The sequence below is a fragment of the Methyloligella halotolerans genome (assembly GCF_001708935.1).
Taxonomy (GTDB): Bacteria; Pseudomonadota; Alphaproteobacteria; order Rhizobiales; family Methyloligellaceae; genus Methyloligella; species Methyloligella halotolerans.
Genome location: NZ_MASI01000009.1, coordinates 1 through 55,216, shown reverse-complemented (window position 1 = coordinate 55,216; position 55,216 = coordinate 1). Strand labels below are relative to the sequence as shown.

At 64.0% G+C, this 55,216-nt stretch carries 60 protein-coding genes and 1 pseudogene (1 of these 61 cut by a window edge); 36 read left to right on the top strand and 25 right to left on the bottom strand.

Annotated features, from left to right (window positions below):
• From A7A08_RS13705 to A7A08_RS13685, 5 genes are all read right to left on the bottom strand, one after another.
• Nucleotides 1–1,279, bottom strand: partial view of an autotransporter outer membrane beta-barrel domain-containing protein gene (locus A7A08_RS13705; protein WP_069096032.1) — the 5' portion only. Its footprint begins 1,529 nt before the window's first position; only the first 1,279 of its 2,808 coding nucleotides appear in the window; its start codon is at nt 1,277–1,279; its stop codon lies beyond the left edge, outside the window.
• A 343-nt stretch (nt 1,280–1,622) separates the two neighbouring features.
• The gene (ispG, locus tag A7A08_RS13700; protein ID WP_069096031.1) at nt 1,623–2,909 is read right to left on the bottom strand and encodes a flavodoxin-dependent (E)-4-hydroxy-3-methylbut-2-enyl-diphosphate synthase; all 1,287 of its coding nucleotides are present in this window, start codon (nt 2,907–2,909) and stop codon (nt 1,623–1,625) included.
• Nucleotides 2,910–3,025: 116 nt separating this feature from the next.
• Complete coding sequence (locus A7A08_RS13695; protein WP_069096030.1) at nt 3,026–3,916, bottom strand: metal ABC transporter permease; 891 nt, start codon at nt 3,914–3,916, stop codon at nt 3,026–3,028.
• Complete coding sequence (locus A7A08_RS13690) at nt 3,913–4,707, bottom strand: metal ABC transporter ATP-binding protein (protein ID WP_245290950.1); 795 nt, start codon at nt 4,705–4,707, stop codon at nt 3,913–3,915. Before A7A08_RS13690 ends, A7A08_RS13695 begins: the two co-directional genes overlap by 4 nt.
• 195 nt (nt 4,708–4,902) lie before the next feature.
• Nucleotides 4,903–5,319, bottom strand: a complete 417-nt coding sequence (locus A7A08_RS13685) for a Fur family transcriptional regulator (protein WP_069096029.1) — start codon at nt 5,317–5,319, stop codon at nt 4,903–4,905.
• A gap of 140 nt (nt 5,320–5,459) precedes the next feature.
• On the opposite strand from A7A08_RS13685, the gene A7A08_RS13680 reads away from it, so the two are divergent.
• Together A7A08_RS13680 and A7A08_RS13675 are read left to right on the top strand one after the other, a co-directional pair.
• Nucleotides 5,460–6,134 (top strand): DUF1007 family protein, encoded by a 675-nt coding sequence (locus A7A08_RS13680; RefSeq protein ID WP_083226796.1) that lies wholly within the window; start codon nt 5,460–5,462, stop codon nt 6,132–6,134.
• Nucleotides 6,122–7,225, top strand: a complete 1,104-nt coding sequence (locus tag A7A08_RS13675; protein WP_069096028.1) for a nickel/cobalt transporter — start codon at nt 6,122–6,124, stop codon at nt 7,223–7,225. Before A7A08_RS13680 ends, A7A08_RS13675 begins: the two co-directional genes overlap by 13 nt.
• On the opposite strand, the gene yecR is transcribed toward A7A08_RS13675, so the two are convergent.
• A complete protein-coding gene (gene yecR / locus A7A08_RS13670) occupies nt 7,226–7,555 on the bottom strand; it encodes a YecR family lipoprotein (RefSeq protein WP_083226795.1) in 330 nt (109 codons plus the stop codon).
• A 111-nt stretch (nt 7,556–7,666) separates the two neighbouring features.
• Between yecR and A7A08_RS13665 the strand changes: the two genes are divergently transcribed.
• The 5 genes from A7A08_RS13665 to cydB all read left to right on the top strand — a co-directional run bounded on the left by A7A08_RS13665 (nt 7,667) and on the right by cydB (nt 12,135).
• Complete coding sequence (locus tag A7A08_RS13665; RefSeq protein WP_141694006.1) at nt 7,667–8,179, top strand: O-acetyl-ADP-ribose deacetylase; 513 nt, start codon at nt 7,667–7,669, stop codon at nt 8,177–8,179.
• A gap of 11 nt (nt 8,180–8,190) precedes the next feature.
• The gene (locus A7A08_RS17460; protein ID WP_342586693.1) at nt 8,191–8,931 is read left to right on the top strand and encodes a deoxyribodipyrimidine photo-lyase; all 741 of its coding nucleotides are present in this window, start codon (nt 8,191–8,193) and stop codon (nt 8,929–8,931) included.
• Nucleotides 8,928–9,617 (top strand): cryptochrome/photolyase family protein, encoded by a 690-nt coding sequence (locus A7A08_RS17455; RefSeq protein WP_342586692.1) that lies wholly within the window; start codon nt 8,928–8,930, stop codon nt 9,615–9,617. Before A7A08_RS17460 ends, A7A08_RS17455 begins: the two co-directional genes overlap by 4 nt.
• Before the next feature lie 114 nt (nt 9,618–9,731).
• Nucleotides 9,732–11,114, top strand: a complete 1,383-nt coding sequence (locus tag A7A08_RS13655; RefSeq protein WP_069096026.1) for a cytochrome ubiquinol oxidase subunit I — start codon at nt 9,732–9,734, stop codon at nt 11,112–11,114.
• A gap of 10 nt (nt 11,115–11,124) precedes the next feature.
• A complete protein-coding gene (gene cydB / locus A7A08_RS13650; protein ID WP_069096025.1) occupies nt 11,125–12,135 on the top strand; it encodes a cytochrome d ubiquinol oxidase subunit II in 1,011 nt (336 codons plus the stop codon).
• Between the two features lie 16 nt (nt 12,136–12,151).
• Here the strand turns inward: cydB and A7A08_RS13645 are convergent, their stop codons facing one another.
• From A7A08_RS13645 to A7A08_RS13630, 5 genes are read right to left on the bottom strand one after another with little or no spacing between them, the layout of a single operon-like run.
• Entirely contained in the window at nt 12,152–12,838 is a 687-nt protein-coding gene (locus A7A08_RS13645; protein WP_069096024.1) for a lysophospholipid acyltransferase family protein, read from the bottom strand.
• A gap of 10 nt (nt 12,839–12,848) precedes the next feature.
• Nucleotides 12,849–13,049, bottom strand: coding sequence for a phosphatidate cytidylyltransferase (locus A7A08_RS17195; RefSeq protein WP_208430643.1), 201 nt, complete (start codon nt 13,047–13,049; stop codon nt 12,849–12,851).
• A complete protein-coding gene (locus A7A08_RS13640) occupies nt 13,025–13,795 on the bottom strand; it encodes a phosphatidate cytidylyltransferase (protein ID WP_208430642.1) in 771 nt (256 codons plus the stop codon). The genes A7A08_RS17195 and A7A08_RS13640 overlap by 25 nt, the downstream gene beginning before the upstream one ends.
• The gene (locus A7A08_RS13635) at nt 13,792–14,406 is read right to left on the bottom strand and encodes a CDP-alcohol phosphatidyltransferase family protein (protein WP_069096023.1); all 615 of its coding nucleotides are present in this window, start codon (nt 14,404–14,406) and stop codon (nt 13,792–13,794) included. The genes A7A08_RS13640 and A7A08_RS13635 overlap by 4 nt, the downstream gene beginning before the upstream one ends.
• Nucleotides 14,407–14,431: 25 nt before the next feature.
• Nucleotides 14,432–15,130 (bottom strand): arylesterase, encoded by a 699-nt coding sequence (locus A7A08_RS13630; protein WP_069096022.1) that lies wholly within the window; start codon nt 15,128–15,130, stop codon nt 14,432–14,434.
• 65 nt (nt 15,131–15,195) lie between these two features.
• On the opposite strand from A7A08_RS13630, the gene A7A08_RS13625 reads away from it, so the two are divergent.
• From A7A08_RS13625 to A7A08_RS13615, 3 genes are all read left to right on the top strand, one after another.
• Entirely contained in the window at nt 15,196–15,930 is a 735-nt protein-coding gene (locus A7A08_RS13625; RefSeq protein WP_069096021.1) for an ABC transporter ATP-binding protein, read from the top strand.
• The gene (locus A7A08_RS13620; protein ID WP_069096020.1) at nt 15,927–18,491 is read left to right on the top strand and encodes an ABC transporter permease; all 2,565 of its coding nucleotides are present in this window, start codon (nt 15,927–15,929) and stop codon (nt 18,489–18,491) included. Before A7A08_RS13625 ends, A7A08_RS13620 begins: the two co-directional genes overlap by 4 nt.
• A gap of 186 nt (nt 18,492–18,677) precedes the next feature.
• Complete coding sequence (locus A7A08_RS13615) at nt 18,678–19,433, top strand: Bax inhibitor-1/YccA family protein (protein WP_069096019.1); 756 nt, start codon at nt 18,678–18,680, stop codon at nt 19,431–19,433.
• Between the two features lie 187 nt (nt 19,434–19,620).
• On the opposite strand, the gene A7A08_RS13610 is transcribed toward A7A08_RS13615, so the two are convergent.
• From A7A08_RS13610 to acnA, 3 genes are all read right to left on the bottom strand, one after another.
• Nucleotides 19,621–19,977, bottom strand: a complete 357-nt coding sequence (locus A7A08_RS13610; RefSeq protein ID WP_425349035.1) for a DUF2794 domain-containing protein — start codon at nt 19,975–19,977, stop codon at nt 19,621–19,623.
• 626 nt (nt 19,978–20,603) lie between these two features.
• Complete coding sequence (locus tag A7A08_RS13605; RefSeq protein WP_083226794.1) at nt 20,604–21,356, bottom strand: DUF1223 domain-containing protein; 753 nt, start codon at nt 21,354–21,356, stop codon at nt 20,604–20,606.
• 318 nt (nt 21,357–21,674) lie between these two features.
• The gene (acnA, locus tag A7A08_RS13600; protein ID WP_069096017.1) at nt 21,675–24,371 is read right to left on the bottom strand and encodes an aconitate hydratase AcnA; all 2,697 of its coding nucleotides are present in this window, start codon (nt 24,369–24,371) and stop codon (nt 21,675–21,677) included.
• Between the two features lie 196 nt (nt 24,372–24,567).
• On the opposite strand from acnA, the gene ccmA reads away from it, so the two are divergent.
• From ccmA to A7A08_RS13575, 5 genes are all read left to right on the top strand, one after another.
• Nucleotides 24,568–25,200: a heme ABC exporter ATP-binding protein CcmA gene (ccmA, locus tag A7A08_RS13595; RefSeq protein WP_069096016.1), complete on the top strand. Its 633-nt coding sequence runs from the start codon at nt 24,568–24,570 to the stop codon at nt 25,198–25,200.
• Nucleotides 25,200–25,868 carry a heme exporter protein CcmB gene (gene ccmB, locus A7A08_RS13590; protein WP_083226807.1) on the top strand — a complete coding sequence of 223 codons (669 nt, stop codon included), beginning with the start codon at nt 25,200–25,202 and terminating at the stop codon, nt 25,866–25,868. Before ccmA ends, ccmB begins: the two co-directional genes overlap by 1 nt.
• A 111-nt stretch (nt 25,869–25,979) precedes the next feature.
• Nucleotides 25,980–26,738, top strand: a complete 759-nt coding sequence (locus A7A08_RS13585; RefSeq protein ID WP_069096014.1) for a heme ABC transporter permease — start codon at nt 25,980–25,982, stop codon at nt 26,736–26,738.
• A 16-nt stretch (nt 26,739–26,754) separates the two neighbouring features.
• On the top strand, nt 26,755–27,171 hold the full coding sequence (gene ccmD / locus A7A08_RS17450) for a heme exporter protein CcmD (protein WP_069096013.1): 417 nt from the start codon (nt 26,755–26,757) through the stop codon (nt 27,169–27,171).
• On the top strand, nt 27,168–27,788 hold the full coding sequence (locus A7A08_RS13575; protein ID WP_069096012.1) for a DsbE family thiol:disulfide interchange protein: 621 nt from the start codon (nt 27,168–27,170) through the stop codon (nt 27,786–27,788). Before ccmD ends, A7A08_RS13575 begins: the two co-directional genes overlap by 4 nt.
• On the opposite strand, the gene A7A08_RS13570 is transcribed toward A7A08_RS13575, so the two are convergent.
• From A7A08_RS13570 to dapF, 5 genes and pseudogenes are all read right to left on the bottom strand, one after another.
• Complete coding sequence (locus A7A08_RS13570; protein ID WP_069096011.1) at nt 27,785–28,228, bottom strand: MarR family winged helix-turn-helix transcriptional regulator; 444 nt, start codon at nt 28,226–28,228, stop codon at nt 27,785–27,787. The genes A7A08_RS13575 and A7A08_RS13570 overlap by 4 nt on opposite strands.
• Before the next feature lie 257 nt (nt 28,229–28,485).
• On the bottom strand, nt 28,486–29,115 hold the full coding sequence (locus A7A08_RS13565) for a septation protein A (protein WP_083226792.1): 630 nt from the start codon (nt 29,113–29,115) through the stop codon (nt 28,486–28,488).
• Nucleotides 29,099–30,328: a signal recognition particle-docking protein FtsY gene (gene ftsY / locus A7A08_RS13560; protein WP_208430641.1), complete on the bottom strand. Its 1,230-nt coding sequence runs from the start codon at nt 30,326–30,328 to the stop codon at nt 29,099–29,101. Before ftsY ends, A7A08_RS13565 begins: the two co-directional genes overlap by 17 nt.
• Nucleotides 30,329–30,973: 645 nt before the next feature.
• A complete protein-coding gene (gene mtaB / locus A7A08_RS13550; RefSeq protein ID WP_069096008.1) occupies nt 30,974–32,230 on the bottom strand; it encodes a tRNA (N(6)-L-threonylcarbamoyladenosine(37)-C(2))-methylthiotransferase MtaB in 1,257 nt (418 codons plus the stop codon).
• A 42-nt stretch (nt 32,231–32,272) separates the two neighbouring features.
• Nucleotides 32,273–33,141: pseudogene (dapF, locus tag A7A08_RS13545) on the bottom strand (diaminopimelate epimerase).
• 142 nt (nt 33,142–33,283) lie between these two features.
• Here dapF and A7A08_RS13540 point away from each other — a divergent pair.
• The 10 genes from A7A08_RS13540 to rplS all read left to right on the top strand — a co-directional run bounded on the left by A7A08_RS13540 (nt 33,284) and on the right by rplS (nt 40,848).
• Nucleotides 33,284–34,474, top strand: coding sequence for an amidase (locus tag A7A08_RS13540; RefSeq protein ID WP_069096007.1), 1,191 nt, complete (start codon nt 33,284–33,286; stop codon nt 34,472–34,474).
• Between the two features lie 97 nt (nt 34,475–34,571).
• Nucleotides 34,572–34,862, top strand: coding sequence for a hypothetical protein (locus tag A7A08_RS13535; RefSeq protein ID WP_208430640.1), 291 nt, complete (start codon nt 34,572–34,574; stop codon nt 34,860–34,862).
• Nucleotides 34,863–35,113: 251 nt separating this feature from the next.
• Nucleotides 35,114–35,548 (top strand): SH3 domain-containing protein, encoded by a 435-nt coding sequence (locus A7A08_RS13530; RefSeq protein WP_245290949.1) that lies wholly within the window; start codon nt 35,114–35,116, stop codon nt 35,546–35,548.
• Nucleotides 35,548–35,967 (top strand): hypothetical protein, encoded by a 420-nt coding sequence (locus A7A08_RS13525; RefSeq protein WP_083226790.1) that lies wholly within the window; start codon nt 35,548–35,550, stop codon nt 35,965–35,967. Before A7A08_RS13530 ends, A7A08_RS13525 begins: the two co-directional genes overlap by 1 nt.
• On the top strand, nt 35,968–37,479 hold the full coding sequence (gene ffh, locus A7A08_RS13520) for a signal recognition particle protein (protein ID WP_069096005.1): 1,512 nt from the start codon (nt 35,968–35,970) through the stop codon (nt 37,477–37,479). It abuts the gene before it with no gap.
• 59 nt (nt 37,480–37,538) lie between these two features.
• Nucleotides 37,539–38,069 carry a 30S ribosomal protein S16 gene (gene rpsP / locus A7A08_RS13515; protein ID WP_069096004.1) on the top strand — a complete coding sequence of 177 codons (531 nt, stop codon included), beginning with the start codon at nt 37,539–37,541 and terminating at the stop codon, nt 38,067–38,069.
• 6 nt (nt 38,070–38,075) lie between these two features.
• A complete protein-coding gene (rimM, locus tag A7A08_RS13510; RefSeq protein ID WP_069096003.1) occupies nt 38,076–38,690 on the top strand; it encodes a ribosome maturation factor RimM in 615 nt (204 codons plus the stop codon).
• Nucleotides 38,691–38,693: 3 nt separating this feature from the next.
• On the top strand, nt 38,694–39,398 hold the full coding sequence (gene trmD / locus A7A08_RS13505; protein ID WP_069096002.1) for a tRNA (guanosine(37)-N1)-methyltransferase TrmD: 705 nt from the start codon (nt 38,694–38,696) through the stop codon (nt 39,396–39,398).
• Nucleotides 39,399–39,513: 115 nt separating this feature from the next.
• The gene (locus A7A08_RS13500) at nt 39,514–39,780 is read left to right on the top strand and encodes a hypothetical protein (protein WP_069096001.1); all 267 of its coding nucleotides are present in this window, start codon (nt 39,514–39,516) and stop codon (nt 39,778–39,780) included.
• Between the two features lie 339 nt (nt 39,781–40,119).
• On the top strand, nt 40,120–40,848 hold the full coding sequence (gene rplS / locus A7A08_RS17660) for a 50S ribosomal protein L19 (RefSeq protein WP_083226789.1): 729 nt from the start codon (nt 40,120–40,122) through the stop codon (nt 40,846–40,848).
• A 75-nt stretch (nt 40,849–40,923) separates the two neighbouring features.
• Here rplS and A7A08_RS13490 read toward each other — a convergent pair whose 3' ends face one another.
• Nucleotides 40,924–41,310, bottom strand: a complete 387-nt coding sequence (locus A7A08_RS13490) for a hypothetical protein (protein WP_069096000.1) — start codon at nt 41,308–41,310, stop codon at nt 40,924–40,926.
• A gap of 96 nt (nt 41,311–41,406) precedes the next feature.
• Here A7A08_RS13490 and leuC point away from each other — a divergent pair, with 96 nt between their 5' ends.
• The 5 genes from leuC to leuD all read left to right on the top strand — a co-directional run bounded on the left by leuC (nt 41,407) and on the right by leuD (nt 45,504).
• A complete protein-coding gene (gene leuC, locus A7A08_RS13485) occupies nt 41,407–42,837 on the top strand; it encodes a 3-isopropylmalate dehydratase large subunit (protein WP_069095999.1) in 1,431 nt (476 codons plus the stop codon).
• A gap of 17 nt (nt 42,838–42,854) precedes the next feature.
• Nucleotides 42,855–43,622, top strand: a complete 768-nt coding sequence (locus tag A7A08_RS13480; protein WP_069095998.1) for a class I SAM-dependent methyltransferase — start codon at nt 42,855–42,857, stop codon at nt 43,620–43,622.
• 61 nt (nt 43,623–43,683) lie between these two features.
• Nucleotides 43,684–44,082: a metallopeptidase family protein gene (locus A7A08_RS13475; protein ID WP_069095997.1), complete on the top strand. Its 399-nt coding sequence runs from the start codon at nt 43,684–43,686 to the stop codon at nt 44,080–44,082.
• Between the two features lie 102 nt (nt 44,083–44,184).
• Nucleotides 44,185–44,766, top strand: coding sequence for a hypothetical protein (locus tag A7A08_RS13470; RefSeq protein ID WP_083226788.1), 582 nt, complete (start codon nt 44,185–44,187; stop codon nt 44,764–44,766).
• 132 nt (nt 44,767–44,898) lie between these two features.
• Nucleotides 44,899–45,504, top strand: a complete 606-nt coding sequence (gene leuD / locus A7A08_RS13465; RefSeq protein WP_069096070.1) for a 3-isopropylmalate dehydratase small subunit — start codon at nt 44,899–44,901, stop codon at nt 45,502–45,504.
• 906 nt (nt 45,505–46,410) lie between these two features.
• On the opposite strand, the gene A7A08_RS13455 is transcribed toward leuD, so the two are convergent.
• Nucleotides 46,411–46,830 carry a hypothetical protein gene (locus A7A08_RS13455; protein ID WP_069095995.1) on the bottom strand — a complete coding sequence of 140 codons (420 nt, stop codon included), beginning with the start codon at nt 46,828–46,830 and terminating at the stop codon, nt 46,411–46,413.
• Nucleotides 46,831–46,920: 90 nt separating this feature from the next.
• On the opposite strand from A7A08_RS13455, the gene leuB reads away from it, so the two are divergent.
• Nucleotides 46,921–48,021 (top strand): 3-isopropylmalate dehydrogenase, encoded by a 1,101-nt coding sequence (gene leuB / locus A7A08_RS13450; RefSeq protein WP_069095994.1) that lies wholly within the window; start codon nt 46,921–46,923, stop codon nt 48,019–48,021.
• Here the strand turns inward: leuB and A7A08_RS13445 are convergent.
• Nucleotides 48,018–48,788 carry a hypothetical protein gene (locus tag A7A08_RS13445; protein ID WP_141694004.1) on the bottom strand — a complete coding sequence of 257 codons (771 nt, stop codon included), beginning with the start codon at nt 48,786–48,788 and terminating at the stop codon, nt 48,018–48,020. The two genes, leuB and A7A08_RS13445, sit on opposite strands and share 4 nt — an antisense overlap.
• Before the next feature lie 189 nt (nt 48,789–48,977).
• Between A7A08_RS13445 and A7A08_RS13440 the strand changes: the two genes are divergently transcribed.
• On the top strand, nt 48,978–49,742 hold the full coding sequence (locus A7A08_RS13440) for a hypothetical protein (protein WP_069095992.1): 765 nt from the start codon (nt 48,978–48,980) through the stop codon (nt 49,740–49,742).
• 12 nt (nt 49,743–49,754) lie between these two features.
• On the opposite strand, the gene A7A08_RS13435 is transcribed toward A7A08_RS13440, so the two are convergent.
• Nucleotides 49,755–50,117: an Mpo1-like protein gene (locus A7A08_RS13435; protein WP_069095991.1), complete on the bottom strand. Its 363-nt coding sequence runs from the start codon at nt 50,115–50,117 to the stop codon at nt 49,755–49,757.
• Between the two features lie 204 nt (nt 50,118–50,321).
• Here A7A08_RS13435 and A7A08_RS13430 point away from each other — a divergent pair, with 204 nt between their 5' ends.
• Nucleotides 50,322–50,714: a DoxX family protein gene (locus A7A08_RS13430; protein ID WP_069095990.1), complete on the top strand. Its 393-nt coding sequence runs from the start codon at nt 50,322–50,324 to the stop codon at nt 50,712–50,714.
• Nucleotides 50,715–50,748: 34 nt separating this feature from the next.
• Here the strand turns inward: A7A08_RS13430 and A7A08_RS13425 are convergent, their stop codons facing one another.
• Nucleotides 50,749–52,113, bottom strand: a complete 1,365-nt coding sequence (locus A7A08_RS13425) for a PQQ-dependent sugar dehydrogenase (protein ID WP_069095989.1) — start codon at nt 52,111–52,113, stop codon at nt 50,749–50,751.
• 166 nt (nt 52,114–52,279) lie between these two features.
• Here A7A08_RS13425 and A7A08_RS13420 point away from each other — a divergent pair, with 166 nt between their 5' ends.
• From A7A08_RS13420 to A7A08_RS13410, 3 genes are all read left to right on the top strand, one after another.
• On the top strand, nt 52,280–53,305 hold the full coding sequence (locus tag A7A08_RS13420; RefSeq protein ID WP_069095988.1) for an aspartate-semialdehyde dehydrogenase: 1,026 nt from the start codon (nt 52,280–52,282) through the stop codon (nt 53,303–53,305).
• A gap of 79 nt (nt 53,306–53,384) precedes the next feature.
• A complete protein-coding gene (locus A7A08_RS13415; protein WP_169823014.1) occupies nt 53,385–54,269 on the top strand; it encodes a spermidine synthase in 885 nt (294 codons plus the stop codon).
• A 63-nt stretch (nt 54,270–54,332) separates the two neighbouring features.
• On the top strand, nt 54,333–54,938 hold the full coding sequence (locus A7A08_RS13410) for a fused MFS/spermidine synthase (RefSeq protein ID WP_245290948.1): 606 nt from the start codon (nt 54,333–54,335) through the stop codon (nt 54,936–54,938).
• An 18-nt stretch (nt 54,939–54,956) separates the two neighbouring features.
• On the opposite strand, the gene A7A08_RS13405 is transcribed toward A7A08_RS13410, so the two are convergent.
• Nucleotides 54,957–55,216, bottom strand: a 260-nt coding sequence (locus A7A08_RS13405) for a carbonic anhydrase (protein WP_280948833.1), incomplete at its 5' end; no start/stop codon positions are given.

The window sequence follows — 55,216 nt, the reverse complement described above, 5'->3', positions numbered from 1 at the left end:
CAACATTGCCGGTGATCACGCCGAAATTATAGACGATCTCCGCACCTGTCCCCTCGCCCTCGATGGCGTTCTCTCCAAGCGTCGTGATGGTGCCGAAATTGGCGACGTAGTTTAGCCGGCCGCCATCAAAATCAATACCGTCGCCGGAGCCCGCGCCGCCGGTGACCGTGCTGCCCGGGCCAACGATCACAAGGCTATCACCGACCCCGTAGCCGTGACCGACATCGATCGCGTCGGCCCCAGCACCGCTCACAGTGACATCGCCATTTACCAAGATCACGATGGATCCGTCCGTGTCGGCATGGATACCGTCGGCGAATTGGCCCCGCGTGGTGATATCGCCATTCTGCAGAATCGCGATCGGGCCGCCTTTGGCGAAGGCATAGATGCCGTAGGCCCCGTCGCCCCGGGTGGAGATATTGCCGTTCATCACGACGCCAACGCCGTAATAGCCACCGGCGACAATGCCGTAGGCGTACGCGCCCTTGGTGGTGATGTTCCCCGTGACCGCCACCGACGTGTAGCCGTAATAGCTATTGGCAATGACGCCCGTGGCCTCTTCGCCGCGCGTGGAGATGTTCCCGGTTTGACGCACCGAGACCGGCCTAAAATATGAATAGGCATAGATACCGTAGCTGGTGTCACCCCGGGTCGAGATATTGCCGTTGGATACGACGCTCGCCCCAGTGTGCCCCATCGCGGTGATGCCGTAGGCATCGTCGCCCGACGTGGCGATATCGCCCGTACTGCGGATCGACACCATGCTGTCGGGGCCCAGCGCCACGATCCCGTCCGATGAGTCGCCCAGCGTCGTGATCGCCCCCCGATGGGTGATCGAAGCCTGAGGCCCCGTCAGCGTATAGGCATAGAGGCCGAAGGAGCGGGTGCCGAAGGTGGTGACGTCACCGGTATGGGTGATGCTCGCGCTGCGTGAACCAGCAATCGCAGCAACGCCGAAGCTGTTGGCCCCCCGCGTGACGATGGCGACCGGCCCGCCCGGCCCATCGGTCGTATCGGCAACGATGGCGATGTCTCTCGCGAAATCGGCGAATTCGATACCGGAGGTTCCCGAGGCCGGCGCGATGTCCTGCGTCAGGCGGTTGACCCGTAGGGTAGTCGTTGGGGGCGTTGTGAAATCCCCGCCTGGGCCGTTGGTGATTCCGTCGGATTGGTTGCCGGTGCAGGTGGTCACCGACCCCGACGTGATGCAGGCATCGGGCGCCGCTTGGGCGGGACGTCCGTACCCGAACAGCAAAACGCCGGCCGCAACGGTACCCATCAACCTTGCACGCCGAGCCCTGCTGGCTGTCTTTGCGGTAGACGCCCGCTCTGCCGCCGTGCGGTCCAGCGGCTTCAGCCTGCCCGCTGCACGACCGGATGCATCAACGCACCAACCCATATGTCCCCCATCTGCCCGCGCCTTGTTTAGGAAGCAGAAGGACGACCCGTCCATTGAAAATCGAACCCGGAACCCGGGTTAAGGGGGCTTCGTGATAATTCGGATACAGGACGGTTGCAGGCTAAAATACCCACAATCTAAGATTTATGATGGCGCGACAATGGCTTGGCAGAAATGAGCGCTGGTCGGCGTAGACGGCCCGGCAATCCGCGGAGCGTGAACCCTATTCCGCCGCTGGACGGGATTTGGAACCCTGGCCGTAACGGCGCTCGATATAGTCGAGCACGAGAGTTTTGAAGTCTTCCGCCAGGGTCGGTCCGCGCAAGGTCGTCGCCTTGGCTCCGTCGATGAACACGGGCGCCGCCGGCATCTCGCCGGTACCGGGCAGGGAGATGCCGATATCGGCATGCTTGGATTCGCCGGGCCCGTTCACGATGCAGCCCATCACGGCGACCTTCAGATCCTCCACGCCCGGATAGCGCGTGCGCCACTCCGGCATCGATGTCTGGATGAACCCTTGGATATCCTGGGCAAGCTCCTGGAACCGCGTGGACGTCGTCCGCCCGCATCCGGGACACGCCGCCACCAGCGGCACGAAGGCGCGCAGCCCCATGCTCTGAAGCAGCTCCTGGGCGACCTTCACCTCCAGCGAACGGTCGCCGCCCGGCTCCGGCGTCAGGGAGATGCGGATCGTGTCGCCGATCCCTTCCTGCAGCAGCACGGCGAGCGCAGCCGACGACGCGACGATGCCCTTCGACCCCATGCCCGCTTCCGTCAGCCCGAGATGCAGCGCGTAGGGAGACCGCGCACCGAGCATGCGGTAGACCGCGATCAGATCCTGCACCGCGCTGACCTTGGCCGACAGCACGATCTTCTCCGGCCCCATGCCGAGCTCTTCCGCCCGCGCCGCGGACAAGAGCGCCGACTGCACCAGGGATTCGTGCATCACCGCCCGCGCATCCTTCGGCGTCTCCGAGCGCGCGTTGTCGTCCATCAGCCGGGTCAGCAGCTCCTGATCGAGGCTGCCCCAGTTGACGCCGATGCGCACCGGCTTGTCGTGGGTGTTCGCGATCTCGATGATCTGGGCGAAATGCTTGTCCTTCTTGTCCTTGAAGCCGACATTGCCCGGATTGATGCGGTACTTGGCAAGCGCCGCCGCGCAATCGGGATAGTCGGACAGAAGGATGTGGCCGTTGTAGTGGAAGTCGCCGACGAGGGGCACGTCCACGCCGAGTGCGAGGAGCTTCTCGCGGATCTTCGGCACGGCAGCGGCGGACTCCGCCCGATCCACCGTGATCCGCACCAGCTCCGACCCGGCTCGCGCCAAGGCCGCGACCTGCTCAACGGTGGCGTCGACATCCGCCGTATCCGTGTTGGTCATGGACTGCACGACCACCGGCGCATCCCCGCCCAGCATCACGCCACCGATATTCACGGGCGCGGAGAAGCGGCGCCCGTCACGGCTGGACGCCTCTCGCTCTTCGGTGCTTCTGGCGGTTTCTTGGGTCATCGCGGCAGATAAACCAGATTTGGGGTCGGCAGACCAGCCTGCAAGCGGGGAGCGCGAGACAACTTTTCCTGTCGCCCCAACAAGCCGAGATAAGCCTTGCGCCCAGTTGGCGGAGGTCAGGTCAGGCTTGCAGCCCGCCTGCGGCGTCCGGCCTGCAGCAGCACCCCGTCCCGGATGCCGAACAGGATCGAGAATCCGTAGAAGACGCCGGCCGTCAGGATAATGGCCGGACCCGCCTCAAGCTCACCGTAATGAGAAACCAGCAATCCGGCCACGCAGGACACGGCCGCGATTGCAACCGCCGCCCCGATCATGCCGGAGACGCTTGCCGCCCAGAACCGCGAGGTGATTGCCGGCAGCAGCATGATGCCGACCGCGAGCAGCGTGCCCAGCACCTGGAACGCGCCGACGAGATTGATCACCAGCAAACCGAGAAAGACGAAATGGGCCGGCGCCCCCCAGCCGCTCACTTGGCGGAGAAGGGCCCGGTCGAAGCATTCCACCACCAGCGGCCGGTAGACGATCGCCAGCACCAGCACCGATACCGTGGCGATCGCCGCCATGAGGAACAGGGCCGGAATATCGAGATCGAGCACCGAGCCGAACAGGAGGTGCAACAGCTCATCATCGGCTCCCTTGAGCGACACGATCAGGACGCCGAGCGCAAGGGAGAGCAGATAGAACGAGGCGAGGCTCGCGTCCTCCGTCAGCAGCTTCGCCCGCGCCAGGGCGCCGGACAGGAACGCCACGACAAGCCCGGTGATGAAGCCGCCGAGACTCATGGCGACGAATGAGCCGCCCGCGATCAGAAACCCGATGGCGACGCCTGGCAGGATGGCATGGGACAGCGCATCGCCGACCAGACTCATGCGCCGCAGCAGCAGAAACACCCCGATAGGCGGCGCGGAAACGGAGAGTGCCAGGCACGCGGCCAGGGCTCGCCGCATCGCCTCGTCCGTGATGAACGGTTCTGCCAACAGATAGGGATTGAGATCACCCAAGCTCATGCCGACATCCGCGCTCGCATCGCTTCGCCGGAAAGCCCGAGCTCGGAATCCTGCCACGCGGCCGTCACCTCGCCGGACTTCACGAGATTGGCCGACGTAAGGACCTTCGCGGTCGGTCCCCAGGCGATGGTCTCCCGCGCCAGGATAAGAGTCTGGGGGAACCGGTCCCGCACCAGCGCCGCATCGTGCAGGGCGGCGATCACCGTGCGTCCCTCGCCATGCCACTTGTCGATCAGGGAAATCAGCGTATCCGCCGTTTCCAGATCGACCGCCTGGAACGGTTCGTCGAGCAGGATCAGATCCGCATTCTGCAGCATGAGCTGAGCGAACATCGCCCTTTGGAACTGCCCACCCGACAGAACGCCGAGACGCCGCTCCGCCTGGCCTGCGATCCCGACCGTATCAAGGGCAGCCCAAATTTCGGCCTCCGCCGCGCGGCTCAGCCCCCGAAACGCACCGATCTCGCGCCACAGCCCCATGGCCACGGCGTCGAAGACGGAAATGGGGAAACTGGGATCGATATCGCTGCGCTGGGGCAGATAGGCGATCTTTCTCCGCGGTAGATCGTGTAGCCGAACCGTCCCCGAGAACGGCTTCACCTCGCCGGTGATGCATTTGAACAGCGTCGACTTGCCGGCGCCGTTCGCCCCCAGCACAGCCAGGAGATCGCCGCGCTTTATGGTGCCGCCGAGTCCGCGCAGCACCGGCGTCCCGTCATAGCCTGCACGAACGTCATCGAACGTGACCAGCGGCTCATCGGACTTGGGTTTCGAGGTCTTCGCGGCGCTCACGTGACCACCCACAACACGGCACCCCACACGACGATCAGCGCGGAGACGGCAATCGTAAGCCTCTGCAGCAGCGAGCTCCGCAGCATGGAAAACCCCGCGCCGGGACCGGCCGGGGCCGAACGCATTTGCGCAGCACCGCTTTCTCTCCTGGCCATGGGATCCTCGTTAGGCTGAAATCGCTATTGCCGCAGAAGTCTACGCGGCGGCCTGGCAGGCGCTGCAGAGACCGGCAAACTCCAGCGTCGTCTGCTCCAAATGAATATCCTTGGGCACGAGCTTCACGAGGTCGTCGTAATGCTCGTCATCCAGCGAAATCTCCTCGACACGCTGGCACTGGCGGCAGAACGCGAACGCGAAGCGCCCGCCGCAGCGGCCATGACCGCACGCCACGAAGGCGCTCAGGGATTTCAGCCTGTGCACCATGCCGAGTGACTCCAGACCCGCCAGCGCCCGATAGACCGTCGGCGGATGTGAGATGCCCGAGGGCCGGACCCTGTCGAGGATCGCGTAGGCGCTCATGGGCTCCTTGGAGTCGCGCAGCGCCTCCAGCACCCGCACCTCGTTGGCCGAGAGATCGTCTTCCGCATGATCGTGCTGATGTTTCGTCGCCATGGCGAGCCTCCTGAGAAATGATATAATGTATCAAATCGAGCCGCGTCAATCGATGGATGGAGCGATGCGGTGAAACGCAGTTTCTCCACAATCTTCGCGCAACTTGGCGGAACATCGACGGGGAAGAGACGGGACTGGGCATGACCTTCCGCATTGGATGCTGGCAATGGCGGCGCAAGCGCCTCTTGGGCGCGGCCGCGATGCTTTGCGCGCTTATGCTGCCCACGGCCGCGAGCGCCCACCCCCATGTCTGGGCGAGCGTCCAGTCGGAACTGGTCTTCGACAAGGACGGCAAGCTCGAAGCGATCCGCCACCGCTGGACCTTCGACCAGTTCTACAGCGCCATGGCGATCCAGGGGCTCGACACCGACGGCGACGGAAAATACAGCGCCGAAGAGCTGAAACCCCTCGCCGAAATCAATGTCCAATCGCTGAACGAGTACGACTACTTCACCTTCGTCTCGCTCAAGGGCGATGCCGTGCCCCTCAGCGATCCCATCGACTACTGGGTGGAAGAGAAAGACGGCATCGTGGTCCTGAACTTTACCCTGCCGCTGAAGGCAGCTCTTGCCGCTGGATCCGAGGAGGTGAAGGTGGAGGTCTACGATCCGACCTTCTTCGTCGCCTTCTCCTTCGCCGACGAAGATCCGCTCAAGATGGCCGGAGCGCCGACCGGCTGCGAAGCCAATCTCAAGACACCGCTGACCGATCCGGACTCCGAAGCCCTGACCGAAGCCTTCTTCAGCCAGCTCGGCCCGGACAGCAATGTCGGATCTCAGTTCGCACAGTCCGCCGTCCTTTCATGCAAAAGCTGATTGGGTGCCGCGCGGCCTGCCTGTGGGCGCTGCTGACTCTGCTTGCCTGCGGTCTCGGCCAGGCTATGGCCCAGCAGTCTCCGCCATCTGCCTTCGGCTCGCCCGCCGAGCGAAACGCCTCGCCGCCATCGGCCTTCGGCAATCGCGCCGCGACGCCTGACAAGGCGGTCCCGGAATATCAATCGCGCTTCGGCGGAGTGATCGGCTGGATCACGACCCAGCAGCAGAAGATCCAGCAAAGCCTCGCCACCTCCATTCGGGATCTTCGGGACGGCAATCCACTCTATGCCGCCTTCATGCTCGCTGCCCTGAGCTTCGGCTACGGCGTGCTCCATGCCGCCGGCCCCGGTCACGGCAAGACGATCATCACCTCCTACGTCGTCGCCAACGAAGAGACAGCCCGGCGGGGCATCCTGGTCTCGTTCCTGGCCGCCGCCGTCCAGGCGACCACCGCGGTCGTTCTCGTGCTTGTCCTGGCCGTGCTTCTGAAGGCCACCGGCTTCGAGATGAAGGCTTGGGCCGCGCGGCTCGAGACCGCGAGCTACGCCCTGATCGCGCTCGTCGGAATCTGGCTCCTCGTCCGGCAGCTTCGGGCGCTCTTCGCCAAGCCTGCCGGGACGCGCCAAGACGATACGGGAGAGCGTGTGCACGTTCATGACGAGGATCACGGTCATGAGCACCATCACCACGCCCATCACGACCACGAGCATTGCGATGCGTGTCATCACATGCCGGATCTGGAGAAGCTCGCTCAGCCCTTGAACCTAAAGCAGCTCGCCGCCGTGGTCTTTTCCGTCGGCATCCGCCCTTGCACCGGCGCCATCGTGGTGCTGGTGTTCGCGCTCGCCCAGGGCCTCTTCTGGGCCGGCATCGCCGCCACGTTCGCAATGGCCTTCGGCACGGCATTGACCGTGGCCGCGATCGCCATCGTCGCCTTGTTCTCCCGCGAGATGGCCCTCAAGCTCGGCGGCGAGGGCGGCCGCTGGGGCGAAGCCGTCTGGACCGTCTGCGGTCTCGGCGGCTCCGTGGTCATCATCCTGTTCGGCGCCATCCTGTTCATGGCGTCTCTCGGCCCGGCCCGCCCCTTCTAGTTAGAGTTTGCTTGCCCCAGTGCACTGGTATTTGACCGTCACAAAATACTTCATGCATCCATATTCATTGGCGTACTGACATTCTTCCTTACGGCCTCCGAATGCCTCAGCGCCAGAATACCCCCACGCCGCACATTTTTGCTGTGCAGTGATTAGCCCCTGAGCTTCGTTAACGACTGGCTTTTCGAGTGCGGCGTACTCGTAACTCAGATCGACTGTCCCATCCGCTCGACTACCACCTGTCGCCACCAGCTCTTTGTTCTTGGCGCAAGAAATGGCGCCTCCGGCCAGAATGACGATCAAAACACATGACGCAGTACGAAAACTCATCCCAGTACCCCCAGAAGTTCCCAATGCATGCGCACTAAAGCAGGTTGCGTGCTTTCGCGCCACAAGCACAACTCAAGGTCGAGGATGCATCGAAGAAGGCCTGATCGAAGCATGAAGATCGTCCAGGGCGACATCACCCGGCTCGATGTGGACGCCATCGTCAACGCGGCCAACGGCCAGCTTGCGCCGGGCGGCGGCGTCTGCGGCGCCATTCATCGAGCTGCGGGATCGGACCTGGCCGAGGCCTGCGCCAAGATCGGCGGCTGTCCGACCGGCGAGGCCCGCATCACTCCCGGCTTCGACCTGAAGGCACGCTACGTCATCCACGCCGTCGGTCCCGTCTGGCATGGCGGCGACAGCGGAGAGGATGAAGCCCTGGCCGCCTGCTACCGCAACGCTATCGCCCTTGCGAACGAGAACGGTCTCCGCTCCATCGCCTTCCCGGCCATTTCCACCGGCATTTACGGATTCCCCCCAGAGCGCGCGGCGACCCTCGCGGTGGAAGCCGCGGGTAAAGCGCTCGCGAAGCATCCAAAAGTCGAGAGGGTGATCTTCTGCTGTTTCGACGACGTATCCGCCAAGCGGCATAGGAACGCTCTGGCCGCCTACAGGAAGCAACCGTGAGGTAGCGCGTTATGGCGGATGAGAAGCGGCCGGTCGTCATGTGGTTCAGGCGCGATCTTCGCCTGTCCGACAACCCGGCGCTTTCCGCCGCCGCGAAGGCCGATGGGCCGCTGCTTCCCCTGTTCATCTTGGACGACGATGCACCAGGCCATTTCCGTCTCGGCGGCGCCTCCCGCTGGTGGCTGCATGGCAGCCTCGAATCCCTCGGCAAAAGTCTCGACGGCCATCTGATCCTCCGCCGCGGCAAGACCGCAGAGATCCTGGAAGAAGTGCTCGACGAAACCGAGGCCTCGGCCATCCACACGGCCGCAGCCTACGAGCCATACGAGCGCGATCTCGAAGACGCCGTCGAAAAGCTCTGCAGCGACAGGAGCGTCGGTTTCGAGCGTCACGAAGGCCGGCTGCTCAATGCACCCGATGCCGTGCGCACCAACGACGGTGATCCCTATCAGTCTTCACCCCCTACTGGAAAGCAGCCAAGCGAAAGCATTTCCGCGACGTCCTGCGCGCACCGAGCCTCAAGGATTTCGCCGAGGCGAAGTCGGACGATCTGGACGACTGGAAGCTCCGCCCGACCAAACCCGACTGGGCGGGAGGCCTGCGCGAGACTTGGACGCCCGGCGAGGATACCGCCAAGAAGACCCTCACCGATTTCATCGACCACGAGCTGCTCGATTACGAAGAGCTTCGCGGGCGTCTCGACTGCAACGCGAGCTCCCGTCTTTCACCCCATCTCCATTTCGGCGAGGTGAGCCCGCTCCAGGTCTACCGGGCCGTCCGCCATGCCGACGAGGGAGCCTCCGGCAAAGGCGCGGAGAACTTCCTGAGCGAGCTGGGCTGGCGTGAGTTCTGCGCCCAGCTCCTCTTCCACTTCCCCCACACGACGGCGAAGCCCCTGAAGGAACAGTTCGCGGATTTCCCGTGGCGTGAGTCCCAATCGGACCTCAAGGCCTGGCAGACGGGACAGACCGGCTATCCCATTGTGGATGCTGCCATGCGCCAGCTCTGGGAGACCGGCTGGATGCCCAACCGCGCCCGCATGGTCGTCGCATCGTTCCTGACCAAGCACCTGCTCATTCCATGGCCGGAGGGCGCCGACTGGTTCTGGGATACCCTGGTGGACGCGGACCTCGCCAACAATGCCTCCAACTGGCAGTGGGTGGCGGGCTCGGGTGCCGACGCCGCACCCTACTTCCGGATCTTCAATCCCATCCTGCAGTCTGAGAAATTCGATCCCGAAGGCGAATATATCCGCCGTTGGGTTCCCGAGCTGAAAGACTTGGAAAGCAAAGATCTCCACGCTCCATTCGAAGCCTCCGCCTCATCTTTGAGCGAGGCTGGCATCGATTTGGGCAAGACCTATCCGAAGCCGATGATCGAGCACAGCAAAGGCCGCCAGCGTGCTTTGGACGCATACGACAAAGTGAAGAACGGCTGACATGCGTCAGTCCTGCGCTTTTCGTGGGCATTCGATGCGCGTAGACTGCAACAATATTCTTGAGTCGCATGAGATGACGGCTCGGCTGGAAATTAGTGCAGGTGGGGCTACGGCATGTTTGATCTCGATCCAGTCATGTTGGCGCGGATCCAATTCGCCTTCACTGTCTCCTTTCACATCCTTTTTCCGGCTTTCACCATCGGCCTCTCCATGTGGCTGCTGGTTCTGGAAGCTCTCTGGCTGAGAACCGGCAAGCCGATCTATCTGGAGACCGCAAAGCACTGGTCGAAGATCTTCGCCGTATCTTTCGGCATGGGCGTCGTCTCGGGCATCGTCATGTCCTACGAGTTCGGCACCAATTGGAGCGTGCTGTCCCATGCGGGCGGCAACATCCTCGGCCCGCTCCTGTCATACGAAGTCCTCACCGCCTTCTTCCTCGAGGCGGGCTTCCTCGGCATCATGCTGTTCGGCTGGAACCACGTCCCGAAGGGCGTGCATCTTCTCGCGACGGGCGCCGTGGCCTTCGGCACCCTCATCTCGGCCTTCTGGATCCTCTCGGCCAATAGCTGGATGCAGACGCCTGCGGGTTACGAGGTCCGCGACGGCGTCCTCCACGCCAAGGATTGGGTGGAGCTGATCTTCAATCCGTCCTTCCCATACCGCTTCGCCCACATGGTGACGGCCGCCTACCTGACCACGGCGTTCTGCGTCGGTGGTATCGGCGCATGGTATCTGCTCCACAACCGCAATGTCGCCCACGGCAGGGTCATGCTCGGCATGGCGCTGAGCCTGTTCGTCTGGCTCGCCCCGGTCCAGCTCGTGATCGGCGACCTGCACGGCCTGAATACGCTGGAACACCAGCCCGCCAAGGTGGCAGCCCTGGAAGCCCACTGGGAGACCGGCAGCGGCATTCCGCTGATCCTGTTCGCCATCCCCGACAACGAGGCGGAAGAGAACCACTTCGAGGTCGCGATCCCTGGTCTCGGCAGCCTCATCCTGACCCATGAGTGGGACGGCGAGGTAAAGGGACTGAAATCCTGGGCGAAGGACGACCGGCCGAACCCGATCATCCCCTTCTTCGCCTTCCGCATCATGGTCGGCTGCGGCATGATCATGATCGCCATGGGCTTCATCGGCGCCTTCCTCTGGTTCCGCGGCACGCTCTTCACCACGCGGTGGTATCTGCGCGCCATGGTGCTGTGCTGGCCGATCGGCTTCCTGGCGGTGCTGGCCGGCTGGTTCGTCACCGAGACCGGCCGTCAGCCCTGGGTCGTCTACAACATCCTGCGCACCGCCGACGCCGTCTCGCCGGTGCCCGGCGGCAGCGTCCTCGCCACGCTCATTCTCTTCGTGGTGGTCTACGGCTTCATCTTCGGCGCCGGCCTCTACTACATGGCCAAGCTGGTGCGCCGCGGTCCCGACGCGACGCCGCCTTCCCCGGACGAGGATGAGGTCGATCTCTCCCGCCGGCCCCTTGCAGCCTCAGGAAACCCGTAAACGAGCCGATATGACCGAATATCTTCCCGTCATCCTGCCACTCGTCTGGGCCGCTATCCTCGCCGTCGGCGTCTTCATCTACGTGCTGCTCGATGGATTCGATCTGGGGCTGGGCGTGCTGTTTCCCTTCGCGCCGAACCATCGCTGCCGCGACGCCATGATGAACTCCGTCGCCCCCTACTGGGACGGCAACGAGACTTGGCTTGTGCTCGGCGGCGGCGGGCTGCTGGCCGCGTTCCCGCTGGCCTATTCGCTGCTTTTGCCGGCGCTCTATCTGCCGCTCATCCTGATGCTGGCCGGGCTCATCCTGCGCGGCGTCGCTTTCGAGTTCCGCTACAAGGCCGATACCTCCCGTTGGATGTGGGACTGGGCCTTCGCCGGCGGCTCCACCCTCGCCGCGCTGATGCAGGGCGGCGCGGTGGGCGCCTTCATCCAGGGCTTCGAGGTCAAGGACAACGCCTATGCGGGCGGCCCCTTCGACTGGCTGACCCCGTTCGTCCTCGTCACCGCCGTGGCTCTGGTCTCCGGCTACGTTCTGCTCGCCTGCGGGTGGATGATCATGAAGGGTGACGAAGAGCTTCGCGACTGGGCCTACAAGGTCGGCCGCTACGCGATCGTCGCCGTTGGAGCGTTCATCGTGATCTTCAGCCTCTGGACGCCCCTAATGCACGAGGACATCGCCGCCCGTTGGTTCACCCTCGGCAATATCGTCATGCTGAGCCCGGTACCGATCCTCACGGCCCTGTCCGTCGTCGGCGTCTGGTACGCTCTCGAGCAGCGCTGGAAGCACGTGCCCTTCCTGCTCTCTGTCGTGATCTTCCTGCTCTGCTACACGGGTCTCGCGGTCAGCCTGTTCCCGTTCATCATCCCGCCGGACGTCACGATCTGGGATGCCGCCGCGGCGCCCGAATCCCAGCTCTTCATGCTCTACGGCGCGATCCCCCTGGTGCCGATCATCCTCGGCTACACGGCCTACTCGTATTATTCGATGTGGCACGTGAAGGATCACGGCTACCACTAGGCGCCGACCGCAGGGTTCAGCTCCAGACGGGAAGCTTCTCGGCCGCGGCGAGGGATTTCATCTCCGCCTCGAGGGTGTCCACAAACTCCGCGTAGGAACCCTGCCCGTAAAGTGGTTCGCCGACGCTGACCGTACAATTGAACGGCACCAGCACCGCCGACCCCTTGGGCAAGGCCTTGCCCAGACCGTGCATGAAAACCGGAATGACGGGAGCCTCGGGAACCGCATTCGCAAGGTGGCCGATGCCCCGCTTGAAGCCGGTAAGCGCTTCGGGCTCGCCGCGCGATCCTTCCGGAAACAGGATCAGGATCTCGCCTCTCTCCAGGGCGCGTTCGCAAGGCGCCAGCGGATTCGCCCCGCCCTCCCGGCGGCGAGCGACCGGGATGATGCCGAGAATCTTCTGCGAGAACCAGGCGCGCTCGGGCGTCTTGCAGAAATAATCCGCAGCCGCCACGGGCCGCAACTTCGGCAGCATGGAGAGCGGAAACAGGGACATCAGCACCATGGTATCGAGATGGGAATTGTGGTTCGCTGCGATGATCGCGGGTCCTTGATCCGGGAGCCGCTGCCGGTGCCGCACGGTGACGCCCAGCGCCAGCAGCACCAAGGCCCGAACCACGATGCCGTAGAACAGCCATCGCAGAAGCCGGACGCCGAACGGGGCATCCACCAGGGTCTCGCTTTCGGAAGGCGGCTCGGCCATGGCGTGGCTCTCAGGCGAAGAAGAAATAGCGGAAGAAATGGAAGAAGGCGGGCGCGGCGATGGTCAGGCTGTCGACCCGGTCGAGGATCCCGCCATGGCCGGGTATCAGTCCGCCCGTGTCCTTCACACCCAGATCCCGCTTCATCGCCGAGATGGTGATATCGCCGAAGAAGCCGGCCACCCCGATCACCCCGCCGGCCGCGGCGACCACACCATGTCCATCGGCGTGAGATAGGGGCCGATCGCCCCGGCAAGCACGATGGTCGTGGCCACGCCGCCGATGAGACCTTCCCACGTCTTGTTCGGGCTCACCGTCGGCGTGACCTTGTGCCGGCCGAGCATACGGCCCCAGACATACTGGGCAACGTCGTTGAGCTGAGTGAGCACCACCAGGAAAAGCAGCAGACCAAGCCCGCCCGCCATGGGGTTCTCCGCGTCTCCCGCGACAAGCAGCATCGCCATGTGGCTGAGGGTGAAGACCGTCATCATCAGCCCCCAGCTCAGCGTTCCGACCGCCCGCAGGTAGCCTTCCGTCTCCCCACGCAACGCCATGACGATGGGGAAGAAGAGAAACATCCAGACCGGCACGAAGACGACGAACATTCCATACCAGTCGATGGCCGCCCAATAATATTGGATGGGGATCGCGAGATAGGCGTAGAGCAGCACCGAGCGGTCGATGCGCCTTGTCGGGATCAGCGAGAGATACTCTTTCAGGGCGAGATAGCTGATCAGACCTAAGAAGACGATCGCGACGGTCTGGTTCAGCACCACGCAGACCGTGAAGGCGCCGATCATCCACCACCAAGACTTGGTGCGGTCCACCAGCTCCTGATGCCGTCCGCTGCCGTCACGGCGGCGCATGACGGCGACGATGAGGCTTGCGGCCACGAGCAACGCGTAGATTCCGGCAAGCCCGTAGAGCACCGGGAGTGGGATATCCAGCGGGCCGGTCATGCCACCTCTCCACTTTCGGCGAGAATCGCCCGCATACGGTTCAGGATCGTTATCAGACCCAGCACCAGCATCACGCCAAGATAGGCTGTCGACCAAAGCCCCGCCGTCAGACCGATGGCGATCAGCACCGCCAGAAGCCCGAAGGCGAAGGCCCGGTCGCTCTTCCCGAGGGGCCCTTCGTAATGGCGCGCCGCACCGACCATCGGCCCGAGCGCGCCCGCCATCTCGCCGACGATCCCCGTCACGACGACCAAAACCGCCAAGGAGCCGTTCATGTCCGGGATCAGGGCAAACGGTAGATAGAGGGCCGCATCGGCCACGACATCCGAAAGTTCGTTCAGGAGTGCGCCGAGCCGGCTTTTCTGGCCATGCTCCCGCGCCATCATCCCGTCGATAGCGTTCAGGGCCATGCGCAGGAATAGGGTGACGGGCAGCAATGCCAAAGGCAGCACCCCACCGGGCTCCAGCGCCAACCAGGCGCCCTGGGCAAGGCTCAGCACGAGCGCCGCCAGCGTGACGCCGTTGGCCGTGACGCCCGCCGCAACAAGCCGGCCGCAGACCGGCCGGAGCAGGCCCTGAAATTTAGGTTTCAGATCGTAGATGCTGGCCACGTCGCCTCCCCCGAGCCCGGAAGCCTTACAGCTTCGGTGACGGCGAGGCCGGCGCGGACGCCTCGCGCTGCGCCCTCACCTCACCCAGCAGTTCCTCGACCTTCGGCATGATGCCGTCGACGATCTTCGCAACCCCGTCGCCATTCGGATGCATGCCGTCGGATAGGGTCAGCGTATCGTCCATGGCAACACCATCGAGAAAAAACGGGTAGAGGATCAGGTCGTACTGCTCCGCAAGCGCGGGATAAATCGCGTGGAATTCCTCCACGTAGTCCTTCCCCATATTGCGCGGCGCCTCCATGCCGGCAAGCAGAACGGGCAGGTCTCGCGCCTTCGCCTGCTCGATGATCTTCGCCAGCGAGGCCTTGGCCTCCGCCGGGCTCAAGCCGCGTAGCGCGTCGTTGGCGCCGAGCTCCAGAATGATGGCGTCGGCGTTCTCAGGCACCGCCCAGTCGAACCGGGACAGCCCGCCTGCAGCCGTATCGCCGGAGACGCCCGCATTCACCACCTCGACCTTCTGGCCACGCGCTTCCAGCGCCTCCTGAAGCTGTGCCGGAAAGGCCTCCGCCTGGGGCAGCTGATAGCCGGCCGTCAGGCTGTCGCCGAGAGCAACGATAACGGGCGGCGAGGGCTCGGCGAAGACAGGCCCGCTGGCGAAGACCAGCGTGACCGCCGCCAGTATCGATGCGGCAAATGGGATCAGACGACCTCGACGCGCTTTCATGTTTTCACCTCTTTGGGCTTCTCTATTGACGCCATCCGTGCGAATCCTCACCTCAAAGCCCGCCCATGGAAAATACCTACAAATCACCCGCACCCTCTATCGCTGAACAGCCTGCCATCGCCCTTGAGGACGTCCATGTGACGCTCCCGTCGCGCGCCGGCCCCGTCGATATCCTGCGCGGCATCGATTTCAGCGTCGCCGACGGCGAGACCGTCGCCATCGTCGGCCCGAGCGGCGCGGGCAAGTCCACTCTGCTCATGGTCATGGCCGGTCTGGAGCGCGTGACCAAGGGCAAGGTGAGCATCGCCGGCACAGATCTTTCGCCTCTGAACGAGGACGGCCTGGCGCGGCTTCGCGCCACCCATATCGGCATTGTGTTTCAGGCTTTCCACCTCGTGCCCACCATGACGGCGTTGGAGAATGTCGCTCTGCCGCTCGAATTCCTGGACCGCGACGATGCCTTTTCCGTGGCCAAGGAGGCCTTGAAGGAGGTCGGGCTCTCCCACCGCGAGAGCCACTTTCCGGCACAGCTATCCGGCGGCGAGAAGCAGCGCGTCGCTATCGCCCGCGCCCTGAGCCCGGGACCGTCCCTCATCCTGGCGGATGAGCCGACCGGCAATCTCGACCTCAAGACGGGCCAGCAGGTGATGGATCTCCTCTTCGCTTTGAAGGAGCGCACGGGCGCCACCCTCCTTCTCATCACCCATGACCGGTCCCTGGCGGAACGCTGCGAACGCATGGTGACGCTCGCCGACGGCCGGATCGCCAGCGAAGAAGAAGAGCGGGCCGCCGCCTCGTGAGTGAACCTGCCAAAGCCTCCGATCCGTCGTTCTGGCTGCCGCTGAAGATCGCCCTCCGGGAGCTCCGCTCCGGCGCGGGAGGCCTTTCCGTATTCGTCATCTGCATCGCACTGGGCGTGGCCTCCATCGCTGCTATCGGTTCCCTGGCGGCCGCCTTCGACGCGGCCCTCGTCAATAGCGGCCGGACGCTTGTCGGCGGCGACCTCTCCTTCGAGCTGGTCCATCGCCAGGCGACCGACGACGAGGCCAAGGCCCTCAACGAGCTGGGAGAGATAAGCGAGTCCGCCAGCCTTCGCGCCATGGCCCATGCGAAAAAGGACAAGAGCGCCCTGGTCGAGATCAAGGCCGTGGACGCCGCCTTCCCCCTGTTCGGCAATGTCGAGATCCTTGAGCCGAAGGATGCAGGTCCCCTGTGGCGCAAGCCCGGCAATGTCATCGTTGAGCAGAGCCTGCTCGACCGCCTGAACCTGAAGATCGGCGACAAGCTCACGATCGGCGAAGGGAATGTCACAATCGCGGGCATCTTGGGCGATCAGCCGGACCGCCTGGCCGACCGTCTCGCCTACGGCCCGCGCGTCTTGATGTCTCTCGACACCTTGGAGCAGACCGCGCTGATCCAACCGGGCAGCCTGATCCGTTGGACCTACCGCCTACGTCTTCCAGGCGAGCTCGGTACCGACCGCGACGTGCTCGCCGCAACCAAGGCCAAGGTGCAGGAGCGCTTTCCCGAGAGCGGCTTCGCCGTCAACGACTGGACCGATCCCGCCCCCAGGCTCCGCCGCAACGCGGACCGCTTCACCCAGTTCATCAGCCTGGTCGGACTCACCGCGCTGCTGCTCGGCGGCATCGGCGTGGGCAACGCCATCCACGCCTATATGAACCGCAAACGCGAGGTGATCGCGATCTTCAAAAGCCTGGGCGCCACCTCGAAGCTGGTGCTTCGCGTCTACCTGCTCCAGGCGCTCCTGCTCACCGCCATCGGAATCCTGATCGGCCTGATCGTCGGCGCGGCCACCCCGGCCATCATGTCCGCCCTCTATGCGGACCGCCTGCCCATCGCCCTGGTGACATCGGTCCATCCCGTCCCGCTGCTCATGGCGGCGGGCGCCGGCCTCCTGACCATGGCGCTGTTCGTTCTCTGGCCACTCGGACGGGCCAGCGCCGTGCCGCCCGCGGTGCTCATGCGGTCCCATCTCGCAGAAGAGGACCGCTTCACCACCGCCTGGCCGTTCGCGGTCGGCTCCGGTCTGTCGGGCTTCGCCCTCTTCGCCCTCGCTGTCGCCACCTCCAGCGAACCCCTGATCACCGGGCTGATCTGCCTGGGCATCGTCGTGGCCTTCGGCGTGCTCTACGTCATCGGCTGGGGTCTACAGGCGCTCGCGGCCCTGCTGCGCCCCCGCGTGCCGCCCACCCTCGCCCTCGCCTTCGCCAGCATCGGGGGGCCCGGCTCCCTGGCCCGCAACGTCGCCCTATCGTTGGGTCTCGGCCTCGGCCTTCTGGTCGCCGTCGCCCTGATCGACCGGGCCCTCGTCGCCGAGCTTCAGGGCGATCTCGCCGCGGATGCGCCGTCCTACTACTTCCTCGATATCGACGCCGGCGATATAGGCCGCTTCCGCGAGACCGCGAAATCGGTGCTGCCCGATGTCGAGCTCAATGACGCCCCCATGCTGCGGGGCCGCATCGTGCGGCTGAACGGCGTCTCGGTGGATGAGATCGAGGCCTCACCGGAATACCAGTGGGTCATCAACGGCGATCGCGGCCTCACCTACACAGCCGAAGTGCCCGATGGCTCCAAGGTCGTTGCCGGCGAATGGTGGCCGAAGGATTATGACGGCCCGCCCCTCGTCTCCTTCGACGACAAGGCGGCGGAAGGCCTGGGGCTCCATCTGGGCGACCTCGTCACCGTGAACATCCTGGGCCGCAACATCGAGGCATCCGTTTCCAATCTCCGCGAGATCGATTGGGAATCCCTCGCCATCAATTTCATCATGGTCTTCCCGCCCAGCACCCTCAAAGGCGTGCCCCACCGCGCTCTGGCCACTTTGGAGTTCCCCGAAGGCACCACTCCGGAACAGGAGGGCAAGCTGATCCAGACACTGGCCGAAGCCTTCCCTCTGGTCACCGCTATCAAGGTCGGCGACGTGGTGGATGCGGCCCAGAAGCTGATCGGCCAGGTGATGACGGCGATCCAGGTTACCGCGGGTATCACGCTCCTCATCGGCGCCGTCGTGCTGGCCGGCGCTATCGCGTCGGGTCAGCAGCGGCGGCAGTACCTCGCGGTGCTCTACAAGACCCTCGGCGCCACGCGCCGCCGCATCGTCACCGCGGAGCTGGTGGAGTTCGCATTTCTAGGTCTGAGCGTCGCCGTCGCCGCCGTAGCGATCGCGACCCTCACCGCCTTCGTGCTCTGCGTCTTCGTTTTCGACATCCCATTCCGCTTTTCCGCGCTGGCCGCAGGCGAGACAGTGCTGCTTGCGCTGGGCCTCGTTCTGGGCCTCGGACTTGTCGCCATCTGGCGGGTGCTTTCCGCCAAGGCGGCACCTTATCTCCGGGCCGAATAGCCCGCGCCGGAACCGCTTCAAGCGTGATTGCGCGGCCCGCGCCATGTTCTCGTTAAAGAGAGTGGATACCTTTGCGCCAAGAGCATCTTGCGCCCAAATCGGATCACGCCCATATTTGGCGCAACATAAGAATTTCTCACTGAACCGCCCGATCCCCGGGCACTCAGGCTGAAAGGAAAGTCATCGATGGCTGAATTCGAAGGACGCTACGCCCAGCCGCGCACCGCCGGCCGCGCCGAAACCGGTGCGATCGACCAGGGTCTGCGCAGCTACATGCTTAGCGTCTACAACTACATGGCCAGCGGCGTCGCCCTCACCGGCGTGGTCGCGTATGTCATTTACGCCATGTCCGTCGTCGAAACCGGTGCAGGTCTCCAGCTCACCGACTTCGGCAACATCATGTTCAACAGCGCCTTCAAGTGGGTGGTGATCTTCGCGCCGCTCGCCATGGTGTTCGTGCTCTCCATGGGCATCCAGAAAATGAGCCTCGGCGCCGCCCAGGCAGCGTTCTGGGGCTTTGCCGCGCTCATGGGCGCATCTTTGGCGTCGATCTTCCTGGTCTATGCGGGCGAAAGCATCGCGCGGGTCTTCTTCATTACCGCCGCGTCTTTCGGCGCTCTCAGCCTTTGGGGCTACACCACCAGCCGCGATCTTTCGGGCTGGGGCTCGTTCCTCTTCATGGGCCTGATCGGCATCATCCTCGCTTCGCTGGTGAACCTGTTCCTGGGCTCCACCGCCCTGCAGTTCGCGATCTCGGTGATCGGCGTGCTGATCTTCGCGGGCCTCACCGCCTACGATACCCAGCAGATCAAGGAGATGTACTACGAGGGCGACTCCACCGCCGTGGCCGGACGCAAGGCCATCATGGGCGCCCTGCGGCTTTATCTGGACTTCATCAACCTGTTCATGATGCTGCTGTCGCTCTTCGGCGACCGCCGCTAGTCCGGACGAAGCGTCTCAAAGACAAAGCCCCGGGGGTCTCCTCCGGGGCTTTTTTGTTGCCTAAACCCTCACCGCCGTCATTGCCCGGCTTGACCGGGCAGTCCAGCAACCACCGCCGTCGGTTCGTTCGCAAGACCAGGGGGTACTGGATCCCTGCTTTCGCAGGGATGACTATCGAGTAGAGGAGCTACCCCTCGACGAGCCGCAGGCCTTTGTCGAGCACGCGCAGGACACGCGACAGGTCGTGACCGCGCTTGAGGATCTGCCCGGTTGCCGCCACCACGCTATAGGCGCCCTGGCGGCGCGCCAGCTTCGGATCCTTCTCGATGCGATAGAGCGGCACCTCGCTGGTGCGCCGGAAGATCGAGAACACTGCTTTGTCCCGCGCGAAGTCGATGGCGTAGTCGCGCCACTCGCCGCTGGCCACCTTGCGGCCGTACACGTTCAGGATTTGAGTAAGCTCCGAGCGATTGAAGGCGACTTCGCTGGGTCTTGAGGCGACGCTCGAAACCGGTTTAGGGCCCCTTGCGCCACTCAGCGGCACGATGGTCGAAGTGGTATCGTTCAAACCGGCTCACCCTCTGCAACGGAACTGTCATGATGGCGCTCCAAGCGGGCGAACACAAGCCAATCGGGGCTGCAGAAATAAGTGTAACAATTTGTAATATAAATCACACTATTGCCCCAGTTCAGCCGTTGGCATGCCCCAAAAAACCGTAGGATGACTATTGTTGCCTCTCGGCCCGGTCCAAAGTGAGACTTCGGTATCTCAGCCCCCCAGCCCCCCCGGGGTCTTCAACTAGGACCGGGCCACTTCATTTCAAGTTCGCTCCTCCCAGCGAATGAGTACGGAAACGGGTCGGCTTTCACGCTGGCCCGTTTCTGATTCTGGAGCCCTGTTCCGGAAGTGATGCGAAGAGGCGACAAACCTCATGGTCTGAGACGCGCCGCTCAAGCGGCGCCCTCGCCATGAGGTGTTAGGGAAGCAGTATCTCTCAACGAGGAGCACCTGGCTCGCAGGTCCCGCCCATCCCCAGCGTCATCACCGGGCTTGGCCCGATGATCCATGAACACTGACGCTCGTTGAAAGAATCAAAGCGGGGGTTATGGATGCCCGCCACGAGAGCGGGCATGGCACCGAGATTTCTGATCGATTGGTGAGCGCGCCGTCTAGAGCTTCGAGAGCTCCGCAGCTCCGAGGATCGGGCCGCCCGCGCCGCGCTGGAGCAGCACGAAGACGCGGTCGCCGCCACCGCCCTTGAGCTTGGAGAGGGGAATGGTCACGCGCGTCGCTTCGCCCGACCAAGTCCCCACGGGCACAAGCTGCCGGACATTGTTGCGATAGGTCACCGTGCGTCCGCGGTTTTCGCCACGGGCGATCTTCACCGGCTGCGCGGTTTTCGCCATGCCGGCCCAAAGGGTCGCAGACCGTCCATCACCGCCCGACCCGATCGAGGCGACGAGAGCATCGCCGTCCCGCGACAGCATGATCGGCACCTTCCGATCGGCAAGCTCACTCTGCGCCGCCGCGATCGCCTCGGTCACCGCCTGAGGGTTGCTCCCCACCGCGTGGGCCACGCCGTCCACGACGATCTGAGGCGTATAGACCCGCCCATCGCCGCGCGCCTGGGCGTATCGCCGCTGACGTTCGCTGTTTGCCGGACTACCCAGCGTGTCCTTCCAGCCGAGGTAATCCCAATAATCGACGGAATAGGACAGGGCGATCACGTCGCTCCGCTTGTCCAGCTCGCCGAGCAGCTTGTCCGCCGGCGGGCAGGACGAGCAGCCCTGGCTGGTGAACAGCTCCAGCACGGCCGGCGTCTTCACCGGCGCGGCGGAGACCGATGCGATGTAGAGCCCCGAGAGCAGCATGGCGAGGCCAAGCAGGAAGGGCATGAGCAGTTTGGACAGGATCGCTTTCATGGGCGTAAGTCTGCCCCGAACCGTCGTTCACATGGGCTCACAAGCCATGCGCCGGAATTCACTTTTGGGTGAGCTGGTATTGCGGCTCTCACCGCCTGTCATTGCCCGGCCCAGCGGTTCACCCCACTCGGTCGTCATTGCCCGGCTTGACCGGGCAATCCAGTAACCACCGCGATCAGTCGTTGCGCAAGACAAGGGTTGCTGGCTCCTTGCTTTCGCGAGGGATGACAGCTGAATGCGCTGCGACGGCCTACGCCACGTCTCCTTCGGGGCGCGCAAGCGCGCACCTCAGGATGACGTGGACCGAAAATTCCGCGCCTAGGCCGCCTTGGCGAGCTGCCGAAGCACGAAGTGCAGGATGCCGCCGTTGCGGTAGTAGTCGAGCTCGTCCGCCGTATCGATGCGCACCAGAAGCGGGATCGTCCGCTCCTCGCCGCTCGGGTAGCTGATCTTCGCCTGGACGGTCTTTTTCGGGCTGAGATCGGCGAGCCCGTCGATGGAAACCATCTCCGCACCCGTCAGCCCCAGCGATTTCCAGTCCGTGCCGTGCTCGAACATCAGGGGCAGCACCCCCATGCCGATCAGGTTGGACCGGTGGATCCGCTCGAAGCTCTCGGTGACGACCGCGCGCACCCCGAGAAGCAGCGTGCCTTTTGCGGCCCAATCCCGCGACGAGCCGGTGCCGTATTCCTTGCCCGCGAACACCACCAGCGGCACGTTCTCCTCCGCATAGCGCATAGCGGCGTCGTAGATCGCCATCTGCTCGCCGGACGGCTGATGCACCGTCACGCCGCCTTCGACACCCGGCACCATCTGGTTCTTGATGCGGATATTGGCGAAGGTGCCGCGCATCATCACCTCGTGATTGCCGCGCCGCGAACCGTAGGAGTTGAAGTCGATCGGCTGCACGCCGTGCTCCTGCAGATACCGCCCGGCCGGGCTGTCCTGCTTGATCGCGCCCGCCGGCGAGATGTGGTCCGTGGTAATGGAATCGCCGAACAGGCCGAGGATACGCGCATTCTCGATATCCGTGACGGGCTTCGGCTCCGGATCCATGTCCACGAAATAAGGCGGGTTCTGCACGTAGGTGGACTTGCCGTCCCAGTCGTAGGTACGGCCGCCCGTGAAATCGATGTCCCGCCATTCCTTGTCGCCGCGGAACACGTCGGCGTAGCGCTCCTTGAACATCTCGCGCTTCACTGCCTTGCGCACGGTCTTGGCGATTTCCTTCGAGCTCGGCCAGATGTCCTTCAGATAGACGGGCTCGCCGTGCTTGTCGGTGCCCAGCGGATCGTTGAACAGGTCGACATTGATGCTGCCGGCCAGCGAATAGGCCACGACCAGCGGCGGCGAGGCGAGATAGTTCGCCCGCACATCCTGGTTCACCCGGCCTTCGAAGTTGCGATTGCCAGAAAGCACCGAGGCGACCGCCAACCCGTTCTCGTGGATCGTCTTGGAGATCTCCTCCGGCAGCGGCCCGGAATTGCCGATGCAAGTGGTGCAGCCATAACCCACGAGATTGAAGCCGAGCTTGTCCAGATCGTCCTGGAGATCGGCCTTGGCGAGATAATCGCTCACCACCTGAGAGCCCGGCGCAAGCGACGTCTTCACCCAGGGCTTGGTCTGCAGACCCTTCTTCACGGCGTTCCGCGCCAGCAGACCCGCCGCGATCATCACCGACGGGTTGGAGGTGTTGGTGCAGGAGGTGATCGCCCCGATCACCACATCGCCATGGCCCAGATCGAAATTCTTGCCGTCGACCGGCACGCGCTTATCGGCCTCGGCCGCTTTGCCGTATTCCTCGTCCAGCACTTGGGCGAAAGCCTCTGCCGCGCGTGTCAGGGGCACCCGGTCCTGGGGCCGCTTCGGTCCGGCGAGGGAAGGCTCCACATCCGCCAGGTCGAGCTCGAGCGTGTCGGTGAAGACGGGATCGGGCGTATCGCTCTCCCGGTAGAGCCCTTGAGTCTTCGCGTATTCCTCGACCAGCGCGATGCGGGAGCGCTTGCGGCCGGTGGCCTCCAGATACTCGATGGTCTCCGAATCGATCGGAAAGAAGCCGCAGGTCGCGCCGTATTCCGGCGCCATGTTGGCGATGGTCGCCCGGTCCTCGAGCGGCAGGTGGTCCAGCCCCTTGCCGTAGAACTCCACGAACTTGCCGACCACGCCCTTCTTGCGCAGCATCTCGGTGACGGTGAGCACGAGATCCGTGGCGGTCACGCCTTCGGGAAGCTTGCCCTTCAGCCGGAACCCGACGACCTCGGGGATCAGCATGGAGATCGGCTGACCCAGCATGGCCGCTTCCGCCTCGATGCCGCCGACGCCCCAGCCGAGGACCGAAAGGCCGTTCACCATGGTGGTGTGGCTGTCCGTGCCGACCAGGGAATCCGGGAACGCGGTCAGCTCGCCGTTCTCCTTGGTCCAGACGGTCTGAGCGAGATATTCCAGATTGACCTGATGGCAGATGCCGGTGCCCGGCGGCACCACGCGGAAATTGTCGAACGCATCGGCGCCCCAGCGCAGAAACGCATAGCGTTCGCCGTTCCGCTCATATTCCCGCTCCACGTTCTCCAGGAACGCCTTGGGCGAGCCGAACACGTCGACCATGACAGAGTGATCGATCACGAGGTCGACCGGCGCCAGCGGATTGATCTCTTCCGGATCGCGACCAAGCGCCGCCATGGCGTCGCGCATGGCGGCCAGATCGACCACCGCCGGCACGCCGGTGAAATCCTGCATGAGCACCCGGGCGGGGCGGAACGCGATCTCACGGTCGCTCCGCCGGTCGGTGAGCCAGCCGGCCATGGCCCGGATATCCTCGTCGCTCACCGTGCGCCCGTCTTCGTGACGCAGCAGGTTCTCGAGCAGAACCTTGAGAGAGAAAGGCAGTCGGCCGATTCCGTCGAGCCCGTTGGCCTCGGCCTTCTTAAGATCGAAATATTGGTAGCTGCGATCCTTCAGCTTCAACGTCGAGCGGGATTTGAAACTGTCGAGCGACGTTTGAGATGAAGAGGTCAATTGCGTCCCCACAACCGTGAATGGATTTTATAATCAAGAATGGGGCCAATCGCCCCGCAAGAGCGGACGGCGGAGGCCGCGCCCTTGGCTTTCCCAGAACTTCTATATAAAGCCCCATGCGAAAGGGTGACAATGCGCGAAGAAATCGCGCCCCGCTCGCCCACGAATGCGACAGAGTCTGATCATTTTGGATGCAATGGAAGTTCCCCAGCGACTCGAAGCGCATGACCTTGCCTGCCGTCGTGGCCTGCGGCTCGTCTTCGAAGGGCTGAGCTTTGCGCTGTCCGCCGGCGAGGCCTTGCTGCTGACCGGCCCCAACGGCGCCGGCAAGACGAGCCTGCTTCGCCTGATGGCCGGCTTCCTCCCGGCCGAGACCGGAGAGGTGCGCCTACTGCCCGCCGATGAGGAGAAGCCCTTCGGCGAACATGTCCACTATCTCGGCCATGCCAACGGTGTGAAGGCGAGCCTTACGGTTTCTGAGAATCTACAGTTTTGGATCGACTATTACGGCGCCCCGCCCCTCTCCGACGAGACGATCCAGGCGCATCTCTCCCGCTTCGGTCTTGCCGAGATCGCGGACCTGCCCGCCGGGATGCTCTCCGCGGGACAGAAGCGGAAGCTGGCATTGTGCCGCCTCCTGGCCGCCCCACGCCCCGTGTGGCTGCTGGACGAGCCTTCCGTCTCCCTCGATGCGGCATCCACCAAGATCCTCGCCGCCATCATCAAGGATCATCTCAAAGCGGGCGGCATGGCGGTCGTCGCGACCCATCTGCCCTTGTCGTTGCGCTTCGCCCAGAACCTCGACCTCAGCGCACGCGAGGCCGCATGATCCGCGCCTGTCTGGCCCTGCTTCGCCGCGACCTCACCCTCTCCTGGCGCGAAGGCGGCGCCATCGGCACGGCGCTCGGCTTTTATTTCACCGTCGTGGTGCTGACCCCGCTGGGCCTCGGCCCCGACCTCAACCTGCTGTCGCGCATCGCCGCCGGCATGCTTTGGGTGGCGCTGCTGCTGGCCGGGCTGCTCTCCGCCGACCGCATCTTCCATAACGATTACGAGGACGGCAGCCTCGATCTGCTGATGCTCGGCCCCATCCCCCTGGAGCTTGCCGCCGGCATCAAGAGCCTCGCCCACTGGATCGCGACGGGCATCCCGCTGACCCTCCTCGCGCCGGTCCTCGGCCTGCTGCTGAATCTCCCGATCGACGCCTATGGCATGCTGATGCTCTCGCTCCTGGCGGGAACGCCCGCCGTCAGCTTCCTGGCCGCCATCGGCGCTGCGCTGACCTTAGGCCTTCGCCGCAGCGGCGTTCTGATTGCGCTCCTGGTGTTGCCGCTCTACGTGCCGGTGCTGATCTTCGGCGTCTCGAGCGTAAGCGCCGCCACCACCGGTCCTGGCTCGCCGTGGAGCGCGCTTCTCATCCTTTGCGCCATCAGCCTGATCAGCATCGTTCTGTCGCCCATCGCCGCCGCGGCCGCCTTGCGGGCGAGCCAGCGATGAGCGGCCAATGGGCGCCATCGATTGCGCCGAGGCGTCAAACACCTTAGATCGACTTCAAACAAGCGTCCGAAGCCACGGACGCCAGCCCAAACCAATCGCGAGCAGCCCTGCATGAGCAATCGCAAGCCGCCCGGCGGCCTCAGCGGCCTTGCCAACCCCACGCGCTTCCTCAGCCTGGTGAACGCCGTCACACCATGGCTTGCCGGCTTGACCGTGCTGCTGATCGGCTACGGCCTGTATCTCAGCTTCTTCCAGGCGCCGCCCGATTATCAGCAGGGCCAGACCGTGAAGATCATGTTCATCCATGTCCCCTCGGCCTGGATCTCCATGTTCGCCTATACGGTCATCGCCCTCTCGGCCCTGGGCGTGTTGATCTGGCGCCACCCCCTGGCCGATGTCTCGGCCAAGGCCGCAGCGCCCATCGGCGCCACCTTCACCTTCATCGTTCTGGTGACGGGCTCTCTCTGGGGCAAGCCCATGTGGGGCACCTACTGGGTCTGGGATGCCCGCCTCACCTCGATGCTGATCCTGTTCCTGCTCTATCTCGGACTGATCGCGCTCCGCCAGGCCATCGAAGATCCGGTTCGGGCCGCCCGCGCCACCGCCATCCTGGCCCTGGTGGGCGCGGTGAACCTGCCCATCATCAAATTCTCCGTCGATTGGTGGAATACCCTGCATCAGCCGGCCAGCGTCTTCCGTATGGGCGGACCGACCATCGATCCGTCCCTGCTGACGCCGCTTTTCGTCATGGGCGCAGGCTTCTTCGCCCTGTTCACCTTGCTCCATCTTCTCGCCATGCGCGCCGAGATCCTGAGCAGACGCGTCCACGCCTTGCAGCAGATCGCCGTCCAGCGGGCCGCGGCTGCGTAGGGAGAACCGGAAGACCATGCTCCACAACGCTTTGGATCTCGGCCCCCACGCCGCCTTCATCTGGGGCGCCTACGCCGTGACCGCCATCTGCGTCATCGGCCTGACCGTCGGCGTGGTTGCCAACGATCGCCGCCAGCGCCGTCTTCTCGCAGATCTCGAGGCCCGCGGCATCACGCGACGCTCGGCGGCCAAGCCGACTACCGCCGACTCGTCCGCCGAGAAGCCGTCCACCGGAACCGCCGAAGAGCCCGCGAAACAGACGTCGCCGAAGCCCAGGAGTCCCGCAAAAGCGAGCACGACGGCCGAACCCAAGAGGGCTCAATCCACGACAGCCAAACCCAAGAGCCAAGCAAAACGCGCGCCGAGCCGCCGCAAGAGTCCGGCCAAGCCGGCACAATCCGCCAGGCCTGCTTCGCGCCGGGAAAGCAAATGACCGAGAACGCCGCAACGCCGCGCCGCCGCGCCCTGATCTGGTCCTTGCCGCTGATCGTCTTTCTGGGACTTGCAGCTTTGTTCTGGTTCGCGCTCGGCGCGGGCGATCCTCACCGCTTGCCGTCTGTCCTGCTCGGCAAGCCGGTGCCTGTCTTCGACTTGCCGCCCCTCATCGAGGGAGGCGAGGGGTTCGACAACGAAGAGCTCGCGCAAGGCGGCCCGACCATCGTCAATGTCTGGGCGTCCTGGTGCGGACCGTGCCGTCAGGAGCACCCGGTTTTGATGGAGCTGGCCAAACAGCCGGGCGTCCGGCTCTTCGGCATCAACTACAAGGACGACCCCGAAAGCGCCCGCGCCTTCCTCAACAAGCTCGGAAACCCGTTCGAGAAGGTCGGTGCCGACCGCTCCGGCCGGACCGCGATCGATTGGGGGGTCTATGGTGTGCCGGAGACGTACGTGATCGACCCCGATGGCAACATGGCCTACCGCCATGTCGGTCCGCTCACCGAGCAATCGGTGAAGGAGGAGCTTCTTCCGCTGATCGCCGAAAAGAGCAGCCAGCCGCGGAGCAACTCGGGTGCCGAGACCCCGCCCGAAGAGGCGGCAGGCGGCTCCTAGTCCTTATCGCCCTGGACGATCAGGCTGAGGGATTCGAGGAATTCCTGCCGCTTCGCCGGTGGGAGCTTCGACAAGAGACGCGTATCTGCCGCCATCGCCCGCGGCTGGGCCTCTGAAAGAGTCTTGATGCCCACCCGTGTAAGCCGGATTTCGTAAGCCCGCCCGTCCTGCTTGGCGCGCCGGCGCCGTATGAGACCGCGGGAAAGGAGGCGGGCGACGATGTCGGCGAGCGTCGAACGATCGATCCCGGTTCGCTCGACCAGATCTGTCTGGGTCAGGCCCTCCAATTCCCCAACCGTCGCGAGCACGGTGAATTGGCGCGGTGTCAGATGGCACGCACTGGCTTCAAGCAAAAACACGTCGTTCGCGTACTGCCCCGCCCGGTGCAAAAGATGCATGGCCGAACGGTCGAAACCGTCGCCGGAGTCTTCTTGTCCCATCGTTCTTCGTTTTCTCCACGGTCCTCGGCGATTTCCCCCACGCTATACGAATCGCATCGATTTCTAGATCCTTAGTACAACCCGTAATCATCACTCGCAAACTATAGGTTGCGTAAGTCGCCGGTTTCCCCAAAACGACGAGCCTCGTAAAAAGCCCCAATATCTGCCGTCTACTCGGGCGAGAGAAGCCGGCATTTCGGATTTAGGGAGATTTTTCGGGATTTCGATACGCGTCCGCATAGAGCCGCGCAGAATGCTTAACCGGCGCGCTCTTCCTCGTCGGTGTTCTCGCTATAGCGCTGGAGGAGCGGCATCTGGAGAAGAGCGAAAATGAGCGTGAGGGGCAGGAAGCCGAAGGCCTTGAAGCTGACCCAGGCATCCGTGGAGAAATTGCGCCAGACGAACTCGTTCACCACCGCCATGACGATGAAGAAACCGACCCATCGATAGGTCAGCTTACGCCAGCCCTCCTCTGTCAGCGCAAAGGCCGGACCGAACAGAAATTGCAGCAGGGGCTTCTTCATCAGGAGACCGCCGAGCAGGACCGCCGCGAAGGTCACGTAGACGATCGTCGGCTTAAGCTTGATGAATGTCGCGTCCTGCAGGTAGAGGGTCAGCCCACCGAAAACCATCACGATGACGCCGCTGACCAGCGGCATGATCGGTACCTTGCGGTAGCGGAAGAAGGCGAAAGCCAACGCGGCCACCGTCGCGATCATGAACGCCGCCGTGGCAAAGTAGATGCCCTTCGCCGCATTCATGGCGAAAAAGATCAGCAGCGGACCGAGCTCAATCGCCATCTTGGTCGGCATCGACTGCTCGACCGCCCCTTCCGCCTCTGCAGGGCTTTCTGTCTGGGGATTGTCGCGTCTAGGCTGCTTTTGCATTTTCTCGTCCGAAACCGGCGATGGCACGTGCGAAATCCTCCGCATCGAAGGATTCCAGATCGTCGATCCCCTCGCCCACGCCGATGGCATGCACCGGCAGGCCGAAGCGCTCGGCGATCGCCACTAGAATTCCGCCCCGCGCCGTGCCGTCGAGCTTGGTCACCACCAGACCGGTGACGCCCGCAACCTGCTGGAAAAGCTCCACCTGGTTGAGCGCGTTCTGGCCCGTCGTCGCGTCGAGCACCAGAAGCACGCCATGGGGGGCCTCCGGCTCCAACTTCTTTAGGACGCGGACGATCTTCGCCAGCTCGTCCATCAGGTCGCTCTTGTTCTGCAGGCGGCCCGCCGTGTCGATCATAAGCACGTCGGCATTGGTCTCCTGGGCGCGCTTCAGCCCGTCATAGGCGACGCCCGCCGGGTCCGACCCCACGTCATGAGCCACCACGGGCGCATTCACCCGCTCGCCCCAGATCTTCAGCTGATCGATCGCCGCCGCCCGGAACGTGTCCGCAGCCGCCAGAGTCACCTTCTTACCCTGGGTCTCGAACCGGTGGGCGAGCTTGCCGATAGTGGTCGTCTTGCCGGTGCCGTTCACACCCACGACAAGCCAGACGAAAGGCTTCTCCGCCATGGCCGGAAAGGGCTGCGCGACCGGATCCAGCACCTTGGTCACCTCGTCGCCCAGAACCTGGCGAACCGCGTCGGCCGATGCACCGCGGTCATAACGGTTCTTGGCAATGATACTGCGCACCCGCTCGGCCATCTCGACACCCAGATCCGCCCGGATCAGCACGTCTTCCAGGTCGTCCAGGGTGTCCTCGTCGAGCTTCTCCTTGGTCAGCACCGCTGAGAGGTTTTCCGTCAGCGCATTCGACGTCCGCGACAAGCCCTCGCGAAGTTGGGCGAACCAGCCCTTCTTCGGAGCTGCCGCCTGCGCCTTGAACTGCTTCGGCTCCGGCGCGGTCGGGCCCGCCTCGTCCTCGTCGTCATTCACAGGGCCAGGTCCAGCCGGCGGGGTGTTCTTATCCGGTCCTTCGGACTCCTTCTCGGCCGGCGCACCATCGGGCTCCGGTGGCCGCGGACTGGCTGGGCCGGCCTCGTCGTCGGCCTGAGGCGCCTCTTCGGTCCGCCGCGAAGGCTCCCTTTCCTCCGGCCGCTTCTGGCCGGGCGCATTCGCCGGCGCCGAAGCGGGCGGAGAGGTCTTGGGCTGCATCTCCGTCGCGTGCTCGTCTTCGCGCTTCTTCTCCTCCGCCGTCAGTGGCGCATGAGGCTCAAGGGTGGTCGCGGTACCCTCGCCTTTCCGGGGCGTGGTCGCCGGCTTGGAAGACCTGCCGCCGGGTTTGGCAGTGCTCTGAGCCGCGCCCTTGCCCGAGGTAGCCTTGCGGGCCGCGGGCGCTCCGCGGAAGGCTTACTGGCGGCCGGCTTGCTGGCGGCCGGCTTGCTCGCTGCGGATTTCGCGGTCGCCGCCGTCTTGCCGGCAGGCTTCTCGGATCGTTTGGCGGGTGTCGCAGCCGGCTTTGCCGCCGACCCGGCCTTCGCGGCAGGCTTCTTCGCCGCCGGTGCTTGGCGGCCGGTTTGGCCTCGGACGCTTTTGCCGGAGACTTGGCAGCCGGCTTCTTGGCCGATTGCTTCTTGGCCGTCGTCGATTTGGCGCCGCTGGATTTGGCAGCCGGCTTTTTCGCTGCGGGCGCTTTTTCTACCGGCGGCTTCGCGGCAGGCTTCTCAGCCGTAGGCGTCTCTACCGCCTTCGGCTCAGGTGTCTTCGCTTTTGGCGCCTCCGGCTCCGGCGTTTTCGGGGCGTCGTCGGCTCCGCCGAACCCGAACAGTCGTTTGAAAAATCCCGGCTTCTTGGTCTCGCTCATCCCATCACCTTCGCCAATAGGGCGTTGCCGTCATGGCCATGCACTTCCGCTTCGACCAGCCGGCCCGCCCCATATGCTTGTTCCAGCTTGACTAGGGTAAAGTCGGACGCCCGCCCCAATGTTTCACGCTCGGTCAGCACCTGGATGCGCCGGCCGCTCGCTCCGTCGAGATGCCGCTTCAGGGCCTCGACACCCTTCTCGCGAAGGGCCTTCGCGCGGGCGCTTACGATCTGCTTGTCCACCGCAGGCATGCGTGCCGCAGGCGTGCCGGGCCGCGCGCTATAGGGGAAGACATGCAGGAAAGTCAGCCCGCAATCGTCCACCAGCGACATGGAATTTTCGAACATCGCGTCGGTTTCCGTCGGAAAACCCGCGATCAGATCGGCCCCGAAGACGATATCGGGCCGAAGCCGCCGGACTTCCTCGCAGAATTGCACCGAATGATCCCGCCCGTGGCGGCGCTTCATGCGCTTCAGGGTCAGATCGTCACCGGCCTGGAGGGAAAGGTGCAGATGCGGCATAAGCCGCTCTTCCTCCGCGATCGCCCGCATCAGGTCCTCGTCCGCCTCGATGGAATCGATGGAGGAGAGCCTTAGGCGCGGCAGCTCCGGAACCTGACGGAGGATAGAGCGAACCAGCTTGCCGAGGCGCATCCCGCCGGGCAGGTCCGCCCCGTAGGACGTGATGTCGACCCCGGTCAGAACGACTTCGGAATAGCCCTGCTCCGCCAGCACGCGGATCTGGCGCACCACCTCGCCCGCCGGCACCGAGCGCGACGGTCCGCGGCCATACGGGATCACGCAGAAGGTGCAGCGGTGATCGCAGCCGTTCTGGATCTGAACGTAGGCGCGGGCGCGGGATCCGAATCCATCGATGAGATGCCCGGCCGTCTCCTGCACCGACATGATGTCGTTGACCTGGACCCGCTCCTCGCCCCCGACGGAGAGCCCGCCGAAGGTCTTCGCCTCGAGCTTTTCCTGATTGCCGACCACATGGTCGATCTCTTCCATGCCGGCGAAATGCTCCGGATCGATCTGGGCCGCGCAGCCGGTGACGATGATCTTGGCGTCCGGCCGCTTCCGACGGGCACGTCGAATCGCCTGGCGCGCCTGGCGCACGGCCTCCTCGGTCACCGCGCAGGTGTTCACGATCACGGCGTCTTCCAGACCCGCGTCCTGCGCATGGCGCCGCATCACCTCGGACTCGTAGGTGTTCAGGCGGCAGCCGAAAGTGATGATCTCAAGGTCGGACATTTTGGGTGTCTAACACGAAAAAGGGGCGGCCCGTGAAGAGCTTCAGACCGCCGGTGTCTCTTGCTTAACGAGGCCTTCGGGCAGCGTGCCCTCGAAGTCGAGCGCGTAAGGGCCGATCATCAGGATGTGGTCGTCGTCCTCCCTCCAATCGATGACGAGATCGCCGCCGGGCAGGCTCACCTTGACCGTTCGCCCCGTCAGCTTCCGGCGCGCCGCGGAGACGGCCGCGGCGCACGCCGCCGTGCCGCAGGCCTTCGTCAGCCCCGCGCCCCGCTCCCAGGTCCGCAGCTTCAGCGCATCCTCTCCGGTGACCTGCGCCAGCGAGACATTGGCCCGCTCCGGAAAGATCGGAAAATTCTCGATCATCGGCCCGAACCGGGCGAGGTCGTGGGCGTCGACATCCTCGACGAAGAAGATGCAGTGGGGATTGCCCACATTGACCACCGCCGGCGAATGGAGCACCGGATCGTCGATCGGCCCGATCTGCAGCTCGATCCGCTTGGTGTCGTGAAATTCCTCCTCCAGCGGGATCTGATCCCAGCGGAGCCGCGGCGCGCCCATATCGACGGCAACCACGCCGTCCGCGCCGACCTCGGCCGGCAGGATGCCCGCCTCCGTCTCGATCCGGACCGACAGCCGCTCTTGCTCCACCGCGGCCAAAGCGCCACGCAGCGCGTCGCGTTCCCGCACGCGCCCACCTCGCTGCCGTCCGCATTGTAGATGCGCATGAAGAGATCGGCCCGCGAGGTCGGCTCCAAGACGATCACCTGATCGCAGCCGATGCCGGTCTCGCGATTGGCGATGGCCGCGATGCTCTCCGGATCGCGCGGCACATTCTGGACGCGCGCATCGAGCACGACGAAGTCGTTGCCGAGCCCGTTCATCTTGCGGAAGGAGATTTGATCCGCCATTGCCTGTCCTGACCGCGCCTTTGCGTCCGCGCGTCTTCGCCGTTAAAGGAACTTCGCCCGTTATATGGCGTCTCCTAGGCTCTCGCCTAGTGATGCATCCTCATATTCTCGAACCAAGGCACTCGAGCCTTCGATAGGTCTTATGCCAGCAGATTCCACCAACGATCCCGTCCACGCTCTCGTCCCCCACAGTCCCGGGCGGCCCATCGAGGGCGCCGCCAACGGTCCACTTGCCGGGCGCAGCTTCATGATCAAGGACATGTTCGCGGTGGAGGGGCTGAAGGTTTCCAACGGCAATCCGGGGTTCTACGAGATCGCCGAACCGGCGAACGAGACCGCGCCCGCCGTCCAGGCCCTGCTCGATGCCGGCGCGACGCTGACCGGCTCTACGATCTGCGACGAGTTCTTCTACAGCCTGCTCGGCGATAACGCCCATTACGGCGCCCCCATCAACCCCCGCGCCAAAGACCGCCACACCGGCGGCTCCTCCTGCGGGGCGGCCGCGGCCGTGGCGGCCCGCATGTGCGACTTTGCCCTCGGCGCCGATACCGGCGGCTCGGTGCGCATCCCGGCGTCCTTCTGCGGCCTGTACGGTCTCCGCCCGACCTTCGCCCGCATCAGCCTCGACGGTGCCACGCCCATGGCGCCGCGCTTCGATACCGCCGGCTTCTTCGCCCGTGACGCGAAGCTGTTTCGCGAGGTCGGCAACGTGCTGCTGGACGAACGCCGTGTCGAAGGCGCCATCGGCCAGCTCATCGTCGTGGAGGATATGTTCGACCAGGCCGACCCGCGCATTGTGGAGGCAATCGGTCACGCCCTGGCGCATGTCGGCGATAAGCTCCCGCCCGCCGAGCCGCGCCGCATCGTGGGCGAGGCGATCGAACCTTGGCGAGAAGCCTTCCGCATCCTCCAGGGCCACGAGATCCAGGAAACCCTGTTGCCCGCCATCGAGAAGCACGGGCTGAAACTTGGCCCCGGCATCAAGGAGCGGTTCGAGATGGCTTCCAAAATCACTGACGAGGAGGCGGACGAAGCCCAGAAGGTCCGGGAGAAAGCCACCATGCGGCTTCAAGCCCAGGCCCAGCCGGGCAACATCATGGCGATCCCCACGGCACCGACCCTCCCGCCCAAGCGCGACGAGGCGGAAGGCGAGGCGACGGCCCGGTTCCGCAAGCTCACCCTGCAGGCGACCTGTCTCGCCGGCCATGCGGGCCTGCCCCAGATCACGATTCCCGCGGGCGAGGTGGACGGCTGCCCCGTGGGCCTCTCCTTCATCGGCTGGCATGGCGGCGACGAAGCCCTCCTGGATCTGGCGGTCAAGCTCGCGGGTTAGCGCGGCGCCGCCACAGCTTCGCCGTCCGGCCGGACTATGTCAGGATGCATTCATTTGAAGCCTTAGGCCGACCGACTCGGAGAAATTATCCATGCGCATGATGCTCAAAGCCCGTTTTCCCATGGAGCCCGCCAACCGCGCCATCGAGGCCGGCCGTTTCGGACGCATCATCGAGGCGACCATCGAGCGGCTGGAACCCGAAGCCACCTACTTCTTCACCGAACGCGGCTGTCGCGCGGCTCTTTTCATCTTCGATCTGACGGACCAGGCCGATATCCCGATCTTCGCCGAGCCCCTCTTTTCGGAGCTGGACGCCGAGCTGGAGGTGCAGCCGGTGATGAACGCCGAAGACCTGACCAAGGGGCTGGACGCCGCCTTCACCAGCTAGCGGACCCGCGCCCGTCCGCCTGCCAGCTTGACTTCTCGTCGGCCAGCGCTCAAAACACCTGCGAAATTCTAGGCAGCTCGAATTGTGTGAGCCGCCGCCCTGCACACGGCTTTCCAGATAAGTCAGGAACAGCCCGGGGGCAGGGGGGTCAACTTCCGTCAGCGCGATGCGCCCACGGAAGCAATTCCGCTTTGCCTGATCGCTTGTTGTAGGGTTGTGGCCCTCGAAGCCACAACGAAAGGACCCTGGCCATGACGAAGCTGGCCCTGAAGAAACCAAATTTGGCGATGCCGGCCCTGGCATTGAACGCCTTGCTCGCCGTCGCTGCGGTTGCCGTCGCGCCGGCCCTCGGCGTCGCCCAGCAGCGTGCGATCCCCGTCGTCCCCGGCCAGAACCAGGGCTACGACGCCTGCGGGATCATCGGCGAGGTCGCCGGTCTCGACCCCAACGGCGACGGCTTCCTGGCCGTGCGCGCCGGACCCGACGGCGACTACGCCATGCTGGACCAGCTCCACAACGGCGATGCCGTCTATATCTGCGATCAGAGCGGCCCGTGGCTCGGCGTCGTCTATCCCGGCTATCAGGATTGCGGGGTCTCCTCGCCTTGGCCGCAAGCCGCCGCCTATCAGGGACCCTGCTCTTCCGGGTGGGTGCATCAGAAATATGTGAGGGAAGCCGCCGGCTAATGACTGTCCGCCGTTTCATATCCCTGCCTCGCCGGGCTTGGATCCTGGCCGTTGCGCTGGTGCCGGTCATCTTGGCCGGCGCCGCCTTCGGCGACCTGGATTCCGTGCCGGTCATGGCCGGGCAGGACAGCGGCGACGCCTGCGGCTCCTGGGGCCAGATCGTTGGCCTCGCCGACAATCCCGATGCCGTGCTGCCCGTGCGGTCCGGCCCCGGCCCCGACTATCCGGTGATCGACGAGATCAAGGAAGGTCAAGGGGTCTCCATGTGCGACCGGAAAAAGGGCTGGGAAGGCATTGTCTATTCCAAGAAGGATCAGGCGTGCGGCGTCGGAACCCCCTGGCCGGAGCCCCGGGCCTATTCAGGACCCTGCAAGTCCGGTTGGGTCGAACGCAAATATGTGGATTTGGTAGCCGGATAGATGTTCGAGAGCCTTTCAGACCGCCTATCGGGAATTCTCGATAAGCTCACCCGCCGCGGCGCACTTTCGGAAGCCGACGTTTCCGAAGCCATGCGCGAGGTCCGCCGTGCCCTGCTCGAGGCCGATGTCGCCCTCGATGTGGTGAAGGACTTCATCGATCGGGTGAAGCAGAAGGCCGTCGGCCAGGAGGTGGTGAAATCCGTCGCCCCGGGCCAGATGGTCATCAAGATCGTCCACGACGAGCTGATCGAGACCCTCGGCCGCGACCCGCAGCCCATCGATCTCGCCGCGGCCGTGCCCGTGGTCATGATGATGGTCGGCCTGCAGGGTTCGGGCAAGACGACGACGACGGCCAAGCTCGCCAAGCGTCTGCAGACCCGCGAGAGGCAGAAAGTCCTCATGGCCTCGCTGGATACGCGCCGGCCTGCCGCCCAGGAGCAGCTCAAGATCCTCGGCGAGCAGACCGATGTCGCGACCCTGCCCATCGTTGAGGGCGAGGACCCGGTCACCATCACCAAGCGCGCCATGGACGCCGCCCGACGCGGCGGCTTCGATGTGCTGCTGCTCGATACCGCGGGCCGCACCCATATCGACGAGGAGCTGATGGCCGAGACGGCTTCCATCGAGAAGGCGTCCAATCCCCACGAGACTTTGCTGGTCGCCGATGCCCTGACCGGTCAGGACGCGGTGAACCTCGCCCAGAGTTTCGACCGATGCGTCTCTCTCACCGGCATCGTGCTGACCCGCATCGACGGCGACGGCCGCGGTGGCGCCGCGCTCTCCATGCGCGCCGTGACCGGCAAGCCCATCAAGCTGCTCGGCACCGGCGAAAAGATCGACGCCCTGGAGGATTTCCACCCCGACCGTATCGCCAACCGCATTCTCGGCATGGGCGACGTGGTCAGCCTGGTGGAGAAGGCGATCGAGAATGTCGAGGTGGAGAAGGCTGAAGCCGCCGCCAAGAAGATGCGGAAGGGCACCTTCGATCTCGACGATCTCTCCGACCAGCTCGAGCAGATGAAGAAGCTCGGCGGCATGGGCGGCGTGCTCTCCATGCTGCCCGGCATCGGCAAGATGAAGAAGCAGATCGAGGCGGCAAACCTCGACGACAGCGTGCTCAATCGCCAGCAGGCCATCATCTCATCCATGACCAAGAAGGAGCGCAAGAACCCGAAGGTTCTGAACGCCTCCCGCAAGAAGCGCGTGGCGTCCGGCTCCGGCACGTCGGTGCAGGAGATCAACAAGCTGGTGAAGATGCACCGCCAGATGGCCGACATGATGAAGAAGGTCGGCAAGCGCGGCGGCTTCGGCGGCCTCTTCGGCGGCGGCATGCCTCAGATGCCCGAAGGCGAGCTGCCGAAGGACATGAAGGACCTGCCCGAAGGCCTTCCCGACAAGCTTCCTCCCGGCCTGGCCGGCGGACTTCCGGGATTGGGCGGCTTCGGAGGACCCGGCGGAATGCCCCGCGGCCTCCCCGGCCTGCCGCAGAAGACCAAGTTCAAAAAGAAATGATCGTAACCGATCGCTGAAATCAGACGAACCAGACAGAGACAAGCTCAGGAGAAACGAAAATGTCGCTGAAGATCAGACTGTCCCGGGGCGGCGCCAAGAAGCGCCCCTACTACCGCATCGTGGTGGCGGATTCCCGCTTCCCCCGCGATGGCCGCTATATCGAGAAGATCGGCACCTATAACCCGCTGCTGCCGCGCGATTCCGAAGATCGGGTCCAGCTTCTCGAAGACCGCGTAAAGCATTGGCTGGGTGTCGGCGCCCGTCCGACCGACCGTGTGCATCGCTTCCTGGACGCCGCCGGCATCCTGAAGCGCGAGCCCCGCAACAATCCCGAGAAGGCCCAGTGGGGCAAGAAGCGCACCGAGCGCGAGGAAGAGCGGAAGGAAGCCGAGGAAGCCAAGAAGGCCGCTGAGGAAGAGGCTAAGAACGCCGAGACCGCAGCCGCCGACGATGCTGCCGCAGCCGAGGAAGAGGCCTCCGTCGAGGGTGCCGACGAGGCCACCGTGGCCGCTGCCGAAGAGGCTGCAGGCGATCCCGAGGCTTCCGCCGAAGCGACGGCCGAAGAAGTCGCCGACGAAGAGAAGGCGTAAAGAGCGATGGCCGCAGGCGAGAAGGCGGACGCCCGCCTCCTCCTCGGCGAGATCGGGGCGGCGCACGGCCTGAAAGGCGAGCTCCGCCTCCGCTCCTTCACCGAGTCTCCTGCGGCGATTGCCGATTACGGCGCGCTCGAAACCCTGGACGGCGGCCGGAGCTTCAAGATCGCCCAGCTCCGTGAAGGTCCGAAGGGCCTGGTGGTGAAGTTCAAGGGCGTGAACGACCGGAATGCCGCCGAGGCCCTGACCGGCACCAAGCTCTACGTCGACCGCGACAAGCTGCCCGAAAGCGAGCCGGACGAGTGGTACTATGCCGACCTCATCGGGCTTGTGGCCGTCGACGGCGAGGGTGCGGCCTTGGGCCTTGTAACGGCGGTCCATAATTTCGGCGCCAGCGATATCATCGAGCTGGCGCCCGAGAGTGGACCGACCCTGCTCGTCCCTTTCACGGAAGAGGCCGTGCCGGAAGTCGATATGGAAGCCGGCCGCCTGACCGTCCATATCCCCGAAGGCCTGGTCGACGAACCGTCTGAAGAGGCGGCTGAAAAGGCGTCTGAAGAGGCGTCTGAAGAGGCGGCCCAGGAGGGCTCCCAGGAGGGCTCCCAGGAGGAGGAATAGCCGATGGTCTGGCGTGCCGAGGTTCTCACCCTCTTCCCCGAGATGTTTCCCGGGCCCCTCGGCCTGAGCCTCGCCGGCCGCGCCCTGAAGGACGGCCTTTGGTCCCTCGGCGCCCGCGACATCCGCAATTTCGCCACCGATAAGCACGGCTCCGTCGACGACACGCCCGCCGGCGGCGGGGCGGGCATGGTCATGCGCCCCGATATCGCGACCGCCGCCATCGATGCGGCCCGCGAGCACATGCCGGACGGTGCGCCGACCCTCTATCTCAGCCCACGCGGTGCGCCGCTGACCCAGGCCAAGGCCCAGGAGCTCGGCCGGACCCCTGGCGCGATCCTGCTTTGCGGCCGGTTCGAGGGCGTCGATCAACGGGCCCTCGATGCCCGCAGCGTCGAGGAGATCTCCATCGGCGATTACGTGCTCTCCGGCGGAGAGCTCGCCGCCATGGTGCTGATCGACACCGTCGTAAGACAGCTCCCAGGCGTGACCGGCAACGAGGTCTCCCTCGAGGAGGAAAGCTTCGCCAACGGGCTGCTGGAATATCCCCATTATACGCGCCCCAGGGACTTCGAAGGCCGCAAGATCCCGGAGGTGCTCCTGTCCGGCGATCACAAGAAAATCGCCGAATGGCGCCGCGAGGAAGCCGAGAAACTCACCCGCGCCCGCCGGCCCGACCTCTGGGCGCGGCATTCCGGCAACGCCAAATAACTAAATTAAATCATCTGTGTATCGTAATGCGGATTCCGGCTCCCCCGACTCGCAACGGTCGCAAACTTTGGCTATCGTTCGGCGACAATCAGGCGAATGTTCAGGGGGCCCGATCATGTACACCAAAGCCGTAGCACTCTTTTTGACCGTCCTTTTCTGCGCGACCGCCGCTGCTGCGGGACCGGTCACGCCGCGCCAGAAGCGGGACTGCAAGACGGATTACGACCGTTTCTGTTCCGCCCACAGCCTCGAAAGCCCGGGTCTCCGCACCTGCATGCGCAAGGTCCGCTTCCAGCTCACCGACCGCTGCGTCGACGCTCTGGTGGCGGACGGCGAGATCTCGCCTGCCATGGGCCAGAAGCTGAAGTCCAAGACTCAGTAGGGCACGCAGTCGTGCACTCGGCCGCGTCCCGTTGAGGGACTGCCGCCTACAAGATTCGAGATCGTCTCGAAGCGCGTTTTGGTAGCGGACCCCGATGCGGGTCCGCACCTGAAATTTTTCGTCTTCGCCAGCCGCCGCCAGCCATAGACAAAGCGCATCCTTTCGACTAGAAAACCGCCAGCTTCCGCACCCGGACGGTACGGTTCGTCCGTGTTTGGGAGGCTCTCGAGCAATCGAGACGGCACTCAATCAAAAAGAATGGCGTTCGCTTGAGATCGGCCACTCCCTCCAAACGCGAGGGGAGAAGGCTGGCCGGCCGGCGTCCCGAAAGGATAGACGATGAATATTATCGACGAGCTCGATCGCGAGCAGATTGCGGAACTCGCCAAGCAGCGTTCCGTCCCCAAATTTCAGGCCGGCGACACCGTTCGCGTCAATGTGAAGGTGGTCGAAGGCGACCGCAGCCGTATCCAGGCCTATGAAGGCGTCTGCATCGGCCGCTCCGGCGCCGGTCTCCACGAGAACTTCACCGTCCGCAAGATTTCCTACGGCGAAGGCGTCGAGCGCGTTTTCCCCGTCCACTCCCCGATGATCGAGTCCATCGAGGTGGTGCGCCGCGGCAAGGTCCGCCGCGCCAAGCTCTACTATCTCCGCGGCCGCCGCGGTAAGTCCGCCCGTATCGCCGAGCGCATCGACGCCCGCACCAAGAAGAAAGACGTCTTCAAGGGCTTCAAGCGTCCGAAGGGCGAGGCGGACGACCTCAAGCTTATCGAGGGCCTCAACGCCGAGATGGAGCGCAAGCTCAACAAGTTCGGCATCATTCAGTACGCCCAGATCGCCAATCTCTCCGACGAGGACATCGCCAAGATGGACGAGACGCTGGAGTTGGACGGCGCGATCGAGCGGGACGACTGGGTCGCCCAGGCCGTGAAGCTTATGGCCGAGACCACGGCGGACGAGGTTCCGGCCGAGGAAGAGGCTTCCGAGGAAGGCGCTGCCGAGGCTCCGGCCGACGAGACGCCCGCGGAAGAGGCTTCCAAGGACGAAGGCGACGCCGAGAAGAGCTAGGCTTTACGCTTAGGTCACTCGTCATTGCAAGTACCCGGATTTGCGCTGCGAACCCGGGTACTGATTGACTCGCAATCAGCGATTGATGGCCGATCGGACACCTCGAACCAATTCCACGGCCGGATAGGCGATAGCCAGAACGAGCCAGGTTTCAATCAGGATCGCTGACAGAAGCTCCCATGTGGTGGCATCGGTCGCGTAGAGCCCGACCTTCCCATTCAAGATCGCATAGCTGAAGAAGAACGCGATCAGGGGAACGGCGACGATAAAGCCGAAGACGTAGGCAAGCAGCGTCGCTCCAGCAAACCCTGTGCATCTGACGTGGCCGAAGTCATAGCGGCCGCAACCGTATTCGGGCGGTACTCCGCTCGACTCTGTAAGCAGATTGATCGCTCCATCCACGACGTAAAGGGTGAGAAACGAGAAGAAGGCAATTCTGCAGACGAGGCGAAAGATGCGCATAGCGCGACACTGCAGCCGAGCCATCACCATTTGTCAAAGCTCTCAGGACACACTATCTCAGCCCTGTCGCTTTAGAACCGTTGCAAATCAGTAGCCATGCCCGACCAGCCGAACCACATCAGCAATCGTCCCCGCAGCCTGTACGACAAGATCTGGGACGCCCACCTCGTCCATGAGGCCGAGGACGGCACCGCCCTCCTCTATATCGACCGGCATCTGGTGCATGAGGTGACGAGCCCCCAGGCCTTCGAGGGCCTGCGCATGGCCGGCCGGAAGGTACGTTCGCCCGAGCGGACCCTGGCCGTCGTCGACCACAACGTCCCCACCACCGACCGGAGCCACGGCATCGACGATCCCGAGAGCGCGACCCAGGTGGAAGCGCTGGCCAAGAACGCGGCCGAGTTCGGCATCGAATACTATCATGAGCGCGACCAGCGTCAGGGCATCGTCCACGTGGTCGGCCCCGAGCAGGGCTTCACCCTGCCCGGCACCACCATCGTCTGCGGCGACAGCCACACCTCCACCCATGGCGCGTTCGGCGCCCTGGCCCATGGCATCGGCACGTCCGAGGTGGAGCATGTGCTCGCCACCCAGACGCTGATCCAGAAGAAGGCCAAGAACATGAAGGTCCGCGTCGACGGCGAACTGCCCGAAGGCGTGACCGCGAAGGACATCATCCTGGCGATCATCGGCGAGATCGGCACCGCCGGCGGCACCGGCCATGTGATCGAGTATGCGGGCGAAGCGATCCGCAGCCTCTCCATGGAAGGCCGGATGACCATCTGCAACATGTCCATCGAGGGCGGCGCCCGCGCCGGGCTGATCGCCCCGGACCAGCAGACCTTCGACTACATCAAGGGCCGCCCCCGCGCGCCGAAGGCCGGCAATTTCGAGCTGGCCCAGGCCGAGTGGGAGAAACTGTTCTCCGACGACGACGCGGCGTTCGATCGCGAGATCGTCCTCCACGCGCAGGATCTGCCGCCGCTGGTCACCTGGGGCACCAGCCCCGAGCAGGTCGTCTCGGTCGCAGGCCACGTGCCGAACCCGAACGAGATCGCCGACGAGATCAAGCGCAAGGCCGCCATCCGGTCCCTGGAATATATGGGCCTGAAGGGCGGCGAGAGGGTCACCGACCTGAAGCTGGACCGCATCTTCATCGGCTCCTGCACCAATGGCCGCATCGAAGACCTGCGCGCCGTGGCCAAGGTCGTGGAAGGCCAACACGTCAACGAGAACCTGAACGCCATGATCGTGCCGGGCTCCGGCCTGGTGAAGGCCCAGGCCGAAGCCGAAGGGCTGGATAAGATCTTCCTGGCCGCCGGCTTCGAGTGGCGTGAGCCCGGCTGCTCCATGTGCCTGGCCATGAACCCCGACAAGCTGGCGCCGGGCGAGCGTTGCGCGTCGACCTCGAACCGCAACTTCGAAGGCCGTCAGGGGCGTCTGGGCCGGACCCATCTGGTCTCTCCGCAGATGGCCGCCGCGGCCGCCATCGCAGGCCATTTCGTCGACATCCGCCGGCCTCACTAACCGGCTAAGAGGGCGAGATGACCTCCCTCGTTCAGCAGAAATTCGGTGAATCGGCGGCGGATTACGCCGCCTCCCAGGTTCATGCGGCGGGGCCGTCTCTCGCCAAGCTCGCCAACCTGATCCTGCCCGAGAGCCACTGGCGCCATCTGGATATCGCGACCGGTGCGGGCCACACCGCCCTGCTTTTCGCCCCCAGGATTGCCAAGGCGACCGCCAGCGACATCACCCCGGAGATGCTCCAGCAAGCGAAGCGCCTGGCCAAGGAGCGCGGGCTGAACAATGTCGTCACGGCCATCGCGCCCGCCGACGACCTGCCCTTCCCCAGCACCAGCTATCATCTGGTGACCTGCCGGCTGGCCGCCCATCATTTCGCCAAGCCGGAAAGCTTCGTGCGAGAATCGGCACGCGTGCTTATCCCCGGCGGCACCTTCGCCCTGGTCGACAACATCTCGCCCACCGACGAAGACCTGGCCTTCCGATACAACGCCTTCGAGAAGCTCCGCGACCCGAGCCACGGACGCGCCCTTTCGCTCGCCGAATGGACCGACCTGATCGATGAGGCGGGGCTCGAGGTGGAAAGCGCCGAGGTGATGGATCAGGAAATCCCCTTCGACCCCTGGGTAGAGCGCATGCGCTGCAAGCCCCAGACCGTGGAACGCCTGCGCGCCATGTTGGAGGAGGAGCCACTCAAATCGTATTTGAAGCCGACCGCGACGGAAGACGGGCTTTCGTTCTTCCTTCGCGAAGCCATCGTCATCGCGCGGAAGCCGAAGGAAACGACGTGATGCCTGGCGGCAGGTTCGGAGAGACTTCCTCTCCCCCGCTGAGGAGAGGTAAGGAAGCCAAATGACCCAGCATCACCCCGAGCACGGCCCCTCGCTCGACGAGTTCGAGAAGGTCGCCTGGCGCGTCTACGAAAGCCTGCCCAAGGAGTTCACCGATCAGTGCGGCGACCTCGCCATCAGGATCGAGGAATTCCCCGATCAGGACACGCTGCTGAAGATGGGCCTCAACTCGCCCTACGAGCTCCTAGGCCTCTATCACGGCGTCGATCTCGCCCGGAAAAGCAATTTCGACGTGCCCGGCGGCCCGGACATGGTGTTTCTCTACCGCAGCCCGATCATCAACTTTCAGCGCGCCGACGGCGATCCGCTGGATGCCATCATCGCTCATGTGCTGATTCACGAAATTGGTCATCATTTCGGCTTATCTGATGACGATATGGAAGAGATCGAGCGCAGCTGACGGGGGATAGAGGCCGCTGCGACCGGGGGAGCAAAAACACCGCCAGTGTTGCCCTCAGGCCAATTGCCTCCCGCCCTCGCTCGCCATTATGGTGAAGAGAGCATGAACCGGTGGCTTTTCATAACCCTGGGAGTGGTGGCGAGCAGCCTTCTGGTCGCCGCCTGCAGCATGGGTGTGAGCGAAACTCGCCCGGTGGCCCTGGAATCCCCGAGCATGATGGGGCCGACCGACCGGAACCCCTCTCTCGAGGAATACATGAACATCGTGGGGCCGACGGCCCAGAAGATCCCCCACGGCCAGCTCAAGCTCGACGGTCATCCCGTGAGCTGCGGCACCCGCCCCACCGTGATGAACTCCGAGCTCGACAGCTGGGGGGGCGCCTTCCCGGGCTACGTGATTCTCAACCCCTCGCGGCTTGAAGGTCTCTCCACCCCGGTGAAGTTCTACGTCTACCACCATGAATGCGGTCACCAGTTCATCGGCGCCAGCGAGACCAAGGCGGATTGCTATTCCATCCGCAACGGCGTGAAGCGCGGCTGGCTCGACGCCAACGGCATGAACGACATCTGCACCTTCATCTCCAAGCTGAAGGGCGACCGCGTCCATCCGCCGGGCACCGAGCGCTGCAAGCTCATGCGCCAGTGCTATGCCGAAGCTCTCGGTCAGCAGCGCGCCAGCCGCTAGCCGTCTCTCAAGACCACTGCTGGAGAAATTTACCGTCAGGCCCTATATAGGCGGCTGAGAACACATCCCGCGTTGCCAACGCCAAGCGTTCGCGCCGCGAGAGCCCAACAAGTGCCGAAGGCGAAGAAGAAGATGGATAAATTCACCACCCTGACCAGCGTCGCCGCGCCCCTGCCGATGATCAATATCGATACGGACATGATCATCCCCAAGCAGTACCTGAAGACCATCAAGCGCACCGGGCTGAAGGAAGGCCTCTTCGCCGAGCTGCGCTATGACGAGAACGGCAAGAAGGACGAGGACTTCGTCCTCCACAAGGCGCCCTACGACAAGGCGCAGATCCTGATCGCCGGCGACAATTTCGGCTGCGGCTCGTCCCGCGAGCACGCCCCCTGGGCACTGCTGGATTTCGGCTTCCGCTGCGTCATCGCGCCGAGCTTCGCCGACATCTTCTACAACAACTGCTTCAAGAACGGCATTCTGCCGATCACCCTGCCCCAGGAAGAGGTCGACAAGCTGCTGGACGACGCCTCCCGCGGCGCCAACGCCACCATCACGGTCGATCTGGAAAACCAGGAGATCAAGGGCCCCGACGGCGGCACGATCACCTTCGAGATCGACCCGTTCCGCAAGCGCTGCCTGCTGGAAGGCCTCGACGACATCGCCCTGACTTTCGAGAAGGGCGATTACATCGAGCGCTTCGAGGCCGAGAACGCCGCCGCACGCCCCTGGATTTAGGCCCTTCTTTCGGCAACCAGCGCTCCACAAGAGGTTAAGGCCACAGCGACTTCGAATACGCAGTTCCGGATAAAGGCCGATAATTCGAGATGACGTGGGTCCGAAGGAACTGGCTTATATGTGTCTTGGCCGGCCTCGTCCTTCTAGGCTTAGGAAAGTATCTAAGTCTAATCAGCACTCCCCTAATCAACGAGCACTGTGGCTTTGGAACGGGAAGCAATGTTCTGTACGAGCGGATGGTATCCGAAGCCGATGAATATCTAGCCACTTACGGCATCGCGCATCTCAATTCATACTCTTGGCAGTCGGCAAAAACTTTTTCGAAGGAATTGGACTATCAAGTTCGATACTTCGCTCTAATTAGGCGTACCCCAGCCGAAAAGACTGCGGCGATGCATGCTCTGATGCGAAGTTATGGGATGAAATTCGCGAAGACTGAGAAAATCGGGCTGCTCGTTCTGTCATCAGAGCGAGAAAAAACTAAGGAGGCACTTAGGTATCTTTACGAAGCCGATCTCCTAAAAATTGATCCGTTCTGCTTTTCTTGCCTCATTTATCCCCGCGCAACGCTGTCTGCAAAGTTCGTCAGATCGGACATCGATCGGGAATTCAAGTTCAGCAGCATATTCTTGAGAGTTGCATGGTGGCCATGGGCGACTTTCATGAAGCCCGTGCAGGGGGATGCAGATCGCTGCCCTCCGCTTCTGCCCTAGAATATTGACCCGCTAGCCATCCCGATCGCGATCAATCCGAGAATGATGCCGAGGATCGGCACCGCGTAGCCGACGATATTGGAGCCCGTGCCGGGCTCTTTCTCTTCCGCCATATCTGTCCCCCCACCAGCGAAGGCCATAGCCTTCGCCACCGGGCCGGCCCCGTCAAGGGCAGCAGCGGACCCGTGTAGCGCTAATCGAACGTGACGGGCTCGGAGCTCTTCTCCAGCACCACGTCGCCGCCCCGCACGATCTCGACCTTGGCCGTGTAGCTCCCCTCCGGCCAGCCGCCTGCGGGCACGCCCGTCTTGCCGGCTTGCAGGAAGACCTCCTCGCCACCCTTCTCCACCGTTGCCACGTTGTGCATGAGGGACTTGCCCTCGTTCATCAGGCGGACGGTCACGCGGTCGCCGGGCTCCGCGCCGTCGAGAACGAGATAGGCCACGCCGCCCGTCTCCCGGGTCGGCGCGGGCAGCGCGTCGCCCTTTCCAATCTCCGCGACCGAGGTCGCATGATCGGTCAACCCCAGCGCGACCACCTCGGGATCGGCCGCCCAGGCGCTTGCGACAGGCGCGAGAAGCAGCCCGATGGCAAATAGTACCCTTGTCAGCATTCCGCTCTCCTATTACCCAGAGCCACGAATTCATCCTGCGGCGAAACTTCCGCCGCATCCGCTTCCATAACGCGAAAGACGTTCAATTCCATGGCTTCGTTCGAACTGTTGTTGCTCCCCGGTGACGGGATTGGTCCTGAAGTAATGGCTCAGGTCGAGCGCCTGGTCCAATGGGCGAACGAGACCGGCGAGGCCGAGATCGCGACCGCTTCCGACCTCGTGGGCGGCGCCGCCTACGACGAGCATGGCGAAGCGGTCTCCGACGCGACCATGGAGAAGGCCATCAAGGCCGATGCCGTCATGCTGGGCGCCGTGGGCGGTCCGAAATGGGATGGCGTTCCTTACGACAAGCGTCCCGAGGCCGGCTTGCTGCGCCTGCGCAAGGATCTGGAGCTCTTCGCCAATCTGCGCCCGGCGATCTGCTACCCGGCCCTCGCCGACGCCTCGTCCCTCAAGCGCGAACTGGTCGACGGACTCGACATCATGATCGTGCGGGAGCTGACCGGCGGCGTCTATTTCGGCGAGCCCAAAGAGATTACCGACCTCGGCAACGGCCAGAAGCGCGCCGTCGACACCCAGGTCTACGAGACCTACGAAATCGAGCGCATCGCCCGGGTCGCCTTCGAGCTGGCGAAGAAGCGCGGCAACCTCGTTCACTCTGCCGAGAAGCGCAACGTCATGAAGACCGGCGTGCTGTGGCACGAGGTGGTGACGCAGATCCACAAGGACGAGTTCTCCGACGTGCAGCTCCAGCACATCCTGGCCGACAACTGCGCCATGCAGCTGATCCGCTATCCCAAGCAGTTCGACGTCATCGTCACCGACAATCTGTTCGGCGATGTGCTGTCCGACGAAGCCTCCATGGCGACTGGCTCTCTGGGCATGCTGCCATCGGCGTCCCTCGGCGCAGAGGACGAGAACGGTCGCCGCAAGGCGCTCTACGAGCCCGTACACGGCTCCGCACCAGACATCGCCGGCCGCGATATCGCCAACCCCATCGCGACCATCGCCAGCTTCGCCATGTGCCTGCGCTATTCCTTCGACCTCGGCGGCCTCGCCGACCGGATCGAAGGCGCGATCGCCAAGGTGCTCGATCAGGGCTATCGCACCGCCGATATCATGCAGGACGGCAAGCACGAGGTCGGCACCACCCAGATGGGCGATGCGATCCTCGCCGCGCTGAAAGGCTAGAACGCGAGCTCGAGGTCGAGCTTGAAGGTCACGTCCGAGGTGGCGTCCGAGACACCGAACAGGGTGCCGGCCGCCAGCTCCACCTCCGGTCCCCAGTCCTCGAACTCGAAATAGGCCACGGGCCCGAGCCTGTGCTCCTGGTCGTCGAAGGATCCTGCATTGGAGAGGTCCTCGACCTCGCTATAGCCTTCGACACCGAGGCCGAACGTCTCGCCGAACTCGTGCTTCAGCCGCCAGTAGAACTTCATCTCCAGGCTGTCGATATCCCGGTCGCTGCCGAGCTGGCTCACGAAGAAGGTGTTGATCGTCGCCGAATTTGGCCCAGCAACGTATTTCGCGAGCGGCCCGAACAGAATCTCGTCCGGCTCGCCGCCCTGCAGCGCGAACTCGTAGATACCCCGGAACGCCAGACCGAGCCCGTCCCCGTGACGCTCGATAAGCTCGTACTGGCCGCCGAGCTCGACCTCGTCGAACTCGAAATCCTCGCCGATATCTTGGACGAAGAACCCTTCGACAATGCCTTCGAACCGGTCGGTGAAGCCGTAAAGCGCCTCTACCTCATGAGACTGGCGCCGCCGCTCCTCCTCGCCGGGACCCGAATAGAGCGCTCCGTGCTCCTCGAGCTTCAGCTCACCCTTCTCCACCTCCGGCGAGCGCACGTAGTATTGTGCGGCCGCAGGCAAGCTGCTCAGCGCCAATACGGCGATCGAAAAAGACAGAAGTAGCGATGCGCGAAACCACGTCGCGTAAACACCCCGAAGTTTCATTCTCCCCACCCTCCCCCAGACGACTGGGCCAGTCCCTGCGGCCACTCTGGCCCTGCGTACGGTGGTCAAATTAGCAATCGCCCTTCGAGCGGTCTACTCACGCTTCGCCGAATCCAAAGTCGTCTGGACGCCGGTGCCCGCGCCCCTCATACTTTCCGGGCTGGGGCTCGCGAAAAGGGATGGACGATCATGGCATCTGCGCCCGCGTATCTGCTGAGTGCCCTGCTTCTGGGCGGCGGTTTGACAACCGCTGCGCTGGCCGCGGACGATGCACCGGCCGAGTCGCCCGCCAAGCCTTCGAAAAAGGCGAAGCGCGAGCTGACCCCGGAAGAGAAGGCCGAAAAGGCCTCTCGCCGTGCCTGCAAGGTAGAAATCTGCAAGGCCATGGCCGGCGAGGTACCGGCAAAGGGCGTCATCTCCTGCGATATCGTCAAGACTTGGCGCGAAGAAGACATCCAGGACATGGTCGGCGACCGCATGTCCTGGCCTTGGGGCAAGGCCGTCTGCAATTCAAAGCTCAAGCTGGACCGCAAGGATCTGCGCGCAGCCATGACGAAGGCCAGCCACAAGGTGGCCATCGCCAACCAGACGGTGACGTGCCGGCTGGACCGCAAGGGCGATGAGGAGCCATACGAGGTGGTGGTGGATCTTGCGCCCGAAGTCGCCTTCAAGAACGGCAAGGCAACCAAAGCCTCCGCCAATTGGGGCGACGTGGACGCCCCCTTCGGCATCTATCCAATCATCTATTCGGGAACGGGTCTGGACAATCAGACCAACGTGCTGGGGCCGGAGATCGTGAAGCTGGTGAACGAGTTCACAGGCAAGAAATGCGCCGAAGTCGGAGCGAAGCCGGAGAAGGCGCCTGCGCCCAAAACTCCCGTGGACGAGGACGACACCGGCCCCGCCGAACGGAAGGTCGATAATGGCGCGCCCGGCCGTACGGTCCTGCGCTAGCGGTGCGAGCGGCTAGACCTGCTCTTCCCGCTCCCGCAGCTCATCGTTGGAGACACCGGCACGCGCCAGCTCTTCGCCAAGACGGCCCGTATACCAAAGCCATGTCATGCGGAAGTCCGAGGCGAACGACCAGAACGGATGGCCGAACATGGTCGGCTTGTTCTTCTCGATAACGAAATGACCGAACCAGGCGAAGCCGTAGCCCAACACGAGGGCCAAGACGACAAGCCCAGGCCGGAAGGTGATCGCCGCTGCCGCAAGGCAAACGACGGCAAGCGTGGTCCCGAGGAAATGCAGCGCCCGCGTGCCGGAACGCCCGTGATCCCTTAGGTACTTCTGCCAGAAGTCATCGTAACTCATTACACGGTCAGACATTCTCACATCCCTCTCTGCCCGGTTTGCGCCGCCTCCATCGCAGCTTCCGTCACACTTGGCAAGATGTCTGCTAGCAAGACGCCTGCGTAGAACGGCCTAAACAGCCTTCCCGAGAGCGGGTAGACTTAGCCCTACTCTGAGGCGCGGAAAAGGCGGTTCGCCCCGCGCCGAGACGGAGAGATATCGGAGGGGAGGGTTTCTAGAATGGTCGATAGTCTATCGCCGTGGTTTCGCACGGCGGGCCGCATCTTGCTGGTACTGCTGTTTATCAAAGCCGGCTGGGACAAAATCGGTGGCTACGAGGGCACCGCGGGTTTCATGGAGTCCGTTGGCGTGCCGGGCATGCTGCTGCCGCTCGTTATCATCGTCGAGCTGATCGGCGGTCTGTTCGTGCTGGTCGGGTTGTTCACCCGGTTCTGGGCCTTCCTGCTGGCCGGCTTCTGCATCCTGGCGGCGTTCATCTTCCATCCGCCCACCGACCCGAAGGAGATGATTTCCTTCCTGAAGGACATCTCCATCGCAGGCGGTTTCCTGATGCTGGTCGGATCGGGTCCTGGAGCGCTGGCTCTCGATCACCTGTTCGGCCGGCGGATTTAAGGCCTGCCTTTGAGATCAGAACGGGACGGTAGCTCTAGTGCAGAGCTGCCGTTCTCTCCGTCTTCGGCGCAACGCGCCACACCGTGTTCCCGACATCGTCGGCCACCAGCAGCGCGCCCGACTTGTCGATCGCGACGCCGACCGGACGCCCGCGCGCCTTCTCGGCATCGCTGAGGAACCCTGTCAGGACATCGACCGGCTGGCCGCTTGGGGCGCCGTTCTTGAAGGGCACGAAGACCACCTTGTAGCCGGCATAGGGCTTGCGGTTCCAGGAGCCGTGCTCGCCGACGAAGGCGCCGTGGGCATAGCGCTTCGGAAGGAGATCGCCTTTCGAGAAGGCCAGCCCCAGCGGCGCCACGTGATTGCCGAGCGCATAATCCGGTACGATCGCCTCTTCAACCAGCGCTGGCTTCTGCGGACTCACACGCTCATCCACGTGCTTGCCCCAATAGCTGTAGGGCCAGCCGTAGAAGCCGCCCTTCTGCACCGATGTGAGATAGTCGGGCACGAGATCGCTGCCGAGCTCGTCCCGCTCGTTCACGACCACCCAGAGCTGGTCGCTGTCGGGCTTCCAATCCATGCCGACGGGATTGCGCAAGCCGGAAGCGTAGACCCGCGATTTTCCGGTCTCGATATCGACCTGCAGGATCGCGGCACGGTCCTGCTCCGCCGCCATGCCGTTCTCGGCGACATTGCTGTTCGAGCCCACGCCCACATAGAGATATTTGCCGTCCGGCCCAGCGACCAGGCTCTTGGTCCAGTGATGGTTGATCGGCCCGCCCGGAAGATCCGTCAGCTTCTGGCCCTTGGCCGAGATTTCGGTTTCTCCCTCCTGATAGGGAAAGCTGACCACGGCATCGGCATTCGCCACGTAGAGCGTGTCGCCCACGAGCGCCATGCCGAAGGGCGAATGGAGATCCTTCAGGAACACCGTCTTGGTTTCGGCGACGCCGTCGCCGTTGCCGTCGCGCAGCAACATGATCCTGTCGGGGCTCGGCACGCCGGCGCCCGCACGCTTCATGGCCCAGCCCATCACCCAGGTTCGGATGTGGCCCGTGATGCCGCCCCCCGCATCGTCCTCGGGCTGGGCCGGGGCGTTGCTTTCGGCCACCAGGACGTCGCCGTTGGGCAGGACGTAGAGCCACCTTGGATGCTCCAGATCCCGCGCGAACGCGTTCACCGCCAGCGCCTCGCCAGGCTTCGGAGCCTCACCGTCGGGCCAGCCCGTCGCCTTGGCGATATTGACCGTCGGGATGAGCGCCTTCGCAGGCTGCGGAAGAGTGGGGCTCGGCCCGCGGGTCTGCTCTTCGGGAAGGTCCGCCGTGTCGCCGCACCCTGACAGCGTGAAGGCGGTCAGACAGATGATGGCCGCGAATCCGGCCGATCGCCGCAACTGCATTGTTGGACACTCCTCGTTGGGCTGCCTGGAAAAGGAGCCGTGGCATCTGGCGTTCTACGCACCCGAGCCTTTCGCAGATCCCTTGGCTAGCTTTACATTCGGCCAGCCCTCCCATACATCGGCGGAGAGGCGGCCCGCTTCAAGCGCCGCCGGAAAGAGGAGTTCCATGGGTTATAAGGTTGCTGTGGTCGGCGCGACCGGCAATGTCGGGCGCGAAATGCTGAACATCCTGGCGGAGCGCGAGTTCCCCGCCGACGAGGTCTTTGCGCTGGCGTCCCGGCGCTCGGTCGGCGTCGAGGTGTCCTTCGGGGACAAGCGCCTGAAATGCCAGGATCTCGAGACCTTCGACTTCAAGGGCGTCGATTTCGCGCTCCTGTCGGCAGGCTCCACCGTTTCCAAGGAATGGGCCCCCAAGATCGGCGCCGCCGGCTGCCTGGCGATCGACAACTCCTCCTATTGGCGCATGGATCCGGACGTGCCGCTCATCGTTCCGGAGGTGAATGCCGACGCCATCGAGGGCTTTCGGAAGAAGAACATCATCGCCAACCCGAACTGCTCCACTGCCCAGCTGGTGGTTGCGCTGAAGCCGCTGCACGATCTGGCCAAGATCAAGCGCGCCGTCGTCGCCACCTATCAGTCGGTCTCCGGCGCCGGCAAGGACGCCATGGACGAGCTCTGGACCCAGACGCGGGGCATCTTCGTCACCGATCCCCCGGCGCCTGAGCAGTTCACCAAGCAGATCGCCTTCAACGTCATTCCCCATATCGACGTCTTCATGGAAGACGGCGCGACCAAGGAGGAATGGAAGCTGACCGTCGAGACCAAGAAGATCCTCGACAAATCCATCAAGCTCACCGCGACCGCCGTCCGCGTGCCGGTTTTCGTCGGTCATGGCGAGGCAGTGAACCTCGAGTTCGAGAAGCCCATCACCGCCGAAGAAGCCCGCGAGGCCCTGCGCGAAGCGCCGGGCTGCCTGGTCGTCGATAAGCGCGAGGATGGCGGCTACGTCACGCCGGTCGAATGCGTCGGCGAGTTCGCTACCTTTATCAGCCGTATCCGCGAGGATCAGACGATCGACAACGGGCTGAGCCTGTGGGTCGTTTCCGACAACCTTCGCAAGGGCGCCGCCCTGAACACCGTCCAGATCGCGGAGACGGTGATCAACCGAAATTTGCTAAACAAGGCAGCGTAATTTAGCTGAACTTCCCATTACAGCCCCTAGGCGTCGTGCGAAAATGCGCAAGACATCACGACGCTTAGGGAGACCTGAAATGCCGCCATTGGGTGGGAAGCTCATGGCCGCCGCGGCACTCATTGTCGCGGCCCTGCCCACGCTGCTCCAGGCCGCCGACGAGCCGGAGCTTATCGAGCGCCGCGAATCCAAATACACCTCGATCTTCGTTCATAGCCTCGGCCGCTATATCAGCTTGTCCTTCGGGATGAACGAGCGGCTCTATGTGGAATCCAAGGCCAATCCCGACGATCCGCTGGAGCTGCCTTCGGCCTACGCCCAATACATGACCGTGGCGATGGCCTATCCCGAGAAACCGGCCCGCCTGCTTGAGATCGGCCTCGGCGGCGGCACCGTCGTCTCCTACCTGCACAAGACCTATCCGGACCTGAATATCCAGGCGGTCGAGCTCGATCCCGTGGTGGCCGACATGGCCAAGAAATACTTTTTCCTGGATGAGGGGCCGCGGCTGAAGGTGGCGGTCCGGGACGGGCGCATCTTCCTCCTGCGGTCGAAGGAGAAATACGACGCCATCCTGATCGACGCCTATCAAGGCCCGTCGATCCCGTTTCATCTGATGACGCGCGAATTCTTCGAGCTCACCCAGCGCCATCTCAATCCGGGCGGCGTGCTGGTCCAAAACCTGGAATCCAACACCCTTCTCTACGATGCGGCGGTCGCCACCATCGGCAGCGTCTACGACAATGTCGAGGTCTACAAGGCGGCCACCAACTACATCCTCGTCGCCTATGACGGACCGCCAAAAACCGAAGACTTGTTGCGGCGCCAGGCCGAGCGCCTGGAGCGTGAAGCCGATCCGCGCTACCCGCCAAGTGAGCTTGTGAAAGACCGGCAGATCCTGACCGACTTCGATGGCCAGGTCCTCACCGACGACTACGCCCCGGTCGAAGCCTCAATTCCGTAAAGCGCGACGCCGGCTGACGCCGCCACAGCAATCCGAATTTCCAACCTGAGAGGGAGGTGAGTCTTGGCCCGCCCAATGGTCTATCTGTGCGCCTTCGTACTCGGCGTCGTCTTGATGGGATTCGAGATGATCGCCAGCCGCTATCTCGCGCCGTATTTCGGCACGGGCGTGAACACCTGGGCGGCCCTGATCGCCGTGGTGCTCCTCGCCATGACCATAGGATATTTCATCGGCGGCTATCTCGTGGACCGCTACCCGACCTTGCGCCTCGCCGCCATCAGTGCAGGCCTCGCCGCCCTGTGGCTGCTCCTGGTTCCGGTCGCATCCGACATGCTGCTGGAGAAGATTATGCTGGCCTTCGACAGCGAGGTGACAGGGGTGATGGTCGCATCCTGCGTGTTGCTCCTTGCCCCCATCACATGCCTCGGCACGTTTTCGCCCATCGCCGTGCGCCTGATGATCCACGACATCGGGACCACGGGCAGCACGGCGGGCACGATCTACGGCGTGTCCACCTTCGGCAATATCGTGGGAACGTTGGGGACCGCGCTCTACGTGATCCCCAATATCGGCTCCGATACCGCGACCTATCTCTTCGCGGCCATAGCCCTTATCGCAGCCGGCGTTCTCTGGTTCTGCGCCAGCCGCCTCCACGTCGAGCAGGCGTAACGCCTCGGTCGTTCGGCTCTAAGCCTCGGCGCCTTCCTCGACCACCGGCACGAAGCGGCCGGTGTCCGGCTGCAGGCCGATCAGCTTGCCTTCGGCGATGTCGAAATGGAGGCCGTGCAGGGAGACGAGACCCTTCTCCTCGCGTTCCTTCAGAGCCGGGAAGCTGCGTAGCTTCTTCAGCGAGGAGCGCACGCCGGCGAGTTCCAGCGCCATCTCTTCGCCATAGGTCTCCACATCGGACTTATCCAGCTCGACGCCTTCCAGCAGGGTCATCCAGC

Coding starts and splice junctions, on each gene's coding strand:
- A7A08_RS13425 (WP_069095989.1), bottom strand. CDS start 52,113: ATGCAGTTGCGGCGATCGGCCGGATTCGCGGCCATCATCTGTCTGACC.
- A7A08_RS13490 (WP_069096000.1), bottom strand. CDS start 41,310: ATGCGCATCTTTCGCCTCGTCTGCAGAATTGCCTTCTTCTCGTTTCTC.
- rpsP (WP_069096004.1), top strand. CDS start 37,539: ATGTCGCTGAAGATCAGACTGTCCCGGGGCGGCGCCAAGAAGCGCCCC.
- A7A08_RS13455 (WP_069095995.1), bottom strand. CDS start 46,830: ATGCTGACAAGGGTACTATTTGCCATCGGGCTGCTTCTCGCGCCTGTC.
- leuB (WP_069095994.1), top strand. CDS start 46,921: ATGGCTTCGTTCGAACTGTTGTTGCTCCCCGGTGACGGGATTGGTCCT.
- A7A08_RS13640 (WP_208430642.1), bottom strand. CDS start 13,795: ATGACCGGCCCGCTGGATATCCCACTCCCGGTGCTCTACGGGCTTGCC.
- trmD (WP_069096002.1), top strand. CDS start 38,694: ATGGTCTGGCGTGCCGAGGTTCTCACCCTCTTCCCCGAGATGTTTCCC.
- A7A08_RS13480 (WP_069095998.1), top strand. CDS start 42,855: ATGACCTCCCTCGTTCAGCAGAAATTCGGTGAATCGGCGGCGGATTAC.
- A7A08_RS13415 (WP_169823014.1), top strand. CDS start 53,385: ATGCCGCCATTGGGTGGGAAGCTCATGGCCGCCGCGGCACTCATTGTC.
- A7A08_RS13630 (WP_069096022.1), bottom strand. CDS start 15,130: ATGAAAGCGCGTCGAGGTCGTCTGATCCCATTTGCCGCATCGATACTG.
- leuC (WP_069095999.1), top strand. CDS start 41,407: ATGCCCGACCAGCCGAACCACATCAGCAATCGTCCCCGCAGCCTGTAC.
- A7A08_RS13625 (WP_069096021.1), top strand. CDS start 15,196: ATGGAAAATACCTACAAATCACCCGCACCCTCTATCGCTGAACAGCCT.
- A7A08_RS13445 (WP_141694004.1), bottom strand. CDS start 48,788: ATGAAACTTCGGGGTGTTTACGCGACGTGGTTTCGCGCATCGCTACTT.
- yecR (WP_083226795.1), bottom strand. CDS start 7,555: ATGAGTTTTCGTACTGCGTCATGTGTTTTGATCGTCATTCTGGCCGGA.
- ispG (WP_069096031.1), bottom strand. CDS start 2,909: ATGACCCAAGAAACCGCCAGAAGCACCGAAGAGCGAGAGGCGTCCAGC.
- mtaB (WP_069096008.1), bottom strand. CDS start 32,230: ATGTCCGACCTTGAGATCATCACTTTCGGCTGCCGCCTGAACACCTAC.
- A7A08_RS13680 (WP_083226796.1), top strand. CDS start 5,460: ATGACCTTCCGCATTGGATGCTGGCAATGGCGGCGCAAGCGCCTCTTG.
- A7A08_RS13430 (WP_069095990.1), top strand. CDS start 50,322: ATGGTCGATAGTCTATCGCCGTGGTTTCGCACGGCGGGCCGCATCTTG.
- A7A08_RS13585 (WP_069096014.1), top strand. CDS start 25,980: ATGAGCAATCGCAAGCCGCCCGGCGGCCTCAGCGGCCTTGCCAACCCC.
- A7A08_RS17460 (WP_342586693.1), top strand. CDS start 8,191: ATGGCGGATGAGAAGCGGCCGGTCGTCATGTGGTTCAGGCGCGATCTT.
- A7A08_RS13685 (WP_069096029.1), bottom strand. CDS start 5,319: ATGGCGACGAAACATCAGCACGATCATGCGGAAGACGATCTCTCGGCC.
- A7A08_RS13475 (WP_069095997.1), top strand. CDS start 43,684: ATGACCCAGCATCACCCCGAGCACGGCCCCTCGCTCGACGAGTTCGAG.
- ftsY (WP_208430641.1), bottom strand. CDS start 30,328: ATGCAGCCCAAGACCTCTCCGCCCGCTTCGGCGCCGGCGAATGCGCCC.
- A7A08_RS13605 (WP_083226794.1), bottom strand. CDS start 21,356: ATGAAAGCGATCCTGTCCAAACTGCTCATGCCCTTCCTGCTTGGCCTC.
- A7A08_RS13655 (WP_069096026.1), top strand. CDS start 9,732: ATGTTTGATCTCGATCCAGTCATGTTGGCGCGGATCCAATTCGCCTTC.
- cydB (WP_069096025.1), top strand. CDS start 11,125: ATGACCGAATATCTTCCCGTCATCCTGCCACTCGTCTGGGCCGCTATC.
- leuD (WP_069096070.1), top strand. CDS start 44,899: ATGGATAAATTCACCACCCTGACCAGCGTCGCCGCGCCCCTGCCGATG.
- ccmD (WP_069096013.1), top strand. CDS start 26,755: ATGCTCCACAACGCTTTGGATCTCGGCCCCCACGCCGCCTTCATCTGG.
- A7A08_RS13675 (WP_069096028.1), top strand. CDS start 6,122: ATGCAAAAGCTGATTGGGTGCCGCGCGGCCTGCCTGTGGGCGCTGCTG.
- A7A08_RS13665 (WP_141694006.1), top strand. CDS start 7,667: ATGAAGATCGTCCAGGGCGACATCACCCGGCTCGATGTGGACGCCATC.
- rimM (WP_069096003.1), top strand. CDS start 38,076: ATGGCCGCAGGCGAGAAGGCGGACGCCCGCCTCCTCCTCGGCGAGATC.
- A7A08_RS13435 (WP_069095991.1), bottom strand. CDS start 50,117: ATGTCTGACCGTGTAATGAGTTACGATGACTTCTGGCAGAAGTACCTA.
- A7A08_RS13540 (WP_069096007.1), top strand. CDS start 33,284: ATGCCAGCAGATTCCACCAACGATCCCGTCCACGCTCTCGTCCCCCAC.
- A7A08_RS13695 (WP_069096030.1), bottom strand. CDS start 3,916: ATGAGCTTGGGTGATCTCAATCCCTATCTGTTGGCAGAACCGTTCATC.
- ccmA (WP_069096016.1), top strand. CDS start 24,568: ATGGAAGTTCCCCAGCGACTCGAAGCGCATGACCTTGCCTGCCGTCGT.
- A7A08_RS13525 (WP_083226790.1), top strand. CDS start 35,548: ATGACTGTCCGCCGTTTCATATCCCTGCCTCGCCGGGCTTGGATCCTG.
- A7A08_RS13565 (WP_083226792.1), bottom strand. CDS start 29,115: ATGCAAAAGCAGCCTAGACGCGACAATCCCCAGACAGAAAGCCCTGCA.
- A7A08_RS13535 (WP_208430640.1), top strand. CDS start 34,572: ATGATGCTCAAAGCCCGTTTTCCCATGGAGCCCGCCAACCGCGCCATC.
- rplS (WP_083226789.1), top strand. CDS start 40,120: ATGAATATTATCGACGAGCTCGATCGCGAGCAGATTGCGGAACTCGCC.
- A7A08_RS13575 (WP_069096012.1), top strand. CDS start 27,168: ATGACCGAGAACGCCGCAACGCCGCGCCGCCGCGCCCTGATCTGGTCC.
- A7A08_RS13470 (WP_083226788.1), top strand. CDS start 44,185: ATGAACCGGTGGCTTTTCATAACCCTGGGAGTGGTGGCGAGCAGCCTT.
- A7A08_RS13500 (WP_069096001.1), top strand. CDS start 39,514: ATGTACACCAAAGCCGTAGCACTCTTTTTGACCGTCCTTTTCTGCGCG.
- A7A08_RS13440 (WP_069095992.1), top strand. CDS start 48,978: ATGGCATCTGCGCCCGCGTATCTGCTGAGTGCCCTGCTTCTGGGCGGC.
- A7A08_RS13615 (WP_069096019.1), top strand. CDS start 18,678: ATGGCTGAATTCGAAGGACGCTACGCCCAGCCGCGCACCGCCGGCCGC.
- A7A08_RS13530 (WP_245290949.1), top strand. CDS start 35,114: ATGACGAAGCTGGCCCTGAAGAAACCAAATTTGGCGATGCCGGCCCTG.
- A7A08_RS13420 (WP_069095988.1), top strand. CDS start 52,280: ATGGGTTATAAGGTTGCTGTGGTCGGCGCGACCGGCAATGTCGGGCGC.
- A7A08_RS13645 (WP_069096024.1), bottom strand. CDS start 12,838: ATGGCCGAGCCGCCTTCCGAAAGCGAGACCCTGGTGGATGCCCCGTTC.
- ffh (WP_069096005.1), top strand. CDS start 35,968: ATGTTCGAGAGCCTTTCAGACCGCCTATCGGGAATTCTCGATAAGCTC.
- A7A08_RS13570 (WP_069096011.1), bottom strand. CDS start 28,228: ATGGGACAAGAAGACTCCGGCGACGGTTTCGACCGTTCGGCCATGCAT.